Genomic DNA, 54,850 nt, shown 5'->3' on the forward strand with positions numbered 1-54,850 from the left:
ATAGGCTTGGGGACATTTTGCCCACAGCCTAACGGGGATAACTGGATAAGCATATGAAAAATAATATCATTCTAGCTTCAGAAAGTCCCTTTCGGGCACAATTGTTGCGCAATGCAGGGGTAGATTTTGAGACCATCCCCGCCCGTGTGGATGAACGCGCGATTGAACAGGATAACCAGCTTTCCAAACTTGGTCAGGCGGCGCGCACTGCGCATTTGGCGGCAGCTAAGGCCTTCGCCGTGGCCCGGCAATATCCCGATTGCTTTGTTATTGGTGCCGACCAGACCATTATGCTGGGGCAGACCGTCTTGCATAAACCGCGCGATGGTGCGCATTTGCGCGAACAGCTAAAGATGATGCGCGGCAAAACCCATCGTCTGGTGAGTGCGGCCGTGATCGCCCAAAGTAATGAAATTCTGGCGCAAACCAGCCAGACCGTGAAATTGACCATGCGCCAATTCAGCGATGAGGAAATGGAGCATGTGATTGATATTGAGGGCGAAAAATTGCTGAAATGCGCTGGCGGCTATCAGTTGGAAGGGGCCAGCGTGCAATTGTTCGAGCAAGTGGACGGCGATTATTTCACCGTTTTGGGCCTCCCCTTGCTGCCGCTGCTCAAGGCGTTAAGACAGGTAAAGGCGATCTAGTCGAAATAGATTTATGACCAAAAAAGCATTTGTCACCGGCAATCCGATCAAACATTCCAAATCCCCGCGTCTACATGGCGCCTGGCTGCAAAAATACCAGATCGATGGCAGTTATGAGGCTGTGGAAACGGATGAAGCCAGCTTCAAGGATTTGATCGCGGCCATCCGTGCAGAAGAATGGCAGGGTGGCAATGTCACCCTGCCCCACAAGCAATTGGCCTTCGATCAGTGCGACCAACTCACGCCGACCGCCACAAATATTGGCGCAGTGAACACAATCTGGCGGAAAGGCAATCAGATTTGGGGCGACAATACAGACGGTTATGGATTTGTCGCCAATCTCGACCATCAGATCCTAGGTTGGGATCAAAATAGAGGTGTGGCGATCATTCTGGGCGCCGGCGGGGCCGCCCGCGCCATTCTTTATGCCCTTGTGGAAAAGGGCTATAAAAAGATCTATCTGCTCAACCGGACCTTGGCACGCGCTGAACAATTGGCCGCAGAATTTGACGGGACGATTACGCCGCAAACCCTTGATCAATTTAATCAATTGGCGCCAAATGCAGATTTTGTCGTCAATACCAGCGCCGTTGGCATGCAAGGTAGCCGGTTTGAGAATTTGGATGTGGATAAACTGCCCAAAAGCGCCATTGTCACCGATATTGTATATACGCCCTTGATGACGCCATTGCTGCAAGATGCCGAAGCGCACGGGCTGAAAATCGCCACTGGCATGGGCATGCTGGTGTTTCAGGCCGTGCCGGGTTTTGAACGCTGGTTTGGCCAAAAACCGGAGGTGGATCAACAGCTTATGGACAAGATGCTGGCGGAGATTGAACATGGCTGACAACAAACAAAAACCAGTGGTTCTGGGTCTCACCGGCTCCATCGCCACCGGCAAATCCACGGTCGCCAGGATGTTCGCCAAGCGCGATATCCCGATTTATGACGCCGACAAAGCCGTACACGAGCTTTATGCGGGCGAAGCGGTGGAAGCCATGCGGGAACTGTTTCCCGACGCCATCATTGACGGCAAAATCGACCGCACTGCCCTCTCCAAACAGGTAGTGGGCCAGCCGAAAAATCTGGCCAAACTGGAAGCATTGATCCACCCGATGGTGCAAGATAAGATGCATCAATTCCTGGCTCAAGCCGCTGAAAAAAATGAAAAATTAGCGATTTTAGAAATTCCATTGTTGTTTGAAACCGGCAGATCCTATCCCACAGATTTCATCGCCGTCACCTTCTGCGACCCGGACATTCAAAAGCAACGTGCTTTGGCCCGCGACGGCATGAGCGAAGAAAAATTCAACGCCATTGTCGCCCGGCAAATGCCGCAAATGGAAAAGCGTGCCCGCGCCGACTTTGAAATCGACACCGGCACCAGCCTTGAGGCAACGCAATCGGCTGTGGATGAGATCATCAAGGCTTGTTTGGCGGCCAAAGCCCACTAAAATGCAGGGCAGACTTGCGGTGCGGGAGCCAAATCAGTGAAGCGTGAAATTGTCTTGGATACGGAAACCACCGGCCTGAACCCGGCGACGGGCGACCGGCTGGTGGAAATTGGCTGTGTCGAACTGATCAACCACATTCCCACCGGCCAAAATTTTCACGTTTACTGCAATCCCGAACGCGATATGCCTGAAGAAGCCTTTAAGGTGCACGGGCTGGGCAATGAGTTTTTGGCCGACAAGCCGCTTTTTAAAGATGTGGCCGACGATTTTCTCGAGTTCATCACTGATTCGGTGCTGGTGATCCACAATGCGCCTTTTGATATGGGTTTTTTGCAGGCCGAACTGGAGTGGGCGAAAAAGCCGCGCTTGGAAAATGATGTCATCGACACGGTGATGTTGGCGCGCAAAAAACACCCCGGCGCCCGGGTCAATCTGGATGCGCTGTGCCGCCATTATGGCATCGACAATACCCGCCGCACCCTGCACGGCGCGCTGCTCGACAGTGAAATTCTCGCCGAAGTCTATCTGGAATTGCTGGGGGGACGGCAAGTAGGTCTTTCGCTGGCGGCCCAGACCGAAAGCCAGAATGAAGGCATGGCCATTAAAAAAGAGGCCGCGCGCCAGCGCCCGACCCCTTTACCATCGCGTTTGACCCAAGACCAAATAGAGCGCCACAAACAATATGTGCTTCAAATGAATGAAGAGGCGCTCTGGGCCAAATATTGGTCGTAAAATCTAGTTTGGCTTGGCGTCGCCACCCTGACCATTTTGCTGCTGCTGCTTTGCAGCCGCTTCCAGATTTTGGCGATAGATCGAAGAAAAATCCACCGGCTCCATCAGAAGTGGTGGGAACCCACCCGTCTGGGTCACGGTTGCCAGCAATTGCCGCGCAAATGGGAAGATCAGGCGCGGACATTCGATCATCACCAAAGGATGCAGCTGGTTTTCTGGGAAATTCTTGATAGAGAACAACCCGCCATAAACCAATTCAACGCTGAACAACACTTTGTTGTCGCGTTCAGCCTTGGCATTAATGGTCAGCTCCACCGCATAAAGCTCGTCCTGCTGCTTTTGGGCGCCCACATTGATCGAAATACCGATTTGCGGTGCTTCACCGGCGCTCAGCGACGCTGGCGCATTTGGGTTTTCAAAGCTCAGATCTTTAATATATTGCCCAACAATATTGAGCGACGGTGCGGGTTGATCCCCGGCGGGTGTTTTCTTTTCTTCTTCGGCCATAGTCCTGCCCATTTTGGTTTAATTTAGTTGACCCTGTGGCTATCACTTTTCAACCGGCACGACAAGAAGCCAACGACCAAACAGCTATCGCTTATCATCCCGCCAATGATCATCTTCCAGATCGATCACATCTTCATCATCCTGACGATGAAATCCGCCGGGCCCAGGGCCTTGATGATAAGACTGATAGGATGTGGCAGATACCACCTTCACCCGCTTGCGCAACTCCGTAAATAAGTTTTGGCGCACCAGCGGCACAAACAGCGAAAAGCCTACCGCATCTGTAAAAAAGCCGGGCGTCAGCAACAGCGCCCCGGCGATGGCCAGCATCACGCCGTCCACGATCTCTTGCGCCGGAAACCCACCCGCATTGAGCTTATTCTGAATCGAAAACAAAACCGACATGCCCTGTTGTCGCAACAGGATCGAGCCCAAAATCGCGGTAAACACAATGCCGCCCATGGTCCACCAGAAGCCGATCAGGCCACCAAGCGCCACGAAAATAGCGATTTCAATAATGGGCACCACCACAAACAGGGCAAATAAGATCCGGGACAAGGTCACTCCTTTTCCGCATTCATGTGACAAAATGACAATTCTTTCGCGAATGACTGGTCTCAATGCTGGCCATTAGCGTATCTTGGCATATATATAGGGAGAAATAATGAAATTGCGAGCGCGCATTCGCGCATAATGAGGCAAATATGCAAGACTTTCTAGATCCAACCACCCTTATCTTCTTGATTATTGCTGTGGTTGTGCTTTTTCGGTTGCGCTCCGTTTTGGGCACCCGCACCGGCCATGAGCGCCCGCCTTATCAGCGGGACGACAAAAATGAGCAGGACAATGCCCCCCAATCTGAAAGCGCCCGGGAACAGGATGCTGGCAATGTGATTGACTTGGGCAGGCGCGACCAGAACAGCAGGCCCCAGCTTGACGCGCAAAAACGGCGCTTAAAGATCGAAGCGGAAATTGACCGCATTGCCGGAAGCCGTGAGAATGTGGCCAAAGGCTTGAAGGAACTGGCAGATCTGGACCGTGATTTTTCCCCCAAACAATTTCTGGATGGGGCCATCTCCGCTTATGAAATGATTGTGGTGGCCTTTGCCCAAGGGGACAAAAAGACCCTGAAAATGCTGCTTGACCGGTCCATTTATGATGAGTTTGAAAAAGCCATCAATGAGCGGGAGGCTCAAGGCCAAACCAACCAATTCACCTTTGTCGGCTTTAAAAATGTCGAGATTGTTGATGTGGAATTTGAAAACAAAGATGCGTTGATCACCATCGATTATCGCGCCCAGGTGGTCAGCGCTGTGCGTGACAAGTCTGGCGAAGTGATTGAGGGCGACGTGGATGCCATCGTTGACATTGCCGACGAATGGACCTTTGCCCGTCCGATCAAATCACGGGATCCGAATTGGAAGCTGGTCCGCACCGATCAGCTGGACTAATCTATGGCGCGGCGAGGCAAGAAACAGGCGCGCGACCTGGGCGATTGGCATTTATGGACCGAGGTGACAAGGTCCGTCTCGCCGCTTAAGCCGGAAAAGAGGCACTCAGTCCGCAAAATTACCCCGCCGGAAGCGGGGCATTCTGGACCGAACAACAGCGTGGCCGATAATAAGCAGCGCTTAAAGGCCAGCACAGCTAAACCACCTTCCGGCAAACGCCAATGGGCGCCGTTGGTGCCACACACAGCGCATCAGCAAGCGACCGCGCAGCCACACATCAATTCGGTCATGCGCGCCCGGGTGAGCGATAAACGCATTGACCCCAGAACCAAGCGCAAACTCACCCGTGGTCGCATGCCGATTGATGCCACGCTTGATTTGCATGGCATGCGCCAGCACGAAGCCCATGGGGCATTGAGCCATTTTGTGGCCAGCGCTTTCGCCCGCGGCCACCGCAATTTGCTGGTGATCACCGGCAAGGGCGTGCGCCGCACGGATTTTGCCCAATTTGAGCAAAAGGGCGTGTTGCGCTATCGTGTACCCCAATGGTTGGAGGAACCACATTTACGGGGAATGATTGCCGGCATTGAGGGGGCCGGCCAAACACACGGCGGCGAAGGCGCGCTCTATATTAGGTTGAAACGGAACCCTAAATGACCCCACTCGGTGCAAAAATGCGCCAGATGCGACGTGAACGCAAAATCACACTGAAGCAGATGGCCACAGATCTGAACGTCTCAAGCGCCTATTTGTCGGCGCTCGAACATGGCCATCGTGGCAAACCAACCTGGTATATGCTGCAACGCATTATCGCCTATTTTAATGTGATCTGGGACGAAGCTGAGGAATTGCAACGGCTTGCTGAACTGTCTGATCCAAAAATTACAATTGATACAGCAGGACTTGACCCCAAGGCCACCGAACTGACCAATAAGTTGACACAAAATATCAAATCTTTGGAACCAGATGATTTGCATTTTCTTATTCAAGAGGTGGAACAGCGCGGTGCCCGGGCCAGAGCCAAGAAATAATTTCATCCGTATGGCGAAACGCTGCGTAAACTAAAATAGGTCTCTTTTTTAATTCATGGTCCATTGGACCAAAGGTGAGCATATGACCGACGCGCGACGCGACATCAGCGCCAAAACGCTTGAATATTTGATTGGGCGGACAGCCCTTGGCGATAAAAAAGCATTTGCAGAACTATATTCTTCCATGGCGCCGAAACTTTTTGGCGTTTGCTTTCGTATCTTAAGGGACAAGCAAGAAGCAGAAGATGTGCTGCAGGATGCCTTTGTGAAGATCTGGCAGAAAGCCGATCGTTACGCACAGGGGCGGGCAACGCCGGTGGCGTGGCTTTCAACAATTGTGCGCAACCAGGCGATTGACCGGGTGCGCATGCGCGGCAAACCGACCGAGCAGATTGATGATCACTTTGATTTGCCCGATAAAGATCCAACGCCGGAGCAACATACAATCTCCGGCCAGGTCGCCAAGCAGATCGATCTGTGTCTTGAGGAATTAAAACAGGACCATGCCCAATGCGTGCGACGCACATATTTGGGCGGCTGGTCTTATCAGCAAGCAGCGGATGAGCTAAAAGTGCCGATCAATACGGTGAAAACATGGATTAGGCGCTCGCTGTTGTCGCTAAAAGAATGTCTGGGGAATGAATAGCGTGAACAAGAGTGAACTGAGCGAAAAAGAGCGATGGTTGGCGGCTGAGTTCGCTATGGGCGTGCTTGAAAAAGATCAGCACGATCAAGCCAGCATGCTCTATGATCAGAACGTTGCGTTCCAGCATGAAGTGGACACGTGGACGTCGCGCCTGACCCCCATGTTGGATGATGTGGAGCCGCAAATGCCTTCGCCGGCCGTGTGGAGCCAGATTGAAAATCGCCTCGGGCTGGTCGACAGTCAAACGCCAGCTGAAGGCTTTGCCGCCTGGTGGCAAAGTGTCAATCTGTGGCGTGGCTTAAGCTTCGGCACCAGCGCTGTTGCCGCCATTGCCTTGGCCATGCTGATTTATGGCAATCCGTTGACTGCGCCACAAACCGTGCCCGCGACACAGGATTTGGTGGCAACTTTGACCGCCGAGGGCGCAGGGCCCGCCATGGTGGCGCGGCTTGATCGCGAAAATGGACACATGACGGTGCTCACCAATATGCAGGCCAGCGCCGAGCATGATCATGAATTATGGCTGGTCCCGCAAGATGGCAATCCGATTTCATTGGCGCTGGTGGAGGCGCAGGGCAGTGCCGATCTGCAAATTGATCAAGCCATTCTCGACCAATTGGGCGAGGGCGCAACATTTGCAATCTCAGTAGAGCCGCTAGGCGGCTCGCCCACCGGACTGCCCACCGGCCCCGTGATCGCCACGGGACAGCTGCGCACCATTTAGGTGGCCATATATATTGAAAATATCTGCCGGGAAGGTTTGGCCTTCCCGGCATTTTTTATGTGTGATGACAAATTTAGCAAGAAATATCATGACCTAACCCATTGATTTGAAAAGATAACGCAAATTTTTCCAAAAAATAATGCACATTCTGAAACAATCCTGAAGCGCCTCCCGTATCTGCAGTAACCCTTTCAATGAGGGTGTTCAAAAAAACGGAGAGGTACATCATGCTTAAGAATATTATGAAAACATCAGCCGCTGCATTTGTAGCAGCATCAATTGGTTTTGCTTCTGCTGGCGCAGCTTTCGCCATGGATGACAACCCAATGGTGGGTGGCGCACCAATGTTTGCAGATAAAAACATTGTCGAAAATGCTGTTAACTCAGCCGACCACACCACATTGGTGGCTGCCGTGAAAGCAGCTGGTCTTGTGGAGACATTGGCAAGCGAAGGTCCATTCACAGTGTTTGCCCCAACAAACGCTGCCTTTGAAGCGCTGCCAGCTGGCACAGTGGAAACATTGTTGCAGCCTGAAAATAAAGACATGTTGACTAAAGTGCTGACCGCACACGTGGTCGCAGGCGACATCAAAGCCGCTGATCTGATCAAAATGATCGAGGACAATGGCGGCACTTACAACTTCACAGCCGTGAGCGGCGATGCACTGACCGCTCAGCTGAATGACGGCAATGTCTATATCATTGATGAAAACGGCAATGCCGCGAAAGTGACAATTGCAGACGTGAACCAGTCAAACGGTGTGATCCACGTTGTAAACTCAGTATTGGTGCCTAAATAAGCGCCTTTTGAGCTTGGGGTTGGCCTACGGGCCAACCCACAATTTAACTCCCGAAAGGAGATGGGCAAATGTCTAACCAAACCAAACAAGATCAAAGCCATAATCGTCGAGGGTTTTTGAAAAAAATCGGGCTGAGCGTGGGGGCATTTGCTGTAGCCGGTGTGGGCACCGGTACTTATTTCTGGCGTGTTGGCGATGACCAGGCCAATGCAAACGACCAGGGCGAGTTTGAAATCACCCGCACCCCGGAAGAATGGAAAAGCATTCTGACCGAAAATGAATATAAGGTGTTGCGGGAAGAACAAACGGAACGGGCCTATACCTCAGATTTGCTGAACGAAAAGCGTGAAGGCATCTATCACTGCGCTGGCTGTGATCAGGCGGTTTATCCCTCTGATACCAAATATGACAGCGGCACTGGCTGGCCAAGCTTTTGGGCACCGATTGACGAGGCAGCCATCGGCACCAAGCCGGACAACTCGCTGTTTGCCACCCGTACAGAAGTACATTGCAGTCGCTGTGGCGGTCATTTGGGTCACATTTTTGACGATGGGCCAAAGCCAACCGGCAAACGCCATTGTCTCAATGGTATCGCGCTGAATTTTAAACCCGCTTAGCACCAACGAAATTGGGGTCAAAACATATATCATCCTCCAAAATCAAATCGACTTTCTTGATTTGACCCCCTTTTTGAACCCGTTCATGCCCCCGAACCGGTTCAATCCAAAGCGTCTCTGATGACTTCAGAGGCGCTTTTTTGTTGATGTCGAGTGAATGCAGTTGCACTAAGGCGTTGAAAAATATGGATCACGAAAACGTTATCATCCATCAATGATCGAGTCCTCAATCCACACCGTTATCTCTTCGACCGTTGGCCAACGGATAGTGAAAATTTTGGAGAAAACGATCATGCTAAAATCTATCCTTAAGACGTCATCTGCCCTTTTTGTCGCCGCTTCTCTCGGCTTTGCTGCAGCCCCCGCTTTGGCAGACGGTCACGGCGCAAAAATGAACATTGTTGAAACAGCGATTGCTTCTGAAGCGCACACCACTTTGGTCGCCGCTGTGCAAGCTGCGGGTCTTGTAGAAACCTTGCAAGGCGACGGGCCGTTCACCGTATTTGCCCCAACAAATGATGCTTTCGCTGCCTTGCCTGAAGGCACCGTGGAATCTTTGCTGGAGCCTGAAAACAAAGAAATGCTGATCAAGGTGTTGACCGCCCACGTTGTGGCCGGCGATGTGCGCGCAGCTGATCTGTTGAAAGCCATTGAAGATAATGGCGGCGCTTATGAATTTGAAACAGTAAGCGGCGATATGCTGAAAGCTGAAGTGCGCGATGGCAATGTGTTCATCATTGATGAGAATGGCAATGCAGGCCAAGTCACTGCGGCCGATCTCGCCCAGACCAACGGCGTGATTCACGTGGTGAACGCGGTTTTGGTGCCAAAATAAGTCGAGTTTAGCGATTGTCAGCGTGGGCTTGGCCCTAACCGGTCGAGCTCATATCTCCCCCATCCAATTCCCTCTGGCTGACAATGGCAAGGAAGCGCCCTGATCCCACTCAGGGCGCTTTTGCGTTGCAGTCCCTGCCATTCCGAGCGCTTTGCCTCTCTCATCGATTGCGAAAGAAATTTTTATCGCTATGGTGAGGTCAAATTTCTCCTAACGCGAATTGTTCTATGCGCACCAATCCCATCCTCAATACCGATAGCTATAAAGCGTCCCATTTTTTGCAATATCCCGAGGGCGTGACGAAGGTTTATTCCTATATCGAGGCGCGTGGCCCCAAAAACCATGATGTGTTGTTTTTCGGGCTGCAAATGTTCATCAAATCCTATCTGAACACGCCCATTACGGCGCAGGATATTGATGAAGCCGATCAAATCTTTACTGCCCATGGATTGCCCTTCAATCGAAAAGGCTGGGTCTATATTCTAGAAAAACATAAGGGCTATATGCCCATCGCTATCCATGCGCTGAAGGAAGGCACGGTCACCAAAACCAGTGTGCCGCTGGCCCTGGTTTACAACACTGATCCAAATTGTGCCTGGCTGACCTCCTATCTGGAAACTGCGATTTTGCGCGGCGTTTGGTATCCCACCACGGTGGCCACCAACTCATTCCTGATCAAACAACAGATCAAGGCGGCGCTCGAGAAAACCTCGGACGATGTCAACGGCCAATTGCCCTTCAAGCTTCATGACTTTGGTGCCCGCGGTGCGTCGTCACAAGAAACCGCGCAAATTGGCGGCTTGGCGCATTTGGTGAATTTTCAAGGCACAGATACAGTGTCTGCATTGCCCATGGCCCGCCAATATTACGGCGGGGATGATCCCCATTTTATGGCGGGTTTCTCAATCCCGGCGGCAGAACATTCCACCATGATCAGTTGGGGCCGCGCAGGGGAAAAAGACGCTTACGCCAATATGCTGGCGAAATTCCCGCACGGCCTCGTAGCGGTCGTCTCTGACAGTTACGATCTGTTCAACGCGCTGGAAAATATCTGGGGCGATGAGCTGAAAGAGCAGGTTTTGGCCCGCGATGGCACGTTGGTCGTGCGCCCCGACAGCGGCAACCCCGTTGAGATTGTCTGCCAAACGCTAGAAGTGCTGGGTGAAAAATTCGGCTATAGCACCAACGCCAAGGGTTTTAAGGTGCTGGATCCGCACGTGCGCGTCATTCAAGGTGACGGCATTTATCTCGATAGTCTCAAAGACATTCTCGATGCGATGATCGAAAAGGGCTGGGCCATCGACAATGTGGCTTTTGGCATGGGCGGGGGGCTGTTGCAGGCCGTGTCCCGCGACAGCTACCAATTTGCCATGAAAGCCTGTGCGATCGAGCGTAACGGACAGATTGAACCGATTTATAAAGAGCCCAAAACCGATAAAAACAAGACCTCAAAGCGCGGCGTTCAAGGCGTGTTTGAAGAAAAAGGTCAATTGGTCGCGAAAGCCATTTCGCCGGCGCAAATAGCCGATCCGGCCAATATGCTCAAGCCAGTTTTTGGATTGGCAGATGGTGTGCCTCAAATCGCCCATCTCAGCTTTACTGAAGTGCGGCAACAGGCCGAACAAACATCTTGAAAAAAAAAGCGGGGCTTTCGCCCCGCCCAACTTAGAGGATAAAGCGGCTGAGATCGGTGTCTTCAGCCAATTCGCCCACGGCTTTGCGGACATAAGCGCCATCAATTTCAATGGTTTCGCCGCTTTTGTCCGGGGCGTCGAAGGAGACATCTTCCAGCAATTTTTCCATCACGGTTTGCAACCGCCGTGCCCCGATATTTTCGACTGATGAGTTGATCGCGACGGCCAGTTCAGCGATGGCGTCAATGGCATCCGGCTTGAAATCAAGCGTCACCCCTTCTGTGCCCATCAGCGCGACATATTGCTTGATCAAGCTGGCATCGGTATCATTCAAAATCCGCACAAAATCCTCATGGGTGAGGGCGCGCAGTTCCACCCGAATCGGCAAGCGACCCTGCAATTCCGGCAGCAAGTCAGACGGCTTTGCTACATGGAAAGCGCCGGAAGCGATAAACAGAATATGGTCGGTTTTCACCGGGCCATGTTTGGTGGACACAGTGGTGCCTTCAATCAGTGGCAGCAAATCGCGCTGCACGCCCTCGCGGCTTACCTCGCCGCCAGAGCGCCCATCTTTGACGCAAATTTTGTCGATCTCATCGAGAAAAACGATGCCGTGATTTTCTACAAGTTCAATGGCTTCGGCCACAATCTTATCCTGATCCAACAGCTTGTCGGCTTCTTCATTGATTAGCAACTCGTAGCTGTCGACCACTTTAACGGTGCGCTTCACGCCTTTTTGGTTAAAAGCTTTGCCCAGCATGTCACTCAGATCGATCATGCCCATTTGCGCCCCGGGCATGCCGGGAATATCAAACATGTTGGAGCCTTGAGCCGCCGACACTTCAATTTCGATTTCTTTATCGTCCAACTCGTTGTTGCGCAGCTTTTGGCGATAGCTGTCACGGGTGGAGGGGCTGGCAGACTTGCCCACCAGCGCGTCGAGCACCCGCTCTTCGGCCTGCAAATGCGCTTTCGCCTGCACTTCGCGACGTTTTTTGTCTTTCAAAAGTCCGATCCCGGCTTCCACCAGATCGCGCACAATCTGTTCCACATCGCGGCCCACATAGCCCACTTCGGTGAATTTGGTGGCTTCCACTTTCACAAAAGGCGCTTGCGCCAACCGCGCCAAGCGGCGGGAAATTTCGGTTTTGCCCACGCCGGTTGGCCCGATCATCAAAATGTTTTTCGGGTTCACTTCCTGGCGCATTTCCGCGTCCAGCTGTTGCCGCCGCCAACGATTGCGCAGGGCCACGGCCACGGCGCGTTTAGCATCTTTTTGGCCCACAATATAGCGGTCCAGTTCAGAAACGATCTCGCGCGGAGAAAAACTCAATTCACTCATCATTTTTCCTTCCGGTGCCTTATAAAAAGCGCACCATCAAATCTTCATCATAATAGTGGCCATCATACAAAATGGCCTTGGGCGCGGTGCCAAACCGCTCAAACCCGAGTTTGCGATAGGTCTTTTGCGCCGCCTGATTGTCCACCGTCACGCAAAGGGTCACTTGTTCAATCCCCGCCTGCCGGGCGTCATCGCACATGGCTTCAATCATTTGCGCCATAATGCCTTTGCCCCGCGCTTGCGGGCGGGCATAGACGGCAATCAGATTGGCCGTGTGGCGCACATTGGCACCTTTGCCAAGGGCATAGGCGGCCACCGCCACCAGTGCCCCATCGTCAAACGCGCCATATGCATTCAGATTGTCGAGCCAGCTTTCAAAATAGCTCAAAGGCTGGTCTTCCACATCCTGAAGCCCGGATCCAAAGGCGGCGGGGTGGTTGCGAAAGCCTTCAATGCGGATCTCACGAAAAATCTCTGCATCTTTCGGGGTAAGGCGGCGAATCTCGGCCATTAATCATCCAGATCTATGGTTTCGACCGTCAGGCTCTCATTGGTATAGACACAGATCTCGGCCGCAATTTTCATGGACCGACGGGCAATCTCTTCCGCGTCATAATCCGTGTCCATCAGCGCACTTGCCGCTGCCAATGCGTAGTTGCCGCCCGAGCCAATGCCCATCACCCCGCTATCGGGGGAAAGCACGTCGCCGGTGCCGGTCAACACCAGACTGTCCTTCTTGTCGGCCACAATCATCATGGCTTCCAAGCGGCGCAAATAGCGGTCGGTCCGCCAATCCTTAGCCAGATCCACGCAGGCGCGCATCAATTGATCCGGATATTGCTCCAGCTTGGCTTCCAAGCGCTCAAACAGGGTAAAGGCATCTGCGGTCGCCCCGGCAAATCCTGTGATCACTCTGCCCCCGGCCAGGCGCCGTACCTTACGCGCACCATGCTTGATCACCGTTGGGCCCAGTGAGACTTGACCGTCACCAGCAACAACAACCTTGTTGCCTTTGCGCACGGTCAGAATAGTGGTTCCCCGCCAACCGGCAGAACCTTGTTGATTTTCTGGCATATAATCGTCTCCGTTATTGCGACCTCATATTTAAGAGTTTCGATCACGATTACAATCATTGTGCGGCAACCTTTTGACGCATCACCGGGCCCAATTGGCGCTTTGTCGATCTTTCCCATTTCGATTCAACCTGATAAGAGGAAGGGGAAAATTGGCATCTTTGCCCGGTTTGGCGGGTATCTTGGTGATGTCAAAGCAGATCATCTGAGGGGCATTTTTATGCGCAGTGCAAAAATTTCTCGCAAAACCAACGAAACCGATATTCAGGTTGACGTGAATTTGGACGGTGAGGGCACCGCCAAAATTGAAACCGGCATCGGCTTTTTGGATCATATGCTGGATCAGATTGCCCGCCATGGCCTGATGGATATCACCATCAAAGCCAAAGGCGATCTGCACATTGATATGCACCACACGGCAGAAGATGTGGGCATTGCGCTCGGTCAGGCGGTGAAAGACGCGCTGGGCGACAAAAAGGGCATCCGCCGCTATGCTTCTTGCGATTTGCCGATGGATGAGGCCCTGTCTCGCGTGGCGTTGGATATTTCCGGCCGCCCCTTCTTGGTGTGGCAGGTTGAATTTTCCCGGGACAAAGTGGGCGATATGGACACGGAACTGTTTCAGGAATGGTTCCAGGCCTTCGCGATGAATGCCGGGATCACCCTGCATGTGCGCAATGAATATGGCAGCAACAATCACCATATCGCCGAAAGCTGCTTTAAAGCCCTGGCCCGCGCTTTGCGCGAGGCGGTTGAAATTGATCCCAAGCTTGAAGGGCGTATCCCTTCAACCAAGGGTGCACTCTAGGATTGTCCCATGCGGCTATATTCAATTTACGAAAAAGCGGTTGAAGGCGATGAGGATGAATTGGTGGTGGTGCCGGATAAATTCTCCTGGTTCGCCGCCATCCTAACCCCCATCTGGTGCATTGTTCATTTGATGTGGCTCGAATTGCTCGCCTATGTGGGCGTGGCCTTTATTCTGGGCTTTGTGACCTTCTTTGTGGGCGAGGACGCGTCCTGGTGGATCGGCATTATGGTGGCGATCTTGATCGGCTTGGAAGCCGGGTCCATTCGTGGGCGCTTTCTGGAGCGCAAAGGCTATGTGCTCAAGGCCATGGTGCCCTCCAGTTCCAAAGATGATGCGGCCTATCGCTATTTTGCCACCCGCATTTTTGCGCAAAAGCACAGCGAGCCCACCCCGCCGCATACCGCGGCCCCGGCCTCACCCTTTGCGCCAACGCCAAATGCAGGAACACCCGGCCTATGAGCGAAAAAATTGTGATTGTCGATTATGGCGCGGGCAATTTGAAGTCGGCCCATAAGGCGGTGGAACGCGCCGCCACAACCGCCAAGGGCAGCTATGATGTGCGCGTCTCCGACAAGGTTGAGGACGTGAAAAGCGCGGACCGGGTGATTTTGCCCGGCGTCGGCGCCTTTGCCGATTGCCGTAACGCGCTGTTCGGGTTGGACGGCATGGTCGACGCGCTGGAAGATCACGCCAACAAAAAGATGAAACCCTTTTTGGGCATTTGCGTCGGCATGCAGCTCTTGGCCAGCAAGGGCCTGGAAAAGCAGGTCACAGAGGGGTTGGGCTGGATTCCCGGCACGGTGGAAATTCTCACCCCCAATGACCCGACGCTGAAGGTGCCGCATATGGGCTGGAACAATCTGGATCTGTTGCGGTCCCACCCGGTATTTGACCATATGGCGGGGCATCCGCACGCCTATTTTGTCCATTCCTATCACTATCTGGCCGACAATCCGGACCATGTGATCGCCACCTTTAATTATGATGGCCCGCATGTGGCCGCGATTGGCCGCGATAATATTGTCGCCAGCCAGTTCCACCCGGAAAAATCGCAAGCGGCGGGCCTGACCATGATCGAAAATTTCCTCAATTGGAAAATCTAGAAAGACGAATTGATGATACTTTTTCCCGCCATTGATTTGAAAGACGGCAAATGTGTGCGCCTGCAAAAAGGCGATATGGATAAAGCCACCATCTTTAATGATGACCCGGTGGACCAAGCCCAGCAATTTGCTGCCCAGGGCTTTAAATATCTGCATATGGTCGATCTCAATGGCGCCTTTGCCGGCGAAAGCGTTAATGGCGATCCGGTGGAAAAAATCATCCGCGACGTGGATATGCCGGTACAATTGGGCGGCGGCATCCGCACCTTGGATCACATCAAAGCCTGGCTCGATCGCGGCCTGACCCGCGTCATTCTCGGCACCATCGCTGTGCGTGACCCTGATCTGGTCTATAAGGCCTGCGAGCTTTATCCCGGCCAGATTGCTGTCGGTATTGATGCCCGCGGCGGCAAAGTCGCGGTGGAAGGCTGGGCCGAAACGTCGGAGCTGGACGTGATCGAACTGGCCCAAAAATTTGAAGGCGCGGGCGTTGCCGCCATCATTTTCACCGATATTGACCGCGATGGCATTCTCACCGGCATCAATTGGGACGCCACCTTGGAGCTGGCCAACGCCACAAAAATCCCGGTGATCGCCTCGGGCGGCCTGGCCTCTATGGACGATATTGAAATGATGACCAAGCCCGAAATGCAGGCGCTGGAAGGCGCCATTTCCGGTCGCGCGCTCTATGATGGCCGCATCGATGTGCCTGCGGCGCTCGAAAAGCTCAACAAGGTCTGACAGAAATGCGGCGCTCAACCACCCGTTCCCTGCTGCTCAAATATGCCCTTGTGCTGGGCATCATCATCTTGGTGGGGCTGGGACCGGTCTTGTTGACCTTGAGCGCCGGGATGATCGCCGAGGCCCATGGCTGCACACTACATGAAGGTTACGTCAATCCGTGCATCATTTGGGGCGCCGATCGGGGCGATACCCTTTATGAGATGGGCTTGATGTTTTGGTTCAGCTACTTCACGGTTCCCTTCGCTGTCACCGCGTTTTTCATATGGTTGATTGCCTTCTGCCCGCATGTTCTGGTGCGTATAATAGGAAAGGTCACAAAGCGAAATGCTTAAAACCCGTTTGATTCCCTGTCTGGATGTCAAAGACGGTCGCGTCGTCAAAGGCGTCAATTTTGTTGATCTGGTGGATGCCGGCGACCCGGTGGAAGCCGCCATCGCCTATGACGCCGCTGGCGCTGACGAATTGTGCTTTTTGGACATCACCGCCAGCCATGAGGAGCGCGAAACCATCTTTGATGTGGTGGCGCGCACCGCAGAACATTGCTTTATGCCGGTCACCGTGGGTGGGGGCATCCGCACGGTCGAAGATATTCGCAAGCTGCTTCTCTCCGGTGCTGACAAGGTGTCAATCAATTCCGCCGCGGTGCGCGACCCGGATTTTATCAACCGCGCCGCCGACAAATTTGGCGACCAGTGCATCGTCGTCTCGGTGGACGCGAAAGCCGCGCACAAAGAGGGTGAAACCCCACGCTGGGAGATTTTTACCCATGGCGGTCGCAACGCCACGGGCATTGACGCGGTGGAATTTGCCACCGATATGGTCAAACGCGGGGCAGGGGAGTTGTTGGTCACCTCCATGGACCGCGATGGCACCAAAATCGGCTTTGACCTGGAATTGACCCGCACCATTGCGGACGCGGTGACCGTGCCTGTCGTCGCCTCCGGCGGCGTCGGCAATCTTGATCATTTGGTGGATGGGGTGAAAAAGGGCCATGCCAGCGCCGTGCTGGCGGCCTCAATTTTCCACTTTGGCACCTATTCTATTGGCGAGGCTAAACGTTATATGGCCCAGCAGGGCGTGCCCGTGCGGTTGGATGAGGAGGCGTAAATGAGCTTTGACCTGAAAGCGCTGGAACGCATCATTGCCGAAAAAGCAAACGCCTCAGCGGAAAAATCCTACACCGCCCAGCTTCTGGCCAATGGCGGCGAACGCGCGGCCAAAAAAATGGGAGAAGAAGCGGTGGAAACCGTCATCGCCGCTATTCAAGGTGACCGCGACGAATTAAAGGCCGAGAGTGCTGACCTTTTGTATCATTTACTTGTGGTGCTCAAAGCCCACAATATCAGCCTTGAAGAGGTTGAATCGGTTCTGGCCGAGCGCACCGGCCAATCCGGGTTGGAGGAAAAGGCCAGCCGCGGCCAATAGGGGAAATTATGAATCCGTTGTCTTTGGGGCCTGATCTGTCCCCCTATTACGAGTTTACCACCGAGCAGTGGGCCGCCCTGCGCCATGGCGAACCCATGACGCTGGATATGGATGATTTGCAGCGCCTGCGCGCGCTCAATGACCCCATTTCCCTCGAGGAGGCGCAACAGGTCTATCTGCCCATGAGCCGGTTGCTGGCCTATTATGTCGAGGCGGTGCAGGGCCTGCACAGCGCGGCCGGCAAGTTTTTGCAGCAAAATGGCGACAAGACCCCCTTTATCATCGGCGTGGCAGGCTCTGTGTCGGTGGGCAAATCCACCACCGCCCGCATACTGCATGCCTTGATGCAGCGCTGGCCCTCATCCCCCAAGGTTGATCTGGTCACCACCGACGGTTTTCTGCTGCCCAATGCCGAGCTGGAAAAGCGCGGCCTGATGGAGAAAAAGGGCTTTCCCGAAAGCTATGACCGCCCCGCTTTTTTGAAATTCCTGGCCGCGATCAAAGCGGGCAAACCCAATGTGAAAGCCCCCACCTATTCCCACCTTGTCTATGATGTGGTGAAGGGGGAAGAAATTGTCGTTGATCGCCCCAATATCCTGATTGTCGAGGGCCTCAATATTTTGCAGCCCGGCGAATTGCCCAGCGATGGCCGCCCCATCTTGTTCGCCTCAGATTTTATCGACTTTTCTATCTATATCGACGCCGCCGAGCGCGACCTGCGCCAATGGTATATGGAGCGCTTTCTGCAACTGCGCGAAACCGCCTTTATGGACCCGCAAAGCTTCTTCCACCAATTCTCTAAATTGAGCATTGAAGAAGCCAAAAAACTGGCCGTTTCCATCTGGGAGCAGATCAACTTGCCCAATTTGCAAGAAAACATCCTCCCCACCCGCGGCCGCGCCGATCTCGTCCTCACCAAAGGTGCCGACCACGCCATCAACAAGGTGCAGCTGCGGAAATTGTAGAGACTTTTTTCTTGCCGCCGTCGCTCGCTTCGTTCGCTACCCCGGCACCCCCGCCGATTGGTGCCCCGTTCTGATGCTGTGCAAGGCGCAACGACACCCTCTCACGTCATTACCGGACTTGATCCGGTAATCCATGTAGCGGCTGAGATGTGGCAGAGCAACGCTCATGCCCTGTAACTGCGCTCACGCTGCCTGGCCCCCGGATCAAGTCCGGGGTGACGGCGGTGGGTGGGTGACAGGTCGTGCACAAAACTAAATCTGGTCGCCAATCGGCGGGGGTGCCGGGGACGGGAGCGTAGCGACCGGTGGCGGCAAGAAAAGACTCTCCGGGGGTGCCGGGCCAGCCCGTATGTCGTGAGGACAGAAAATTAGAGCGCGGTGTCCGGTGGCGGCGCGAAAAAAATTGCCCGGGAGTACCCCGATTTAGTTTTGTGCACTGGGACTCACCACCCACCACCGTCATTGCAAGACTTGATCTTGCAATCCATTTGAGGGTAGCGGTCAGGCACCTTATAGTTGTGGAAACAACACCACTTTCACCAAATCTAAACGACCCAGCGCATTCGCTAGTGTGAAATGGACCCCAAGATCAAGTCTTGGGGTGACGGCAGTATGCGAGGATATGCATTGATCTAGAACAGAACCAGTGTGGGGCACCCATCGGCGGGGGTGCCGGGGACGGAAGCGTAGCGACCGGTGGCGGCAAAAAAGACTCGGGATAGTGAGCGCAGCAAATAATGTCGGCGCGAAGAACTACTTCTTCCCCGCCTCCATCACCTTGTCCTTAAACTTGCACTCCTCCACAATAATGCAGTGATAGCACTCCGGCTTACGCGCCTTGCAAATATAGCGGCCATGCAAAATCAGCCAGTGATGGGCGTGCAGCAAATAGTCTTTTGGAATTGTTTTTAGCAACAGTTTTTCAACCGCGAGCGGCGTTTTGCCGGGGGCCAACCCCGTACGGTTGGCGATGCGGAACAAATGCGTATCCACGGCAATGGTCGGATGACCAAATCCGATATTGAGCACCACATTCGCCGTTTTGCGCCCCACACCCGGCAGCGCCTCAAGCGCCTCGCGGTCTTCCGGCACTTCACTATTATGGCGCTCAATCAAGGCCTTACAAAGCGCATAGACATTTTTCGCCTTGTTGCGATAAAGCCCGATGGTTTTAATATAGTCGCGGATTTTATCTTCGCCCAAGGCATACATTTTCTCCGGCGTGTCGGCGACCTTAAACAGGGCCTTGGTCGCCTTGTTCACCCCCGCATCCGTGGCCTGCGCCGAAAGCACCACCGCCACCAGCAGGGTGAAGATATTGACATAATCCAATTCCCCTTCAGGATGCGGATTGTTCGCCTCAAATTTGGCGAACATGTCATTTATCGTTTGCTTTGTCAGTCGTGTCCGTTGAGCCATTTTGTCACCTTATCCGTTAGGACCAATAGGCCATGATCAAAAAGGAATGAAAAGCGCAAATGTCTGTCGATCACCAATTTGATGACCAGCTAGACCCACCCCTGTTCCGCGCCACCCTGCGGCCCCATCGTTCGTTGAGCGAGCGCGGCATTCTGGTGGTGATCATCATTGCAGGCACGCTGGCGCTGATCCCCGGCCTCATCTTTTTTTTGATGGGTGCTTGGCCGATTGTCGGTTTTTTAGGCCTAGATATTTTGCTGCTTTATTGGGCGCTCACCCGCTCCAAACGCGGCGAAAAACAATATGAGGAAGTGGGCCTCTGGCACGACGCCATCCGCATCCGCAAGGTGGATATCAAAGGTCGGATCAAGGAGATCGAGCTCAACCCCTTCTGGACCCGCCTCGTCACAAAACTGAACGCTGAAGATGAAGTCGACAGCCTGCACCTGATCGCCCGGCAGCAACGCATCGCCTTGGGCGAATTCCTCAACCCCGCCGACAAAACCAGCTTCGCCCGCACCTTTGGGCAAGAGCTGTCGCGGGCGAAACGGTAGAGGGTTTTGGGGGCGTGCTGTCTCACGGCCATTCGATGCTGCGCATCGGCCTGCGACGGCGCGGCCAAAAAGTTGGCCGGGGTCCTCGCTACGCTCGTCCACTCTTTTTACCTGAAAGTCTCGTCGTAGGCGGTTCCCCACCCCGTCACCCCGGACTTGATCCGGGGTCCAATCAGCATTGGTGAACGTGCACAACATGAGTGTTTTCGCCCAACCAGCACCGCTACATGGATTACCGGATCAAGTCCGGTAATGACGTGAGAGGGTGTTGTTACGCCTTGCATAGCATCAAGGAGAGGCACCAATCGGCGGGGATGCCGGGGTAGCGAACGCAATGAGCGACGGCGGCGCATGATAATGACGGGGGATGCCGGGGTAGCGAACGTAGTGAGCGACGGCGGCAACAAAGATGTCAAAATCGGGTCGATCCCCTATTCCGCCTTGCACTATCCTGCGGTCCACGTTCAAATGCGGGAGCTTGAAAATGGACCAGACGATGCACCAGCTCGAAATTTGCGCTTCTGATTATGAAATTGTCCGGCAGGTGGTCGAACAGCTGCACGAAACCCCGGCTGATGAGCACCAGATTGACCGCATTGCTGCCGATCTGGGCCTGACCCAACGCCAACTCACCGACATTTTTCGTCGCTGGGCGGGCCTAACACCGAAAGCATTTTCCCATTGCATCACGCTTGACCGTGCCCGCAAAATGCTCAAGGCCGATGTGCCCATCTTTGACGCATCGCTGGAACTGGGCCTGTCATCGCCCGCGCGACTTTATGATCTGTTTGTGACCCATGAAGCGATGCCGCCGGGCTTATACAAAGCAAAGGGCGAAGGGTTGGAGATTCGCTATGGCTTTCATCCGTCGCCCTTTGGCCACGCACTGCTGATGGTCACCGATTATGGCTTGGCGGGCCTCGCCTTTGCCGATGCTGGCCAGGAGCAGTCTGCGCTGGAAGATATGCAATCACGCTGGCCCAAAGCCACCTATATTCAAAACGACACTGAAACCGCACATTGGGCTGATCGTGTGTTTTTGCCCCATCAATGGCAGCAAGATCAGCCGATTCGCGTGGCGATGATCGGCACAGACTTTGAAGTGCGTGTGTGGCAATCCCTTTTGAAAATCAAGCCGGGTGAAGCCAATTCATATGGCGCGATCGCCAAGGAGGTCGGCTCGCCCAAAGCTGCCCGCGCCGTCGGCGCCGCCGTGGGCCGCAACCCCATTTCCTTTGTGGTCCCCTGCCACCGCGTGATCGGCAAAAACGCTGCCCTTACCGGCTATCACTGGGGCCTGACCCGCAAAAAAGCCATGCTGGGCTGGGAAGCCGGGCAGTTGCAGGGGCGCGCTGGTTGATCTCAGGGGGAGTTTATTCCGTGTAAGGTTGAGCCGCAGCGTCTTGCCCTCGCCCCGGGCTTAATCTGGCCCTCTAGCGAAGTGAGAGGTTAGCGAAAGCGTCCCAACAAGCACTCCCGTCATTGCAAGACTTGATCTTGCAATCCATTTGAGGGCAGCGGAGCGGCACATAAGTGTTTGTTGGGCAACTGTTTCACATCAATACCACCCAGCGTGCTGGCCGGTGTGAAATGGACCCCAAGATCAAGTTTTGGGGTGATGCTTGAGGGGATGACAGGACGTGAAAAACACTGGTATGTAGCACCATTCGGCGGGGGTGCCAGGGTAGCGAACGAATTGAGCGACGGCAGCGCAAAAAAGAGCCGAGTGTGTTGTTGCGCCGTGCACAGCATAAGAGCGGGGCACCCATTGGCGGGGGTGCCGGGGTAGCGAACGCAGTGAGCGACGGCGGCGCGTTAAAATGCCGGGGGTGCCGAGGACAAATGTCGAGCCGCCATCGGCCCAGAGCTTTATTTCCCTCCCCTTGATGGGGAGGGAGCAAGGGTGGGGTGTTTCCCCTAAATATTTTCAACCTTCAGCACTTTGCCACTTTCATTCAGATCATAAATGATCGGCTTGCCGGTGGCGATTTCGCGTTTCAAAATTTCTTCCGGAGACAGGCCCTCAAGCGCCATCACCAAAGCCCGCAGCGAGTTGCCGTGCGCGGCCACCAAGATGGTGCCACCATCCAAAACGCGTGGCTCAATCTCGCGTTTATAATAAGGCAACACGCGGTCCGCCGTGTCTTTGAGGCTTTCACCACCCGGAGGCGGTGTGTCATAGGACCGACGCCAAATATGCACCTGCTCGTCGCCCCATTTTTCCCGCGCATCATCTTTGTTCAGCCCGGCCAAATCGCCATAATCACGCTCATTCAAATCCTGATGGCGGATAATGGTCATATTGGTGATGCCCATCTCTTCGAGCATCAAATCAAGCGTATGCTGGGCGCGTTTCAGGGCCGATGTGTAACAAAGTTCGATCTCATAACCGCGCGATTTCAGCAGCTGGCCTGCTTCCTTGGCTTCTTCAATGCCTTTGTCGGTGAGGCCCGGATTCTTCCAGCCGGTGAACAGGTTTTTCAAATTCCATTCGCTTTGGCCGTGACGCACCAAAATCAATCTACGATCCATGATTTATTCCTCTAATCCCAAAACATCTATCATTGAATAAAGCCCGGCAGGCTTGTCCTTCGCCCAAAGGGCAGCGTGAATAGCGCCTTGCGCAAAAACTGAACGGTCTTCGGCAATATGCCCCAATTTGATCCGCTCTTTTTCGCCGGCAAAAATCACATCATGCTCACCGGTCACCGTGCCGCCGCGCAGCGTGGCAAAACCAATGGTGCCTTCTTCGCGTTCCCCGGTGATGCCATCGCGTGAGCGGACGGCCTGTTCGGCCAAATCAACATCGCGGCCCTTGGCCGCCGCCTCGCCCAACAGCAGCGCGGTGCCTGAAGGGGCGTCAACCTTCATCCGGTGATGCATTTCCAAAACTTCAATATCAAAGCTTTTTGGCAAGGCCCGCGCCGCCTTTTCCACCAGTGCCGCCAGCAGATTCACGCCCAAAGACATATTGCCCGATTTCACCAAGGTGAGATGGTCCGCCTGCGCTTCGATTTCAGCATTCTGTTCGGCCGTCCAGCCGGTGGTGCCCACCACATGCACTTTGCCTTTGGCGCGCTTGGCCACATCAATTGATACTTGCGGGGTGGTAAAGTCGATAATCGCATCGCTTTCAGCCAGCGCTTTATCGAGATCGTCGCTGATCAACACGCCCAGCGGCTCCAATCCAGCCAATTGCGCGGCATCCTTGCCCAGATGCGGGCTGCCTGCGCGCTCCACGGCGGCGCTCAACACGGCGCCTTTGGTGGCGTGAATGGCGCGAATATTGGCACCGCCCATGCGGCCACCCGCACCGAGAATCAAAACTTTAAGGTTGCTCATTGAGAAACTCTCCATTGCTGACCCTTTGATAGCCAGAAAATGGGGTGGTGGAAAGGGGAAGTGACCTAAAACCGTTCGCCAAAAATCATCCGCTCGCCAATGGTGTTCAGTTGTTGCTCGTTCGAACTGGTCGCGAGCGCGCGCAATTCTGGCCCCGCTTGGTCCCAAGCCCATTCTTGAAAGCCGTTACGGAGATAATAAGGGCCGTTGAAGGGCACATGTTTCCAGGTCAGGCCCGCCAATCCCTTAAATTCATTTTCCCGCGCATAGTCGCGCATATGGGCCAGCAGGCGGCGACCCAACCCTTTGCCCTGATGGGCGCGGGCCACGCCGATTTCGGCGATATAAAGCAGATCATCCACCGGCTTGGCGCGCACAAAACCCACGGGCTGTTCACGATGCTCAATCAGCCACAGCAACTCATTTTGGCGAAACTTTTCTGCATATTGGGCTGCGGTCAGCCCGGTTAAACGCGCACCGGCGAAGGCCCCGCCCATATTGGCAAAGCGTTTGGAGGCGTCATTGTCGATGTCGGACAGAACAGCCGCATCCTCCGGGTCTGCCGGGCGAATACGGGTCACCGCATCGTTGGCGGCATGGATTTCATCATTCACCGCGCCGGCCGCAGCGTAGGGGTCATCCGCCTTATAAACCGGCCGCCCCACCACAAGATGCGCTGCACCCGCTTCAATGGCCTGATAGGGGGTGAAAATCCGCTTCTGATCGTCCGCCGCGCTGCCTTTGGGGCGAATGCCTGGCGTTACCGCCATCAGCTTGCCACCCGACAGGTCGCGCACCATTTCAATTTCCTGGGCGGAGCAAATCACCCCGTCAATGCCGATCTCTGTCGCTTGTTTCGCCCGCCGCGCCACCAAATCGCTCACACCATAGGCATAGCCAGACGCGTTCAGATCTTCATCATCCAGCGAGGTCATCACCGTCACCCCAAGCAGCTTGGTGTCGGTGCCTTCCACCGCGCGTTTCGCCGCGGCCATGCAATGGGGTTCCGCATGGATGGTCACAAAGTCCGCGCCCAACTCGGCGAGGCCCGCCACGCCCTTTTCCACCGTGTTGGGAATATCGAGCAGCTTGACATCCATAAAGATCTTTTTGCCCGCCCGTTTCAGTTCCCGCGCAAGGCCCAGCCCGTCGCCGCCATAAATCAGCTGATAGCCAATTTTAAAAAACACCCCACGATCATCCATCCGCTCCACCAACGCCTCTGCTTCCTTACGGGTCGGCACATCAAGGGCGGTGATCAATTGGGGGGTCGCATTGCTCATTTGGGGCTCCGGCGGCTGGTGGCGTCGGAGTTACGGCATCGCACAGTTCGGGAAAAACGGCAAGGTTTATTGGCGATTTGATTACTGTCAGTTACTGCGAGGCACAGCACCCTCGGTGGTTTCGTGCCGCTACAGGTCGTTCCTTTGCAGCGCTCAAGCCGCGCAATCTGGCTCACGTCCTCGGCATTATTACGCGCCGCCGTCGCTCACTACGTTCGCTACCCCGGCACCTTTTCTTGCCGCCACCGGTCGCTGCGCTCCCGTCCCCGGCACCCCCGCCATGGTTGCCAAACTTTTCGGCAGTGCAGGGCATTGCTACATCCCCTCACGTCATTACCGGACTTGATCCGGTAATCCATGTAGCGGTTGAGATGTAGCACCAAGCATCTCTGCTGTGCCGCTTCGTTTGTCCCGCTTGGACCCCGGATCAAGTCCGGGGTGACGGCGGTGGTTAGGGAGACGTTACGGAAAAAACGGCAAGGAAAAAGACGGACGAGCATTGCGAGGACCCCGCGCGACCTCGCGGAGGTTAGCTGCCGAAGGCACCGCTCAACCGTGCGCGAAAATGCACCCTATTTCATCTTCGCATAAAGATTTTCCAGCTTTTGCGAATTATCGAGATGGAAACGGTGGTCCGCCGGCGGATGGGCGCGTTGGCCGCACTCAAGGCGCGGGCAAATGCGGCAGCCGACCCCGATCGGCACCACCTGGCTTTGGTCTTTCAGATCAATCCCGTCGGCATAGATCATCTCTTTGGCGTGGGAGATATGGCAGCCTAGGCCGATGGACAAGTGGCGGCGCGGGGCGTTGTGGCGATAGCCGCCCTTGGCGATGCTTTTGGCGATGCAGAAATAGCTCTCGCCGTCCGGCATTTGCGAGATTTGAATATTGACCTTTTCCGGCTGCAAGAAGGCGGAATAGATGTTCCAGCGCGGGCAGGCGCCGGAATGACGCGGAATATGGATGCCGGAAAGCGAGAAGCGCTTGGAGATATTGCCGGCAATATCGGTGCGCACCAAATGCATCGGAATACCCTGCGCGCCCGGGCGCTGCATCGTGGTCATGCGATGGCACACCTGCTCAAAACTGGCCCCGAACCGGCGGGAAATCCGCTCCACATCATAGCGAAATTCTCGGCAAGCGCGCAAAAACGGCTCATAAGGCATCACCAAAGCGGCGCTGAAATAGGAGGCCAACACATTGCGGGCCAAAAGCGGCGCGTCGCCTTCTTCCGGCAGGGTGGATTGGTCAATGATGCGGTTTATTTCATGTTCTGCTGAAAGGAGCGCCAGCCGGTGCGCCACGGCAAATAGCGCGGTCTCCGGTGCCAGAACGTCGGAAATAAACAGCCGTGAGATGTTTTCGTCAAACCGTTGTGCCACGCCATGGGGCAGGGAGGCCAGTTTGCAGTCAATGCCAAAAACATTGGCCAGATAGGCCTTCATACCATATTCGAGATTGTCGGCCGCCTGATCAATATCGTGGCGCACCCGTTCCGCCGCCGCTTCCAGCGCCGGGAAATGGTTGGCATTTTCCTGGATAAAGTCGGAAATCGCCTCGGTGGCCATATGATAGAAGGTGGGGGCGGGCTGATCGCTGGGTTGGGCGGTGCCACCGCGATTTGTTTCCTGATATTTGTCGAACAGACGCAAAATTGCCCGCGCCGCATTGGGGTTGGAAAAGGCCAAATCACGGATTTCATGGTTGGTGAGATCACTATCGGCAAAAAGATCATCGCCAAACAGCTCCATCAAATCGCCTACTAACTGGCCTTCGTCGCTTTCCACCAGTTCGCCCGGCTCGATGCCGAAATGGCCCGCCAGTTTAAACAAAAGCGGCACGGTGATGTTGCGGCGATTGTGTTCCAAAAGGTTTAAATAGCTCGCAGAGATGCCCAGCGCCTCGGCAAGGTCGGCCTGCGACATGTGTTTTTGCCGCCGTAAGCGCCTGATTTTGCCACCTATTTGTGGTCCGGCCTTGTCCATTCCGCCCTCCCGAACTTTACAGAACTTTACAATTATTCTCGCCTAACTTTACAAGGATTTACACCTTAACACCTTGATATCACGAATTATCTTGCATTTCGAAGCGATTTGTCAAATCTTTACATTGTCACTTCGGGATTGGCCCGAACATGGAGAAACAAAATGACACACACAATCGAAATGCCCCACACGCAAACGCAAGATCAGTATATCACAATCATTGCGCGCACTGTGGCTGACGCCATGCGTCAGTTTAAGGCGCGCGGCCTCGATACAGAGGGTTACGCGATTGTGGGTCCTGTCGATAAACATCGGTTTGCCTTGGCGGATGGAGACAATCCAAGCACCGACATGTTTGAAGGCGCGCAAATGATCGCTGCCACCTTCCGCCGTACAACACCACATCAAGGCTAAGCCGAACACTTAACTGAACAATGTTCCCTCCAAATGGTGCCGTCGCTCATGCGGCATCCCCCGCCGGGGTCTCCCCGGCGGCTTGGAGGTGTGTATCTAAAGGGAGAAGAGATATGCTCGACCGCAACCAACAAAACCAGTTCAAAGCCCCCGAATGGGCCCCGGACCGTTGGAAAAACATTAAACGCAACTATACGCCAGCGGATGTGGCCAAACTGGCCGGTTCCTTGCCGATCCAGCATTCATTGGCAGAAAATGGCGCCAAAAAATTGTGGGAGCTGTTGCACACAGAAGATTATGTGCCCACCCTTGGCACCTTCACCGGTAATCAGGCGGTGCAGCAGATCAAAGCCGGGCTGAAAGCCATCTATTTGTCGGGCTGGCAAGTTGCGGCAGATGCCAACAATTCGGGAAATATGTATCCCGACCAGTCGCTTTACCCGGCTGACAGCGTGCCCGCCATCGTTAAGCGCATCAATAAGGCGCTGCAACGGGCCGACCAGATCCAGACCATGGAGAAATTGTCGGGCGAGAGCACCACAGATTATGATTTCTTCGCCCCGATCATCGCCGATGCCGAAGCGGGCTTTGGTGGACAATTGAACGCCTTCGAGCTGATGAAAGCGATGATCGAGGCGGGTGCGGCTGCCGTGCACTTTGAAGATCAGTTGGCGTCCGAAAAGAAATGCGGTCATTTGGGCGGCAAGGTTCTGGTGCCAACAAAAACCTTTATCCGTACTTTGAATGCGGCGCGCCTGGCGTCTGACGTGATGGGCGTACCCACATTGATTATGGCCCGCACCGATGCGGAAGCGGCGCGGCTGATCACCTCTGATGTGGATGAATATGACGCGCCATTCGTCACCGGTGAGCGCACCGAAGAAGGCTTTTATCGTCTGAAAGGCGGATTTGATGCCGCGATTGCCCGTGGCTTGGCCTATGCGCCATATGCGGATTTGATCTGGTGTGAAACCTCAACGCCAAATCTGGATGATGCCCGCCGCTTTGCAGAAGCCATCAAGGCAGAATATCCGGATCAGATGCTGGCTTATAATTGCTCACCTTCCTTCAACTGGGCGAAGCATATGGGCGAAGCTGAAATGGAGAAGTTCCAGGCCGAACTGGGCGCGATGGGCTATAAATATCAGTTCATCACCTTGGCCGGGTTCCACAATCTCAGCTACACCACATTTGATCTCGCCAGCCGCTATAAGGAGCGGGGCATGGCCGCCTATTCAGAATTGCAACAGGCCGAATTTGGGGCCGAAAGCCGCGGCTTCTCTGCCACACGGCACCAGCGCGAAGTGGGCACAAGCTATTTTGATGCAGTGTCCATGGCTGTTAGCGACGGCACAAGCTCCACCACGGCCATGGCGGAATCGACCGAAACCGCCCAGTTCTGATTTGCTACCCTTTGGCAAATGGTCGTCGTCCCCACAGCTGGCGACCAAACGTCAAAACTCAACCGGCGGGTTTGCCCCGCCGGTTTTTTGTTCAGATCAGTCTGCCTTTTGACCGGGGGCAAGGGCTTTGCTGGCGTCCGCCAACCCTTTCACACCATCCATGCCCGCAAGGATTTCGGCTGAAGATCCTTTAAAGGCATCGCCGATCGGTTCGGCACGACCGCCAAGACATTCGGCCAAAAAACCTTCCATGGTGGCAAAGAAGCTGAGGCGGTTTTCGGGGCGCTGGAAACCGTGGCCTTCGTCGGTGTAGTTCAAATAAGTCACCGGCAGATTCTTTTCCTGCATGGCGTCAGCGATCTGGTCCGCCTCGATTTTGGTGACGCGCGGGTCGTTCGCCCCTTGGCCGATCAAAAGCGGCACTTTGATCTTGTCCACATGGGTCAAAGGTGATTGGGCCACAATACGCTTGCGATCTTCTGGCTTGGCCGGATCACCAATATGACGATAGAAGGTGCCTTCCAAAACGGGCCGCCAGTAAGGGGGGAAGCTCTCCATCAGGGTCACAAGGTTGGATGGACCCACAATATCAACCCCACAGGTGAACTTGTCCGGCGTGAAAGTGACGCCCACCAAAGTGGCATAGCCGCCATAGGAGCCGCCACCAATGGCCACTTTGTCCGGATCGGCGATGCCTTTTTCAATTGCCCAGTCCACCGCATCGATCAGATCGTCATGCATTTTGCCCGACCATTCGCCAATGGCTTTATTGACGTGATTTTTGCCGAAGCCTGTGGAGCCGCGATAATTGACGCTGAGCACTGCATAGCCGCGGTTGGCCATCCATTGATGGGTGGCGTTATAGCCGTAACTGTCCCTCGCCCACGGGCCGCCATGTACCCACAATAGAGTGGGTACCGGTCTGTCCGGAATGCCGTCTCCATCTTTATCCGTGCCTGGGGGCAGGGTGTAATAGCTAACAAGTTCCAGCCCATCGCGGGCCTTAATCGCCACCGGGTGCATCGGCTGCAACGGCGCGCCTGCCAACGCGGGTCGGCTGGAGAATAGTTCGGTCAATGATTTGCTGTCCCGATCATAAAGCTGATAGGTGCCCGGCGCCTCCGCCGCATCATCAACGACCACCCATTTGCGATTGTCCCGCGTGGCGCTGGTGATGCTGATCTGGCCTTTGAATTGTGACTTCAGAAAATCGAGATCGGCTTCAATCGACGGGTCCAATGCTGTCCATTCAGACTGAAGATGGTTCACCGCATAAGCCAGCGGCTCCAATGTCTCAGGGTCAGAGGCCACATTGGAAATATCTGCAAGATCGCTGCTGGCAATTTCCGTCACCTTGCCGCTTTCAATATTCACCTTGGTGAAGGCGGCCTTGTCGCGGCCGCGACTGTCAAGCATGTAAACGCTCTGATTGTCTTTGGTGAACCCGATCAGATGGGTATTAAAAAAATCATCATTATCAATGGTTTGAAACAGCTCACCCTTTTCGCCTTTGGCGTTCACATGATAGATGTTGGCCCCACCACCGGGCACGGTTTCCATGCCGAAACGCGGGGTCAGGCTGTTATCAATATCCCAGCCACCATAACCGGGATTTTCCGCCAACAAGCTCAAGTCGCCGGTGCGGTAATCCAGCTCATAAAGGTCGAAAAACTGCGGATCCCGCTCATTGATGCCAATGATGGCACGGCCCGGATAATCCTTGTTCATTTTCAGGACCTGCGCGCGTGCGCCATCCTTGATCGGCGTTAAATCGCGGGTTTCTGCCGTTTCAATATGGGTGGCATAAAGATGGAAGTTCTCATCGCCGCCTTTGTCTTGCTGGGTAAGAATATAGGCACTATCCGGTGTCCAGAAATGCGCATTGATGCCGCGCTGTTTATCCTGGGTAATGACCCGCGCCTCGTCTGGTTTATCCGCCGGTGCCACCCACACATTCATCACCCCATCTTTGGGAGCCAGCCAGCTCAACCATTTGCCGTCCGGACTGATGCGCCCCTGTGATTGGGTGGGGTTGCCCAACAGGGCTTCACGGGGAATGAGCTCGTAATCAAAGGAAGATGCAGTTGCGGGTGCCATTGTGCCTCCGGCCATTATAAGTAAAAGTGAACAGGCGGCCGTCACAGCCAGCCCGGATGATGTAACCGTAGTAAACATATAGGTTCTCCGTGGCAGAATGCCAAAGAGATGTGGGCTGAATTTTGTCAGACAATGCGAAAATGGTCGAATTTTGCGGGTATTTGCTCTTGCTGTTCAAAAACCAAGTGCCAAGGAAGCTTTTGGCCCTAGGCCCGTTTGCGCAGCCGAAAGGCCATGCCTTGACTAAGCGGCGCAGTCATCTCAAAGCCGAACTTTTTATAAAGATGATGGGCGTCGCCATCGGCAAACAGATTGACCCATGTTAAATCCGGCATATGGGCGTGGATATGATCCAGCAGCGCCTGCATAATCTGCTGGCCCAAGCCCCTGCCCTGATGCGCCGGGTCCACGGCGATATCGCATATTTGTACAAAGCAGCCGCCATCGCCAATCAGGCGCCCCATGCCCACCAATTGCCCCGCCTCATCGCGCAAACAGACACCATAGAGTGAGTTGGCCATGCCGATTCGCGCGCCTTCCAGGCTCTTCGGCGACAGGCCGGTTCTCACCCGCATTTCGCAATATTCTTCCGGGGTGGGCACGTGATGATGGAGCGTGATAGGAGACATATATCGCTATTTTCTTGGTTTTTTGATTAAACAAGGTCAGCTTCCGTCCATCCAATGTCGGCCAGCTCTTGGGTGCGATATGGCTGATCTATTGCGAACAAAAACTCATCCAGTTGCGGCGGCTTGATCGGGCTGCCCGTAAGCATGGCATGGGCCTGGCCGCGATGGTGAATTTGATGCTGGAACAAGTGCAGCAACACATTTTCCACCGGCTCGGTGGTGTTGTGTAATTGCACAATTTTATCCATTTGTGCGGCGTCCAATTGCTTGCAGAACGCCAGCAACCGTTCATCCACCTCGCCTTGCGCTGTGCGCAGCGCCAAGGGATCATCAAACGGGGTTTCATCTTTCCAGGCGTCAACGCCCAACGTGCCGCCCTCCAGCGCGTCCACATAATACCAGTCGACCACCAGAATATGGTTCAAGGTTTGCCACAAAGAGGGGAAGAAAGAGGTGCGTTCTTTCGTAAACTCCGCCGCTTCCATCGCTGAAATGGCGGTGAGCAGACGATAATTGGCCAGCCGGTTGTTTTGCGCCAGCTTGACGAAGGGGCGTGCGGCGATGTTCATACGTTTATCCCAGACTGAAATTCAGCCGATATCCAAGCGCTTCGGCCACATGATGTCGCTCCACATTGGCTTGATTCTCCAGATCCGCCAAGGTGCGCGCCACCTTCAAGACCCGATGATAAGCACGCGCGGACAGATTGAATTTTTCGGCCGCATCCACCAGCAGTTTTTTCGAACTGTCTTTCAGCTCCACCACTTTTTCGATCAGATCGGCGCTGGCTTTGGCGTTGGTATAGAGGCCACTCCCTGCGTAACGTGCCTCCTGTGCCTGCCGCGCCTGCGCCACCCGTTCGGCGATGGCCGCGCTCGGTTCGGCCTTGCCATGGTCAATCATATCGAGGGCCGAGACCGCTGGCACATCCACGCGAATATCGATCCGGTCCAGAAACGGACCGGACAGGCGCGCCTGATAATCCGTCGCGCAGCGATCGCCCCGGCGACAAGTGTGCCCCGGCGTGCCCGCCATGCCACATTTGCATGGATTCATCGCCGCGATCAGTTGAAATTGCGAAGGGTAGGTGACCCGATGATTGGCGCGGGCGATCACCGTCTCGCCGCTCTCCAGTGGCTGGCGCAACCCGTCCAGCACTTGCGGCGAAAATTCGGGCAGCTCATCGAGAAACAGCACGCCATTATGGGCCAGTGACACTTCGCCCGGTTTCACCTTTATACCCCCGCCCACCAGCGCCGCCATGGAGGCGGAATGATGCGGTGCCCGGAAGGGCCGTCGATCCGACAATTTGCCACCAGCCAATTGCCCGGCCACCGATTGCACCATCGACACATCCAGCAATTCGCGCGGATTGAGCGGCGGCAAAATAGAGGGCAACCGCGCCGCCAGCATGGATTTGCCCGCACCTGGCGGACCGACCATCAGGAAATTATGGCCTCCGGCAGCGGCCACTTCTAGCGCCCGTTTGGCGCCTTCCTGGCCTTTAATGTCGGCCATATCGGGCAAGTCCGCCCCCATTTCCTGCCGTTTGGGCTGGGGCCGGGCACACATTTGCGTGCCATTTAAATGGTTGGTCAGGGCCAACAGGCTGTCGGGTGCCACAATGTCCAGCTCCGCACTGGCCCAGGCGGCTTCCGGCCCGGCGGCGTGGGGGCAGATCAGCCCGAATTCCATGGCCTTGGCGGCAATGGCAGTGGGCAAGACGCCGGCGACAGGGGAGATGCGGCCATCCAGCGCCAATTCGCCGAGCACCAGATAGCCGTTGGCCATATCGGGCGAAATAGCGCCAATAGCGGCCATCAGCCCCAAAGCGATGGGCAGATCATAATGGCTGCCTTCTTTTGGCAGATCGGCAGGTGCGAGATTAACGACAATGCGTTTTGGGGGGAGAGAAAGGCCTGAAGCATTGAGCGCGGCGCGCACCCGCTCTTTGCTTTCCGCCACGGCCTTATCGGCCAATCCAACGATATTGAATGCGGGCAGGCCATTGGCGACCTGCACTTGAACGTCGATGGGCACAGTATTGATGCCCTGAAACGCCACCGTTTGAATGCGCGTGACCATAATGTTCCAAAAACTAAACTAAGTATGAACACCCAGCCTAGCAGTGGATATGATCACGCGCAAGAACGTTTCAGGAACGCCGGCCCAGAGCTGTTGAGAACATACCACCCATCAAGCTAACATCACGCTGCATACGTGGAGGCAGTGCTTGTTGGTTCTGGTGTGATACAGATGGTTTTTTCTCTACCATCGCGGTGTTGATGGCCTGTTCCGTATCAGCAGTGCTTTTGCGCCAGCGGCCAAGAAAACGACGATTTTTGGTTGCAGTGTCGATCATCTTTAGCTCCTATAGTTCGAGATTGTGGGGAACATGAACCTGATTCCGGTTTTTGACCAACAAAAGCTCAATCATCTGGCATAAGGAAATTTTATCAATGGCGCTGGATCCCCTGCCACCGCTCACAGCCTTAAGAGCATTTGACTCGGCGGCGCGGCACAGTAGTTTCACCAAAGCCGCCGAAGAATTGAACATGACACAGGCCGCGGTGAGCTATCAGATCAAACAATTGGAAGACCGGTTCGGCGAACCGCTCTTTATCCGCAAGGCGCGGCAGGTGACGCTGAGCGAAGCTGGTGCCCGGCTGGCGCCGTCGGTGATGGAAGCGTTTGAAATCATCCGCCGTGGATTTGCCGAAGCCAAAGGCCAACGCGATGATCTATTGACCATCACCATGGTGCAAACCTTCGCTAGTGCATGGCTGGCCAGGCATTTGGGCGGGTTCCACATTTACAATGGCGATGTGGCGGTCAAAGTCGATATTTCCAGCCATCTAATTCATGATTTTCAGGGTTCGGGCATGGATATTGCCATCCGCTCAGGCCATGGGGATTGGCCGGGCATGGTGTGTAAAAAGCTGTTCCACTTTGATTATACGGTGATGGCAGCGCCCAGTTTTTTGGAAGAAAACCCGGTTGAAAAACCGGAAGATATTCTCGGGCTTTCCATGGCCAGTCCGCACGACCCGTGGTGGCGCACGTGGCTGGCGGCGCAGGGGGTGGACGCGCGTGACCTGGCCCGCGCCCGCGGCCCGGTGCTCGATGTGCAATATATCAATGGCATTGCGGCCCATGCAGGGCACACGCTGGCGCTGCTCACCCCCTGCCTTTTCCAGCCCGAGCTGGACAATGGCTCTCTGGTCCAGCCGTTTGACTATGTGCATCGGGAAGAAAAAGCCCTTTGGCTTTGCTATCCCAAGGGCCGGGAAAACTGGCTGAAGGTGCAGCGGTTTGAAGAATGGCTGTTTGCCAAGCTGGATGAAACCATGCCGAACCGGCGGGTCTAGAATTTGTAGCGAAAACCAATCATTGCGGCATTTGCGCCATCAATTGCTGCCAAACCGGTTGTGCCCCACGCACCGGAACGGTGTTGGGCGCGCCAAAACACTTCAAACTCCGGATTGTCGACATGTGAAAAGCTCAGCTCTGGCCCAACATAGAACAACAATTTGGCAGATTTATCCTGAGCATTTTCGCGCTCTTTGGCGACACCGAAAGTGTCCGTCACAGCGCTGAGACCTAAGGTGAGAGATGGTGAAACGCGCACGCTATCACCCAACACCCAGCCATTATAGCGGCCCAAACCGCCAGCCCAGATTTCAGCTGTGGTCGGGCCTTCGCCGAACCGACCGGCAACACCCGCCTCGACACCCCAGTTCCACCCGTTGGGATCAGTCTTGAAAAACCGCTGATAGCCCATAGCAATGCCGTAGAAATTCTCTGGTGTGGGGGAGGGTGTGAAGGAATGACCAAAATAACCTTTGTGATAACGCCCGCCAAAAATGAAAACTGACTCATCGAAGGCCGGAGGATATAATTGGGCGTCTTTTGTTTCCGGATTGGTCATAAAGGTCTGTGCGCTCGCGCCGGAAAGGGCGTGAACGCACAAGATAATCGCCAGCAAAACTGATTTGGAGGTCGTTTTCGACAAGACGGCACCTGTTACTCATTATTACCCGCCTTGCCTTTTTTGCAAAGCGTGCCCGCGTTGGGCATATCGGTAAAACGCGTTTATTGTTAAATGGTTCCCGGCAATTTAGCGTGACAATGCGAAGTTTTCAATAAATTGTTCAACTGAATCCGCACAGCAACCCGCACTATGATCCGTCAAGTCAGGTGCGGCATGACCTTGTCCCTCATGTCTGCATAAAGCGCGGCCAATTTATTGGCACGGCCACCAGCATCGTTGTCAGCAAGTTGCGGCGGCATCTGATCCATAAAGAAAAAATGGTGCGCCCCTGCGATGAATTTCACATCAATTTCGAGAAACGGGCGGGCAGGCCGCCACAAACCCATGGATCGCTTCGGGCGGGACAATGCGATCCCTTGCGCCGCCTATTAAATTGATCGGCGTATCAAACCCGTCCAATGCGCCGGGGCCACGAAAAAAGTCGAGAGCGGGCGCCATCAGGGTGAGTTGTGTAAATGGCTGGTTCAGCGCAAAGGCGATGGCTTCGCGCCGCAGGGTATAGGCCGTGGCCCCGGCCAGCACCAGCAACATGGCCCCCCGATCGAATGGCCCACCCCAAAGAGTTGGCTTTGGTCCGGCACCAACTCCTGGGTGGCAAGGGTCAGCCGATCAAGCCCATACGCAGCTCTGCGCCTGTGGGCACGGGGTCGGGTAGCATCCCGAAATGCCGCGCCCTGACCTGACCATTTGTGCCCTTTTGCGTCTATTTGCTAATTGCCCAGCCGCGCGGCATGCCAGCGCAAATGATCGTCCATAAAGCTGGAGATGAAATAATAGGAATGGTCATAGCCCTCGCGCATATTGAGGGTCAGGCCAATGCCCGCTTTCTCACACGCGTCTTGCAGCAACCAGGGCTTCAGCCCATTCTCCAAAAAACCATCGGCGCTGCCCTGATCCACCAACAAGGCGTCGTAGCGCGCGCCATCTTCGATCAGATGCACCGCATCATAGGCGCGCCAGGAATCTTTATCGTCGCCCAAATAAGCGGAAAGGCCCTTGATCGACCAGTCGCAGCTTGACGGGTTCACAATCGGCGCGAAGGCGGAGCAGCTCTTATATTTTTCCGGATTTTTCAACGCCAAGGTCAGCGCCCCATGGCCACCCATGGAATGGCCCAAAATGCCCACCCGCGCGGGATCAACCGGAAAATTGGCCAGCACCAGATCATAAAGCTCGTCGCGCACATAGGTCTCCATTTGATAATGATCCGCCCAGGGCGTTTGCGTGGCGTCGAGATAAAAGCCTGCCCCCTTGCCCAATTGCCAATCGTCCGGATCATCGGCCACCTCTTCGCCGCGCGGCGAAGTATCGGGGCACACAATGATAAGCCCCAGCTCCGCGGCCATGCGGCGATATTCGCCCTTATCCATCACATTTTGATGGGTGCAGGTGAGGCCGGACAGATAAAACAAGGTCGGACATTTTTGGATTTTCGCCTGTCGCGGCAGAAAAACGGCGAAATTCATCTTGCAATTGGTGGAGATCGCATTGTGGGCGTAGACCCCCTGAATGCCGTCAAAAGCCTTGGCTTCGGAAATGGTTTCTAGTGTCATGCGTGTCCTCTTGTTTCTTGCTTGCGGGTCCGGTCCCCTGGCTCTTTTTTTGCCGCCACCGGACACTGCGTGTCCGTCCCCGGCACCCCCGGAGTCTTTTTTTGCCGCCACGGGTCGCTTCGCTCCCGTCCCCGGCACCCCCCCCGATGGGTGCCTCGCTCTTATGTTGTGCAAGGTATCGCCGCACCCTCTCACGTCATTACCGGACTTGATCCGGTAATCCATGTAGCGGTGGTGTTTGGGCGAAATGTCCAACTTGTGCACTTTCACCGGCGCTGCGTGAATCCCGGATCAGGTCCGGGGCGGCCCGGTGTGTGGGAATTTCCAATGCTTCAACTGCGCGGATGCAAAAATCTAATACACCACCACCGACCGAATACTCTCGCCGCTATGCATCAGATCAAAGCCCTTATTAATTTCATCCAAGCTCAGCGTGTGGGTAATCATCGGGTCAATTTCAATTTTACCCTGCATATACCAATCCACAATTTTCGGCACATCGGTGCGGCCGCGGGCGCCGCCGAAGGCGGTGCCTTTCCAGGTGCGGCCGGTGACCAGTTGGAAGGGGCGGGTCGAAATCTCTGCGCCAGCGGGGGCGACACCGATAATGATGCTTTCGCCCCAGCCTTTATGGGCGCATTCCAGCGCTTGCCGCATCAGCTTCACGTTGCCGATACACTCAAAAGAATAGTCCGCGCCGCCGCCGGTCAGATCCACCAGATAGGGCACAATATCGTCTTCCACCTCATTCGGGTTGACGAAATGGGTCATGCCAAAGCGTTCGCCCCATTCTTTTTTGGCGGGGTTGGTGTCGACGCCGACAATCATATTGGCCCCGACCAGCCGCAGCCCCTGAATGACGTTCAGGCCGATGCCGCCAAGGCCAAACACCACGGCATTGGCCCCCGGCTCCACCTTGGCGGTGTTGATCACTGCGCCAATACCGGTGGTCACGCCACAGCCAATATAACAAACCTTATCAAACGGGGCGTCCGGATTGATCTTGGCCAGCGCGATCTCTGGCACCACTGTATAATTGGCGAAGGTGGAGGTGCCCATATAGTGGAAAATCTTCTCGCCATTGATGGAGAAGCGCGAGCTGCCATCGGGCATCAGGCCCGCTCCTTGGGTGGAGCGGATTTTCTGGCACAGATTGGTTTTGGGATTAAGGCAATATTCGCACTCGCGACATTCCGGCGTATAGAGCGGGATCACATGATCGCCCGGTTTCAATGAGGTGACGCCTTTGCCCACTTCCACCACCACGCCCGCGCCTTCATGGCCCAGAATGGCGGGAAAAATGCCCTCCGGGTCAGCGCCCGACAGGGTAAATTCATCCGTGTGGCAAATGCCCGTGGCTTTGATTTCAACCAGCACTTCCCCGTCGCGCGGGCCCTCCAATTGCACCGTGGTCACTTCCAGTGGCGCGCCCGCCTTGGTGGCGATTGCAGCTCTTACATCCATGTTGGCCTCCCTTGTTTAAAAGAAAGGCTAAACCAGAATCAGTGCGCTGACGAGAGAGAACTTAACGGGGATGCGGCTAAAGGCTCATCCGGCCCAACAGACCGCTGGTCATCAGCCCGTCAAAGATAAACTGAACCGACAGGGCGGCCAGCAACACGCCGACAATGCGGGAAATCACATGCAGCACGGTAAAGCCCAAAATGCGCTGCAATTGGGTCGCGCCGAGCAAAAACAGATAGGTGAGCATCAGGATCAGCAACAACCCGGCCACCACAGCCACTTGCCGCGGCGGGTCGCCGCTGGCATCGGCCATCAGCAAAATGGTGGCGCCAATGGCCCCCGGCCCGGCAATCAAGGGCGTGGCCAGCGGGAAAACCGAAATATCGGATGAGGACGCCGCTTCGGCATTTTCCTCTTCGGTGGTGGAGGTGCCGCCCGAGGAACGGGCAAAGACCATATCGATGGCGATCAGCAGCAGCAAAATGCCCCCGGCGGTGCGCAGGGCCGGGAGGCTGATGCCGAACACGGCCAGCAACGGTTCGCCGAAAAACACAAAGAACAGCAGCACCGCGCCACCAATCACCACGCCTTTTAGCACCATGGCGCGGCGCTCTGCCGCTGTGGCCCCCGCGGTCAGCGCCGCAAACAGCACCACAATATCGGCTGGCCCGATCGTGGCGAAATAGGTGGTGAAGGACACCAGAAAGGTTTCAATTGGCATAAGCACTCAGCCCCGTCATGCTTGTCTGGGGCTGAGTTTTGCACTTCTAGCGCCGCTTTTCAATCGCGTCCCAAATCAGCGCGGCGATATCTGGGCCGCCAAAGCGTTTGATTTCCCGAATGCCCGTGGGGGACGTCACATTAATCTCAGTGAGATAATCGCCAATCACGTCAATACCGACAAAGATAAAATCGCGTTCCCGCAAGGCAGGCGCAATCCGGGCGCAAATCTCGCGTTCACGGTCCGTCAGGTCGCTCAGCTCAGGCCGTCCGCCCACATGCATGTTGGAGCGACTTTCACCTTCCGCCGGAATGCGGTTCAGGCCCGCCACCGGTTCGCCATCAATAATGATGATCCGCTTGTCGCCCTTGCGCACATCGGGCAGATATTGCTGGATCATAAACGGCTCGCGGAAGCTGGCTTCAAAAATTTCCAGCAGTGAAATCAGATTGTGATCATCCTGGCGCAGCATAAAGACGCCGGCGCCGCCATTGCCATAAAGCGGCTTGATGATGATGTCGCCATAGCGCTTGCGGAAATCGACAATCTGCCCCCGATCCCGGGTCACCAGAGTGGGCGGCATCAGGTCCGGAAATTCGGTTACCAAAATCTTTTCCGGGGCATTGCGCACATGGGCCGGGTGATTCACCACGAGGGTTTTGGGGTGCAGCCGCTCCAGCAAATGGGTGGTGGTGATGTAATGCATGTCAAAGGGCGGGTCCTGCCGCAACAAGATCACGTCAAACTGGCTAAGGTCGGTCAGCGCCGCTTCGCCCAGTTCAAACCAGTGATCTTTATCATCAAACAATTTCACTGATGCCACTTCGGCTTGCACCACACCGGCTTCCAGCCCCAAAGTTGCTGGCGTGTAATAAAATACGTCGTGGCCGCGTGCCTGTGCTTCCAGCATCATCGCAAAGCTGGAATCCCCCGCTGGATTGATCTCAGCAATGGGGTCCATTTGCACCGCGATTTTCAATTGTTTATTGGTCATAAGGCGGGATCACCCTTCATAGGAATCATGGGCCATAAAGGCATTTTGGATATGGATGGGCCAACGCCAAGGCGCAAGGCCAATCACATCAAATTGTTGTTGATGGCTAGCATATTGCTCATTTTTGGCCAACCAATATTGCGCCGCCCGTCGATGCCGATAGGGGTGCAATTGTTCCAGCGCCAAATAAAGCGCGCCGCGGCCGCGTCGGGCTTTCACCTCAACAAACACAATCTGGTTTCCGCGTTGGACCACCAGATCCAGCTCGCCCACGGGCGTTTTCAGCCGCTTGGCCAAGATGCGATACCCCTTTAATCGCAAAAATAGTGCCGCCAAACCCTCGCTTTTGCGCCCATAGCGCTCGGCCTGTTGGCGGCGTCCGGTCATTTTTTCAGCTCCAGCGCCGCTTGATAAACCTGCTTGCGTTTGAGGCCAAAGCCTTGGGCCACCTCATCAACAGCGCTGCGCAGGGGTAACTCTTCCAGCCGTTCGGCCAGCACCGCCTGCCACTCCTTTTGATCGGGCATTTTGTCGGCTTGCGCGCCCGCCACCAAAATTACCAATTCGCCTTTTACATTTTGATCGGCAAATTGAACGGACAGTTCGCCTAAACTACCGCGATACAGCGTTTCAAATTTTTTGGTTATTTCTCGCGCCACAACGGCTTGTCGGTTGTCGCCAAAAATTTCAGCCAACGCCGACAGGCAGGCACTCACCCGTTTGGGCGATTCATAAAACACAAGCGTTTCAGGCCGACCTGAGAGCTCCTTGAGCCGCTCTTTGCGGGCCATTTGCTTCGGCGGCAAAAAGCCAAAGAATGAGAATTGATCCGTGGGTAGACCGGCCACGGCCAGCCCGGCCAACAGCGCTGAAGCGCCAGGCAGCGCCACCACCTCAATGTCAGATTTTGCCGCTTCGCGCACCAGCGGGAAGCCGGGATCGGAGAGGAGCGGCGTGCCCGCATCGGAAATTAGCGCGATAGCGGCCCCATCCTGCACCTGGCGCACAAATTGCGCAGCCATTTCGCTTTCATTATGTTCGTGTAGCGCCCTGCGTCGGGTCTTGATGCCAAAGGCTGAGAGCAGCTTGGCGGACGTGCGGGTGTCTTCGCAAAGAATCAGGTCCGCTCCCGCCAGAACTTCAAGCGCACGCAGCGTGATGTCCTTCAAATTGCCGATGGGTGTGGCCACAATATAGAGGGCCGGGGGCACTTTGGGCGCATTGAAGCCATGTTCGCCTATAAAATAGCGACGATCCGGGGATAATTGCGCCATAGAATTTGCTCAATTCCTAAATATATGTTGATTTCATCTGTCAAGCGCACACACTATAGTGTATCGCGCAACGGGGACAAGCATTGTAAATTCGGCCGAATGGGGCAGAACAAAATGCGGCAATGGATTTGTGCAATAGGACGACTGCACAAATCAAATAGGAGTTTGGGCATGGCAATCTTTCGCGCTACAGCCAGTTTTTTCACCAATAAATCCATTCTTTCGCAAGGATTGAAATTTTTGGCAACCTTGGGAACAGGGGCCGCCCTGTTCGCCTGCACACCGGATTTGGGTTTCGGTCCCTCTGCCCGCTTCGACAACAGCACGGATCGACCCGATTTAAGCAGCAATGCCAATTTGCCCCCGGCGAAAGGGGAGATAATCGGCGAAGGGAACGTGCGCGTGGCGCTTTTGTTGCCGCTCAGCGGCAATGAGGGGCTGGCCAATGTCGGCACGTCCATGCGCAATGGCGCCAAGATGGCGATTGACAAGATCAACAGTTCAGCCGGGTTTCCGCGCAATGTCCATTTGGTGGTCAAGGATACGGGTGGCAATGCTGCCACCGCCCGCACTGCCGCATCAGAAGCCATCAATGAGGGCGCAAGCCTGATTTTGGGGCCCCTGCGGTCTGATGGGGTGCGGGCCGCCGGTGCCGTGGCACGGGCAGCTGGCGTGCCTTTGATTGGCTATTCCAATAATTCCGGGGCCGCCGCGTCCGGCATCTATTTGCTCAACGTGTTGCCCGAGACCGAAGTGAAGCGCTCTATTCAATATGCGCAAAAATTTGGCCGCAAGAGCTTTGCCGCCATTGTGCCGAAAACGGCCTTTGGCCAGATTCAGGAAGGCGCCTTCCGCGTGGCCGCCTCGCAGACCGGCGCCAATATTCAGGGCATTTATCAATTCTCGAATGAAACTGAAGCCCGCACCGCGGTGGAGCAGGTGGTGCCATTCCTGATTTCAGGGCAGATTGACACCTTGTTCATTCCTGATCGCGCAACGGCCCCGTCGATCGCTGTATTGCTTGAATCGGCGCAAATCGACAAAAGCAGCATCACCATTCTGGGCTCCGCCGATTGGGATGGAGATGCGAAGATCAGCCAGACACCGTTTTTGGCAGGCGCCTTTTTCCCGGCCGTGGACGGCGCTGGTTATGACAAGTTGAAACCGGAATATGAGGCGATATATGGGGCAACCCCGCACCCCATGGTCACCTTTGCCTATACATCCGTGTTGCTGGCCAATTCGTCCAGTCTGGCCACCTCGACCCCGCCTTATGATCGTCCCCAACTCACCCGCGCCAGCGGCTTTTCGGGGCAAGATGGGGTGTTCCGCTTCATGGACAATGGCACAAACGAGCATGCACTGGTGATCAAACAGGTGGAACTGGGCGGCAGCCGCGTGGTGGACGAGGCCAAAATGCCCAGCGCCTCCACCACCTTGGCGACACGATAGGGCATGACCCGGGTCAGCGTGATCGGGAATGCAGGTGGCGGGATGTCGAGGCTTAGCACCGCCATTTGCGCCAAGCCTCTGCTCAACGGTCATCAAGGACAGAACCCTCTGGATGCTGGAGTCTGTCGCATAAACAATTTTACGGCGACCAATCTGGGCAAAACGGCAAAAGTTATCGAGAGCAATTCTGCCTTATCGTATGTGTCCAATAAGACATATGCCAATTAACTGCCGACATGTTCCCTGCACAATCACCAGAAATAATGTTAAGGCATAACAGATAGTTGTACTTTGAATGTTTTAGGAAATTTTTATGCGTAAATTTTCACTGATCCTTATTTTTGCATTGGGATTGGCGTCCTCGTCCCAAGCGAAACAGATCGTTTTTCACTCATCGAAACTGCCATATGATACGAACACCGTCACATGTGAAATTATTCTTGAGAAAGCAACTGTGAATAAATATGCCATGTTGAATGCCGCCGTTCTCTTGATGAGCGGCAAGCGCATGGGAAAGCGGTGCGTTGAGGTCGACTATATTCGAGCATTTGAGCTTCTCAAGATGGGGGGCTTTCATGATATTGTTGACCGCAAATTGGTCACATTGAAGACCCGTGCGGATAATGGGCACAACACATCTCGTTCTTGGGTGAGAAAACTCAAAAAGGCTGGCTACAATTTTAAGCGCTAAGGTAGACGAGCGAAGAGAACTCTCCCCGTCATTGCCCGACTTGATCTGGCAATCCACATAGCGGTTGCGTTAGGTCCAATCTTCCAGAGCGACCCCGTCACAGACCAAGCGCCGTCCTGCCCAATCAAAGGCAAGAACATTGCCGCCGCCTTCGGCCGTCATGGTTCGTTGGTCTTCGTCTTGCGATAAGGGGCGTTGGGCAAGATGACATTTGAGCGCCGTGCCACTAGTGCCGTGGCCAGCAAATAGGATGGTTTTGTCGGGGTGGGCGCGGTGTTGGCGATCAATCGCTGCAACAATACGTTTTTGGGGATCCTGTCCTCCCCACCAGCGTCACCACAAGACCTGATCTTGGGGTCCATTTCACGCTGGACACAAGGCAGGTTCGTTTCCATGTGATCGGAAGGGGCGGCATTGCACCACCATTTAGGTGCCTCGCGGTGGCCCTCAAATGGATTGCAAGATCAAGTCTTGCAATGACGGGGGAAATTGTTGGGAGCTTTGACTTCTCTCTCGCTCAGCATGGGCCCCGGATCAGGTCCGGGGCGGTTTGGTGGGTGGGCAGCGTCTTAACCAGCATTAGCGAGGGAAAAGAGTGGACGAGCGCAGCTAGGACCCAGAAATCCTCAGGATTCGCGACCTACACTGCCCTGGCATTTCCACGCGCCGCTACTGGACACTACGTGTTCGTCCCCAGCACCCTGTTTTTTGAGCTGCCGTCATCCGCTGCGCTCATTACCCCCGACACACCGGCCATGGGTGGCCCACGCCTAAGCTTTGCCGGGCATCGCAACCTCCTCTCCCGTCATTACCGGACTTGATCCGGTAATCCATTTAGCGGTGGTGTTGGGCACTGCAGCATTTGTGATATGCCGCTTTAACTATTCTGCTTGGACCCCGGAGCAGGTCCGGGGAGACGGGGGTGACGTTACACAAAGAACTGGAAGGAAAAAAACGGACGAGCAAAGCGATGACCCCGCGCGCGCCCGCGAAGGCTATGTGCTGAAAGCGCCGCTCGGCCGTGAGCGAAAACTATCTCTTAATGCTGGTCAACTCATCCACCAGCTTGTCGGCCCGCGCTTTAACCCGCGGATCGGCGATCTCGCCATTTTCGTCGAAGGCGGTGGCGCCCATGCCAATGCCGAGGGGTGTTGGCGCCATCAGGGCGCTGAGCTTGGACAAGATATCGCGCATATGCGAAAGGGCCATCACGCCGGCGAGAGCGCCGGAGGAGACCGACCCAATGCCGAAAATGGCGTGAGAGAACGCACCCTGACCCTGTCGGGTCAGCCAATCAATAGTGTTTTTTAAGATCGGGGTGATCGAGCCATTATATTCCGGCGTGGCCAGAAAAACTGCGTCCGCTGCGGCGAATTGTTTGGCCAGTTCAAGGGCGCAGCCCGGCTTTTGCTCTTGTTCCAAATCTTCATTAAAGATGGGCATGGGATAATCGTGCAAATCGATATATTCCGCATCCCAGCCTTTTTCCTGCGCCCGGCGCACCATATAGCGCGCCAGTTCCGCATTGTATGATCCCTGCCGGATCGAGCCGGATACCGCCAAAAACTTCGCCATAATGATCTCTCTTGCTCGTTGGCGGCAAACAACCCCATCAGAACGTCCGCGTCAAGCCTTTTAATAAGTTTTTTCTTTTTATTTGCTGTCCGCAAAGCCTTCAAACAGGCTTTTGATCTTGGAAAAGAAGCCGTTCGAGGACGGATTGTTTTCCTTGGTCGACAGATCCGCAAATTCCTGCAGCAGCTCTTTTTGCCGTTTGGTGAGGTTTTGCGGCGTTTCCACATCCATCTGGATATACATGTCGCCAATTTGCGCCGAACGCAGCACAGGCATGCCTTTGCCTTTCAGGCGCACACGCTGGCCCGCCTGGGTGCCCTGGGGCACTTTCACGCGGGCGCGGCTGCCATCTAGCCCCGGCACTTCAAATTCGCCGCCCAGAGCCGCTGTAGTCATGGAGATCGGCACACGGCAGAACAGGTCCGCGCCATCGCGCTGGAACAGGTCGTGCGGGCGAATGGAAATGAAAATATAAAGATCGCCGGATGGGCCACCGCGCATCCCGGCTTCACCCTCGCCGGAAAGGCGAATACGGGTGCCATCTTCAATGCCTTTGGGCACATCAACGCTCAGATTGCGGTTTTCCTGCCGCCGTCCCTGACCAGAACAATCGGTGCAGGGCTGGTCCATCGTTTCGCCCCGGCCATGACATTGCGGGCAGGTGCGTTCAATGGTGAAAAAGCCTTGTGCTGCACGCACCTTGCCGTGGCCCGAACAGGTGCCACAGGTGGAAAAGCCGGTGCCTGGCTTGGCGCCAGACCCGTCACACGTGTCACATTCGGCCATGGTGGGCACGTCGATCTCGACCGTGCGCCCCTCATAGGCTTCTTCCAGATCAATTTCGAGATTGTAGCGCAGGTCGGAACCGCGCAATTGTGAATTACGACCGCGCCGGGCACCGCCGCCCATAAAGTCGCCGAAAATATCTTCAAAAATGTCCGACATGGACGAAGAGAAATCGGCGCCAAATCCGTGGGCGCCACCAGCGCCGCCGCCGCCATTTTGGAAGGCCGCATGGCCAAACCGATCATAGGCCGCGCGCTTTTGCGGGTCTTTCAGCGTGTCGTATGCTTCAGAAACTTCTTTAAATTTGGCTTCCGCTTCGTCATCACCGGGATTGCGGTCCGGGTGAAATTTCATGGCCAGTTTGCGGTAAGCCGACTTGAGGGCCTTGTCATCGACAGATTTGTCGACACCCAAAACCTCGTAAAAGTCACGTTTTTCCATGGCGCTTAAGCTCCAAGATTGATGGCGGGCTCAGCTTTCGGCTGAACCCGCCATTAGGCGTGAAAGAGGTTTTTTAAGAAGACTTTTTGTCGTCTTCGTCGTCTTTGACCTCTTCAAAATCAGCGTCAACAACATCATCAGCATTGTCATCGCCCGCATCATCCTGGTCGCCATTTTCCTCTTCTTGAGAGGCTTGATACATGGCTTCACCCAGTTTCATGGAGCTTTGCGCAAGGGCTGAAGTCTTTTCTTTGATCTCTTCAGCGTCGTCGCCCTCAATCGCGGTCTTCAAGTCAGCCAAGGCGCTTTCAATTGCAGATTTGGTCTCGTCATCCAGCTTGTCGCCATGCTCGGACAGTGAGCTTTCTGTGGAGTGCACCAAAGCTTCGGCCTGGTTTTTCGCTTCCACAGATTCGCGCCGCTTTTTATCGGCGTCCGCGTTGGCTTCAGCGTCCTTGACCATTTTTTCGATCTCATCGTCGGTCAAACCACCAGAGGCCTGAATGCGGATCTGCTGCTCCTTGCCTGTGCCCTTGTCTTTCGCCGACACATTCACAATACCGTTGGCGTCAATATCAAAGGTCACCTCAACTTGCGGCACACCGCGCGGTGCAGGCGGAATGCCCACCAGATCGAACTGGCCGAGCAATTTGTTGTCCGCTGCCATTTCGCGCTCACCCTGAGAAACCCGGATGGTCACCGCAGACTGGTTGTCTTCAGCGGTCGAGAACACCTGGCTTTTCTTGGTCGGGATGGTGGTGTTGCGATCGATCAAACGGGTGAACACGCCGCCCAATGTTTCAATGCCCAAGGACAATGGGGTCACATCGAGCAACAGAACGTCTTTCACATCGCCTTGCAACACACCGGCCTGAATAGCAGCACCCATGGCCACAACTTCGTCAGGGTTCACACCCTTGTGTGGGTCTTTGCCGAAGAACTCTTTTACAGTTTCCTGAATTTTCGGCATACGGGTCATCCCGCCTACCAGAACAACTTCGTCGATCTCGGCGGCAGAAATGCCAGCATCTTTCAGTGCAGCTTTACATGGCTCAATGGTGCGCTTCACCAATTCAGCCACCAATTGCTCGAGCTTGGCACGTGTCAGTTTCAACTGCAGGTGTTTCGGCCCGGATTGGTCAGCTGTGATAAAGGGCAGGTTCACTTCGGTTTGTGTTGAAGACGACAATTCGATCTTGGCTTTCTCAGCGGCTTCTTTCAAGCGCTGCAAGGCCAGCTTATCGCCACGCAAATCAATGCCATTTTCGTTTTTGAACTCGTCGGCCAGATAATCAACCAGACGCATGTCAAAGTCTTCACCACCCAGGAATGTGTCACCATTGGTGGATTTTACTTCAAAAACGCCATCGCCGATCTCAAGGATCGAAATATCGAAAGTACCACCACCAAGGTCATAAACCGCAATGGTGCCCGCTTCTTTTTTATCCAAACCATAAGCAAGCGCCGCTGCTGTTGGCTCGTTGATGATCCGCAAAACTTCCAAACCAGCAATCTTACCGGCATCTTTGGTGGCCTGACGCTGGCTGTCGTTGAAGTAGGCCGGCACAGTGATCACCGCCTGGGTCACATCTTCGCCCAGATAGCTTTCAGCCGTTTCCTTCATTTTTTGCAGGATCATGGCAGAAACTTGTGAGGGTGAATGCTTTTCACCATTGGCTTCCACCCATGCATCGCCATTATCGGCCTTTACAATTTTGTAAGGCACCAGCTTTTTGTCTTTTTCCACCATCGGATCTTCGAACCGACGGCCGATCAAACGCTTGATGGCAAAAAGTGTATTTTCAGGGTTGGTCACCGCCTGGCGTTTCGCCGGCTGGCCAACTAGGCGCTCATCATCAGTGAAAGCCACCATGGATGGGGTGGTGCGGGCGCCTTCCGCATTTTCAACTACTTTTGGCTCGGAACCGTCCATCACAGCAATGCATGAGTTGGTGGTCCCAAGGTCAATCCCAATTACTTTACCCATTATTCAACCTCTTTGTTGGCAGACCCTCGTCTGACCCCGTTTCCAGCAGTCTTACACCGGCAAAATGCCGCTCGGGTCCCTTAAGATCTGGAATGCGACGCTGCACATCCCTTGGTATTGCACGACATATAAGTAGGCCCTGTGCCCGCTTCAAGCGTATCGCCCAGAAATTTTAAAAAAATCTGACCGCGCTTTTCTATCGTTGCAATGACAGGTAAACCTGTCCCCGAATTATCGAACGGGGCTATATAACGACAAACGCATCGAAAAGCGATGGTGGGAGCGCAAAAAATGAAATTTTTTCCAGGCCATCTCTCGTCTGAACAGCAAAAAGAACTGTTGGCTCAACTGGTTGAGGCCATTGACCAGGCACCATTTTTTGTGCCGCGCATGCCCCGCACCGGCAAACCCTTTTCGGTGCGCATGACCAATTTGGGCCCTCTAGGCTGGGTCGCCTCCAAGGATGGCGGCTATCGCTATCAGGAAACGCACCCGGACACCGGGCAAAACTGGCCCCACATGCCGCAAAAACTGTTGGCGATTTGGGATGAGCTAACCGGATGTCCCGCCCCGCCCGAAGCCTGTTTGGTCAATTATTACGCCACCAGCGCCAAAATGGGCCTGCATCAGGATCGCGACGAGGAAACATTTGAGGCGCCCGTTTTGTCGGTTTCCTTAGGCGACCGCGCGCGTTTTCGTCTTGGCGGCCAAACCCGAAAAGCCAAATCGTCTAGCGTGGAGCTCTCATCCGGCGATATCGTTATGCTCGCGGGTGAAACCCGCTTGGCCTACCACGGCATTGATCGGGTGATCCCCAACAGTTCAAACCTGTTGAATGCCTATCCAAAACATTTTCCTGAAGGCGGGCGGCTGAACCTGACATTAAGGCGGGTTACCGCCTTTTAGCAGGGGAGGCGCCTAAATCGCCTCGCGCGCATGGCCTCCCGCATCGTCGGCCCAATATTTTTCCAATTCAGATTCCGGCGCCGGACGACCCAGATAAAAGCCCTGCAACTGATCGCATTTCAGCTTGTTCAGCATGGCCACCTGGCTTTCGGTTTCCACCCCTTCAGCTGTCACCCGCATTTCCAGTGAGTGTCCCAGCGCGATGATGGTGGAAATCACCTGCATGGCCTTGGCGTTGCTGTTTTCGTCACCACCCAGGAACGAGCGGTCGATCTTGATCTTGTCAAACGGGAACTGCCACAAATAACCCAAGCTGGAATAGCCGGTGCCAAAATCATCCATGGCGATAGAGACGCCCATTTTCTTCAAAGCAGTCAGTTGCTTCAAATTACGCTGTGTATTCTGCATCAAAAGGCTTTCGGTGATTTCCAGCTCCAGCAATTTCGCAGGCAGACCCGATTCCGCCAAGGCGTCCTTCACATGCTGCACCAATTTGCCGCTTTCAAACTGCGCGGCCGAAAGATTGATGGCCAAGCGCATGGGGGCAGGCCAATTCAGCGCGGCCATCGTGCCCTTTTTCAAAATCTGGAAGCCCAACTCGTCCATAATGCCCATTTCTTCAGCAACCGGAATAAATCTTTCGGGCGGTACAAATTGACCATCTTGGTCGCGCAGGCGCATCAAGGCTTCAAAGCCACACGCCTTTAAATCTTGTTGGCTATATAGCGGCTGAAAATAGAGCTCGAAGTCGCTATTGTGTACGGCTCGGCGCAACAAAGCCTCCAGGTCCCGTCTCTCAGCGATTTCTTTTTCCATATGCTCGGCAAAGACAGCGGCGCAATTGCGACCTTCGGTTTTGGCAGCATATAGTGCAATATCGGACTTTTTCATCAAATCGGTCACGTCATGCGCCAGGGCGGGATAATAGGCCGCCCCTATGCTCGCCGTGGCGATCATATTATGCCCCTTCACTTCATACGGGTGTGAAAGGCTGCGTTGCAGCTCCATCACAAAGTCATCAGCATTTTTCCGCGCGTCAAAGCGGCAGAAGGCGGCAAATTCATCACCACCAATTCGGGCGATGGAATCGAAACTTTCGCATTCATATTTGAGTTGCGCCGCAAACTGCACCAGCAACTCATCGCCCACATCATGCCCATATCCATCATTGATCTCCTTGAAATAATCCACATCGATCGACAAAAGGGCGATGATCTCTTCATTGTTATCCAATTCGGCACAAGCAGTTTCCAACTTGTCGAGAAAGTTGAGGCGGTTGGCCAACCCGGTCATGGGGTCATGCTGGGCCAGATAATGGGCGCGTCGGTCAGCCAAAGCGGCCTGCTTTCGGCTGCGTAGCTGCAAGAAGGCGGGAATGCCCACAACCAACAAAACGGTGATTGCCAACACGCCAGTGATTTGCCACACTGCAGCCTGATAAAGTTCGAAGCGTTCGGTTTGGTCAATGCGGACCCGGATCGAATAGCGCAATTCTCCATCTTCAATAATTGGGTGGGTCACTTCAGCGAAATGAAGTGGATCGCTATATCCATTGCCAAGGATAAGCTTCACTTTGTGAACGGCGTGGTCACCCATGAGGTTGGGCGCGTCAACCCTTGCCTCGTCCCCGTGCGCGTGAGCACTATGGTCATGACTATCGGCATGGCTCTCATTGCTATGCGAATCCACTGGCATCATGCTGGTGGTGGCAACTGGCACCGGTTTGGGATGGCTATGCGCATGGTGTGCGGCGTCTTGCCCGTCGCTGGGCGGATGAAATGAACCGGTTTTAAACATCAACGTGCCATCGGGGGCAATAAACTCAAAGGAGTAGATGTTGCCAACAGCACTTAATCGACCCAAAATACGATCGGTTAGCGAAAGGCTTGGTGAACCGTCCAACAGCGCTTCAAGGTTGCTGGTCTGGTCGGCCACGCTTTGTGCCCAGCCCATGCCGTCCGTGCGCGCATCGTTCACCAGCAAACGATTCATAATGGATTGTGTAATAAAAATGCTTGCCGCCCCAATGGATAGGGTCAGCAAGCCTGCTACAAAAACAAGATGAATGCCGTTCGATTTCAGCTTCATGGATTGCCCCTTAATATAGAGCAAGTAATGTAAAAGACGACGGCCTCAAATCAGGTTAAGAACAAGCCTTAGGTGGGTGGAAATTAATTTTATCGTTAAACAATATTTAATTCCGGAGTGAAGTTTGATGAATAAGGGAAACTGCCTGTGTGGAGCAGTTGAAATTACACTGAATTATCTGCCCGAAAAAATTGGGGCGTGCCACTGCGCCACTTGCCGCAAGATCAATGGGGGCGGTGTTCAGCTTGGCATTCACGGCGATGCAGATCTTAAGGCGAAGGGCACCGAAAATATCCAGCGCTATACATCTTCAGACTGGGCCGAGCGCGGATTTTGCAAGATTTGTGGCACCACCCTTTTTTACCATCTGACGGTGGGGTCAATGGACTATATTTATTCAGCCGGGCTGTTTCCGGAGCAGACTTTTATCATCACCGAGGAAATTTTTGTGGAGTCCAAGCCCGCCCATATCGGTTTTTTGAGCGATACCAGCCGTAAGAAAACCGCCCAGCAGGTTGGGTGACGAAGTTAATTGAAAACGGCGCTTCAGACTTGCCCCCAAAGCGCCGTCAACACATCTAATAACTAAAGATAAGGCTTAGACCGACTTATCTACATTGTCGCCTTGCTCCGCAGCAGCTGGCGCGGCTTTCGGGCCACCTTTGGCCACGCCCACCATCGCTGGGCGCAACACGCGCTCGCCGATCACATAGCCAGCTTGCACCACTTCGGTCACCGTGCCTTCCACAGCATCCGGGTTTGGCACTTCAAACATGGCCTGGTGGAAATGCGGGTCGAACTTTTCGCCCTTGGGTTCAATTTTCTTGATCCCGTTTTTCTCCAGCAAGCGGATCATTTCCCGTTCGGTCATTTCTACCCCTTCAATCAGGGATTTGAACGTGCCTTCCGCCTCATCGCGTGCTTCTTGCGGCATGGTCATCAGGGCGCGGGACAGATTGTCCGTTGCCGTCAGCATGTCGCGGGCGAAATTGGCAATGGCATATTGCCGCGCGTCCTTCACGTCACGTTCAGACCGTTTGCGCAGATTTTCCATCTCCGCTACGGCCCGCAACAAACGATCTTTCAGCTTGGCATTTTCGCTTTCCAATGCTGAAAGCGGATCCGCGGCTTCAGGCGCATCATTTTCCTGTGGCGCTTCTTTTTCCGCGCCTTGGGCCTCTGCCGTATCCTGAACTTCGGTTTCGTCTTGCTTTTTGTCGTCGTCGCTCATCATTTGGCTTCTAACTCTATTCATTGAAATTCGCTGTTGCCCCGCATATCGACCATTGAACGGACAATTTCAAGCTTTCTCTTGGCATCAGCCACGCTTGTGGATCAATTTTGACACCACATGGGCGGTATAATCCACGGCCGGCACAATGCGGGCATAATTCAACCGCGTCGGGCCGATCACCCCCACAACGCCGACCACCTTGTCATTATGGTCAGTAAAAGGCGACAAAATGACCGAGGAGCCGGACAGGGAGAACAATTTATTCTCCGAGCCGATAAAAATCCGCACCCCATCGGCGTCGCGCGTGTCGGACAACAGGTCAATAATCGCCTTTTTGCTTTCCAGCTCGTCAAACAATTGTCGCACCCGGTCCAATTCTTCATTGGCCATGGTGTCATTGATCAGATTGGCCCGCCCGCGCACAATCAGGGTCGGGCTGTCGTCATTATTGTCTTTTGAAAGCGTTGCCAGGCCCGCTTCCACTAGCGCGTTGGTCAAATCGTCCAGCTCATGCTGCTGTCGGGCCTGCGCCTGCTCCATTTTGTGCAGCGCTTCTTTCAGCGTATGGCCCACCACAAAGCTCGACAAATAGTTGGAGGCCTGGCTCAGTTCGCTCATGGTCAACCCCGGTGGTATCGGGAACACGCGGTTTTCCACATGCCCGTCTTCCCCCACCAACACCGCCATGGCGAGATTTTTTTCCAGCTGCACAAATTCAATGTGCTTCAAAACAATGTCGGCTTTCGGGGCCATCACCAGCCCGGCGCCATGGGAAAGGCCAGAAAGCACCTGGCTGGCCTGGGTCAACACATCCTCGACCTTTTCATGTTGCGCCACATCCTGAAAATTGCGGGCAATGGCGCGGCGCTCTTCTTCATTCACCGCCCCCACTTCCAGCATCGCATCCACGAAAAATCTGAGGCCCGATTGGGTGGGCGCGCGCCCGGCCGAGGTATGCGGTGCGGCGATCAGCCCCAAATCTTCCAGATCCGCCATCACATTGCGCACCGTGGCGGGCGACAGCGAAATATCCAGGGCCCGCGACAACTGGCGCGACCCCACCGGCTCGCCGGTTTCCAGATAGCGTTCAACCAGCCGCCGGAAAATATCCTGCGAGCGCGCATTTAGCACCGATAGAAAATCCTGGTTGTTGGTCATGAGTGTTCACATATGTTGTTTGGATATGGTTTACTATTTAAGTGCTGTTGCCGCCAACGCCAAGCCCCAAATCAGCCCGTCAAATTGGCCTTTGCGCCGACGCCTATCCACAGGCCGGTGGAATTGCATAAAATTGAGCTAAAATTATGGATAATTATAGCTGAACTCTTGGAAATTTTCATATTTTTACGATTTAGCCCGGGCGTAGGCAGGCACGGGCTTTAACCATCCCTTTACCTTAAGCCGCGAAGCCGCTAAGAGGCTGGGTCAAACGTGAAAAAAGCAAGGACAGATTATGCGACCCTCCAAACGCGCGCCGGACGAAATGCGCCATGTCAAAATTGAACGCAATGTTTCAAATCATGCCGAAGGGTCGTGCATGATCAGCTTCGGCAACACCAAAGTACTGTGCACCGCCAGCGTCGAAACCAATCTGCCACCCTGGCGTCGCGGTCAGGGTTTGGGGTGGGTCACTGGCGAATATGGCATGCTGCCCCGCTCCACCGGTCAGCGCATGCGCCGCGAAGCCACTGCTGGTAAACAATCCGGCCGCACCCAGGAAATACAGCGTCTGATCGGCCGCTCCCTGCGCGCCGTGGTTGATATGCAGGCCTTGGGCGAGAACCAGATCACCGTCGATTGCGATGTGATCGAAGCCGATGGCGGCACCCGCACCGCGGCCATCACCGGCGCTTTCGTGGCCATGAGCGATGCGGTGGCCTGGATGAAAGAGCGCGAACTGGTGGGTGAAAATGTGATCCGCGACCACCTCGCCGCCATATCTTGTGGGGTCTATCAAGGCACACCA

62 protein-coding genes and 1 pseudogene (1 of these 63 cut by a window edge) are annotated in these 54,850 nt (G+C 54.7%); 31 read left to right on the plus strand and 32 right to left on the minus strand.

Annotated elements, in window-relative coordinates; translation table 11 throughout:
• Positions 1–53 precede the first annotated feature (53 nt).
• Genes L1I42_RS00285 through dnaQ form a run of 4 tightly spaced genes read left to right on the plus strand, consistent with a single transcriptional unit; the run spans position 54 to position 2,833 of the window.
• On the plus strand, positions 54–647 hold the full coding sequence (locus L1I42_RS00285) for a Maf family nucleotide pyrophosphatase (protein WP_236112410.1): 594 nt from the start codon (positions 54–56) through the stop codon (positions 645–647).
• 13 nt (positions 648–660) lie between these two features.
• Positions 661–1,494, plus strand: coding sequence for a shikimate dehydrogenase (locus L1I42_RS00290; RefSeq protein WP_236112411.1), 834 nt, complete (start codon positions 661–663; stop codon positions 1,492–1,494).
• Positions 1,487–2,101 carry a dephospho-CoA kinase gene (gene coaE / locus L1I42_RS00295; RefSeq protein ID WP_236112412.1) on the plus strand — a complete coding sequence of 205 codons (615 nt, stop codon included), beginning with the start codon at positions 1,487–1,489 and terminating at the stop codon, positions 2,099–2,101. The genes L1I42_RS00290 and coaE overlap by 8 nt, the downstream gene beginning before the upstream one ends.
• Before the next feature lie 36 nt (positions 2,102–2,137).
• Positions 2,138–2,833: a DNA polymerase III subunit epsilon gene (dnaQ, locus tag L1I42_RS00300; RefSeq protein WP_236112413.1), complete on the plus strand. Its 696-nt coding sequence runs from the start codon at positions 2,138–2,140 to the stop codon at positions 2,831–2,833.
• 3 nt (positions 2,834–2,836) lie between these two features.
• Here the strand turns inward: dnaQ and secB are convergent, their stop codons facing one another.
• Together secB and L1I42_RS00310 are read right to left on the minus strand one after the other, a co-directional pair.
• Positions 2,837–3,340: a protein-export chaperone SecB gene (secB, locus tag L1I42_RS00305; protein ID WP_236112414.1), complete on the minus strand. Its 504-nt coding sequence runs from the start codon at positions 3,338–3,340 to the stop codon at positions 2,837–2,839.
• Positions 3,341–3,424: 84 nt separating this feature from the next.
• Complete coding sequence (locus tag L1I42_RS00310; RefSeq protein ID WP_236112415.1) at positions 3,425–3,898, minus strand: FxsA family protein; 474 nt, start codon at positions 3,896–3,898, stop codon at positions 3,425–3,427.
• Between the two features lie 146 nt (positions 3,899–4,044).
• On the opposite strand from L1I42_RS00310, the gene L1I42_RS00315 reads away from it, so the two are divergent.
• The 5 genes from L1I42_RS00315 to L1I42_RS00335 all read left to right on the plus strand — a co-directional run bounded on the left by L1I42_RS00315 (position 4,045) and on the right by L1I42_RS00335 (position 7,192).
• Positions 4,045–4,791: a Tim44/TimA family putative adaptor protein gene (locus L1I42_RS00315; RefSeq protein ID WP_236112416.1), complete on the plus strand. Its 747-nt coding sequence runs from the start codon at positions 4,045–4,047 to the stop codon at positions 4,789–4,791.
• A gap of 3 nt (positions 4,792–4,794) precedes the next feature.
• On the plus strand, positions 4,795–5,448 hold the full coding sequence (locus tag L1I42_RS00320; RefSeq protein WP_236112417.1) for a Smr/MutS family protein: 654 nt from the start codon (positions 4,795–4,797) through the stop codon (positions 5,446–5,448).
• Positions 5,445–5,822 carry a helix-turn-helix domain-containing protein gene (locus tag L1I42_RS00325; RefSeq protein WP_236112418.1) on the plus strand — a complete coding sequence of 126 codons (378 nt, stop codon included), beginning with the start codon at positions 5,445–5,447 and terminating at the stop codon, positions 5,820–5,822. Before L1I42_RS00320 ends, L1I42_RS00325 begins: the two co-directional genes overlap by 4 nt.
• A gap of 82 nt (positions 5,823–5,904) precedes the next feature.
• Positions 5,905–6,468, plus strand: a complete 564-nt coding sequence (locus L1I42_RS00330; protein ID WP_236112420.1) for a sigma-70 family RNA polymerase sigma factor — start codon at positions 5,905–5,907, stop codon at positions 6,466–6,468.
• A gap of 1 nt (position 6,469) precedes the next feature.
• Positions 6,470–7,192: an anti-sigma factor gene (locus L1I42_RS00335; protein WP_236112422.1), complete on the plus strand. Its 723-nt coding sequence runs from the start codon at positions 6,470–6,472 to the stop codon at positions 7,190–7,192.
• 73 nt (positions 7,193–7,265) lie between these two features.
• Here L1I42_RS00335 and L1I42_RS00340 read toward each other — a convergent pair whose 3' ends face one another.
• A complete protein-coding gene (locus L1I42_RS00340; protein ID WP_236114198.1) occupies positions 7,266–7,505 on the minus strand; it encodes a hypothetical protein in 240 nt (79 codons plus the stop codon).
• Here L1I42_RS00340 and L1I42_RS00345 point away from each other — a divergent pair.
• The 4 genes from L1I42_RS00345 to L1I42_RS00360 all read left to right on the plus strand — a co-directional run bounded on the left by L1I42_RS00345 (position 7,435) and on the right by L1I42_RS00360 (position 11,078).
• Positions 7,435–7,992 (plus strand): fasciclin domain-containing protein, encoded by a 558-nt coding sequence (locus L1I42_RS00345; protein WP_236114131.1) that lies wholly within the window; start codon positions 7,435–7,437, stop codon positions 7,990–7,992. The two genes, L1I42_RS00340 and L1I42_RS00345, sit on opposite strands and share 71 nt — an antisense overlap.
• Positions 7,993–8,060: 68 nt before the next feature.
• On the plus strand, positions 8,061–8,609 hold the full coding sequence (gene msrB / locus L1I42_RS00350; RefSeq protein WP_236112424.1) for a peptide-methionine (R)-S-oxide reductase MsrB: 549 nt from the start codon (positions 8,061–8,063) through the stop codon (positions 8,607–8,609).
• Between the two features lie 292 nt (positions 8,610–8,901).
• Entirely contained in the window at positions 8,902–9,444 is a 543-nt protein-coding gene (locus L1I42_RS00355; RefSeq protein WP_236112426.1) for a fasciclin domain-containing protein, read from the plus strand.
• A gap of 227 nt (positions 9,445–9,671) precedes the next feature.
• Entirely contained in the window at positions 9,672–11,078 is a 1,407-nt protein-coding gene (locus L1I42_RS00360; protein ID WP_236112428.1) for a nicotinate phosphoribosyltransferase, read from the plus strand.
• A gap of 31 nt (positions 11,079–11,109) precedes the next feature.
• Here the strand turns inward: L1I42_RS00360 and hslU are convergent, their stop codons facing one another.
• The 3 genes from hslU to hslV are packed head-to-tail and all read right to left on the minus strand — an operon-like array spanning position 11,110 to position 13,494.
• Positions 11,110–12,420 (minus strand): ATP-dependent protease ATPase subunit HslU, encoded by a 1,311-nt coding sequence (hslU, locus tag L1I42_RS00365; protein ID WP_236112431.1) that lies wholly within the window; start codon positions 12,418–12,420, stop codon positions 11,110–11,112.
• A 19-nt stretch (positions 12,421–12,439) separates the two neighbouring features.
• Entirely contained in the window at positions 12,440–12,931 is a 492-nt protein-coding gene (locus L1I42_RS00370) for a GNAT family N-acetyltransferase (protein ID WP_236112433.1), read from the minus strand.
• Positions 12,931–13,494 (minus strand): ATP-dependent protease subunit HslV, encoded by a 564-nt coding sequence (gene hslV, locus L1I42_RS00375; protein WP_236112435.1) that lies wholly within the window; start codon positions 13,492–13,494, stop codon positions 12,931–12,933. The genes L1I42_RS00370 and hslV overlap by 1 nt, the downstream gene beginning before the upstream one ends.
• A gap of 219 nt (positions 13,495–13,713) precedes the next feature.
• On the opposite strand from hslV, the gene hisB reads away from it, so the two are divergent.
• The 8 genes from hisB to coaA are packed head-to-tail and all read left to right on the plus strand — an operon-like array spanning position 13,714 to position 18,541.
• Positions 13,714–14,301 carry an imidazoleglycerol-phosphate dehydratase HisB gene (gene hisB, locus L1I42_RS00380; protein ID WP_236112437.1) on the plus strand — a complete coding sequence of 196 codons (588 nt, stop codon included), beginning with the start codon at positions 13,714–13,716 and terminating at the stop codon, positions 14,299–14,301.
• Positions 14,302–14,310: 9 nt separating this feature from the next.
• The gene (locus L1I42_RS00385; protein ID WP_236112439.1) at positions 14,311–14,763 is read left to right on the plus strand and encodes a DUF2628 domain-containing protein; all 453 of its coding nucleotides are present in this window, start codon (positions 14,311–14,313) and stop codon (positions 14,761–14,763) included.
• The gene (hisH, locus tag L1I42_RS00390; protein WP_236112441.1) at positions 14,760–15,407 is read left to right on the plus strand and encodes an imidazole glycerol phosphate synthase subunit HisH; all 648 of its coding nucleotides are present in this window, start codon (positions 14,760–14,762) and stop codon (positions 15,405–15,407) included. The genes L1I42_RS00385 and hisH overlap by 4 nt, the downstream gene beginning before the upstream one ends.
• 12 nt (positions 15,408–15,419) lie before the next feature.
• On the plus strand, positions 15,420–16,148 hold the full coding sequence (gene hisA, locus L1I42_RS00395) for a 1-(5-phosphoribosyl)-5-[(5-phosphoribosylamino)methylideneamino]imidazole-4-carboxamide isomerase (protein WP_236112443.1): 729 nt from the start codon (positions 15,420–15,422) through the stop codon (positions 16,146–16,148).
• 5 nt (positions 16,149–16,153) lie between these two features.
• Entirely contained in the window at positions 16,154–16,483 is a 330-nt protein-coding gene (locus L1I42_RS00400; protein WP_236112447.1) for a hypothetical protein, read from the plus strand.
• Positions 16,476–17,258, plus strand: coding sequence for an imidazole glycerol phosphate synthase subunit HisF (hisF, locus tag L1I42_RS00405; RefSeq protein WP_236112472.1), 783 nt, complete (start codon positions 16,476–16,478; stop codon positions 17,256–17,258). Before L1I42_RS00400 ends, hisF begins: the two co-directional genes overlap by 8 nt.
• The gene (locus L1I42_RS00410) at positions 17,259–17,576 is read left to right on the plus strand and encodes a phosphoribosyl-ATP diphosphatase (protein WP_236112475.1); all 318 of its coding nucleotides are present in this window, start codon (positions 17,259–17,261) and stop codon (positions 17,574–17,576) included.
• An 8-nt stretch (positions 17,577–17,584) separates the two neighbouring features.
• Positions 17,585–18,541 (plus strand): type I pantothenate kinase, encoded by a 957-nt coding sequence (gene coaA, locus L1I42_RS00415; RefSeq protein WP_236112476.1) that lies wholly within the window; start codon positions 17,585–17,587, stop codon positions 18,539–18,541.
• A gap of 753 nt (positions 18,542–19,294) precedes the next feature.
• Here coaA and nth read toward each other — a convergent pair.
• Entirely contained in the window at positions 19,295–19,960 is a 666-nt protein-coding gene (nth, locus tag L1I42_RS00420; protein WP_255768045.1) for an endonuclease III, read from the minus strand.
• A gap of 59 nt (positions 19,961–20,019) precedes the next feature.
• Between nth and L1I42_RS00425 the strand changes: the two genes are divergently transcribed.
• Both L1I42_RS00425 and L1I42_RS00430 read left to right on the plus strand, forming a co-directional pair.
• Positions 20,020–20,514, plus strand: coding sequence for a DUF2244 domain-containing protein (locus L1I42_RS00425; protein ID WP_236112477.1), 495 nt, complete (start codon positions 20,020–20,022; stop codon positions 20,512–20,514).
• Positions 20,515–20,998: 484 nt separating this feature from the next.
• Entirely contained in the window at positions 20,999–21,874 is an 876-nt protein-coding gene (locus L1I42_RS00430) for a methylated-DNA--[protein]-cysteine S-methyltransferase (RefSeq protein ID WP_236112478.1), read from the plus strand.
• Positions 21,875–22,431: 557 nt separating this feature from the next.
• Here the strand turns inward: L1I42_RS00430 and L1I42_RS00435 are convergent.
• The 5 genes and pseudogenes from L1I42_RS00435 to L1I42_RS00455 all read right to left on the minus strand — a co-directional run bounded on the left by L1I42_RS00435 (position 22,432) and on the right by L1I42_RS00455 (position 27,124).
• The gene (locus L1I42_RS00435) at positions 22,432–23,046 is read right to left on the minus strand and encodes a 2,3-bisphosphoglycerate-dependent phosphoglycerate mutase (protein ID WP_236112479.1); all 615 of its coding nucleotides are present in this window, start codon (positions 23,044–23,046) and stop codon (positions 22,432–22,434) included.
• Positions 23,047–23,049: 3 nt separating this feature from the next.
• Positions 23,050–23,856 carry a 4-hydroxy-tetrahydrodipicolinate reductase gene (dapB, locus tag L1I42_RS00440; protein WP_236112480.1) on the minus strand — a complete coding sequence of 269 codons (807 nt, stop codon included), beginning with the start codon at positions 23,854–23,856 and terminating at the stop codon, positions 23,050–23,052.
• A gap of 65 nt (positions 23,857–23,921) precedes the next feature.
• A complete protein-coding gene (locus L1I42_RS00445; RefSeq protein ID WP_236114133.1) occupies positions 23,922–24,353 on the minus strand; it encodes a GNAT family N-acetyltransferase in 432 nt (143 codons plus the stop codon).
• Between the two features lie 90 nt (positions 24,354–24,443).
• Positions 24,444–25,139: pseudogene (gene pyrF / locus L1I42_RS00450) on the minus strand (orotidine-5'-phosphate decarboxylase); the annotation flags it as partial.
• A 572-nt stretch (positions 25,140–25,711) separates the two neighbouring features.
• The gene (locus L1I42_RS00455) at positions 25,712–27,124 is read right to left on the minus strand and encodes a helix-turn-helix domain-containing protein (protein ID WP_236112481.1); all 1,413 of its coding nucleotides are present in this window, start codon (positions 27,122–27,124) and stop codon (positions 25,712–25,714) included.
• Positions 27,125–27,286: 162 nt separating this feature from the next.
• On the opposite strand from L1I42_RS00455, the gene L1I42_RS00460 reads away from it, so the two are divergent.
• Positions 27,287–27,538, plus strand: a complete 252-nt coding sequence (locus tag L1I42_RS00460; RefSeq protein WP_236112482.1) for a hypothetical protein — start codon at positions 27,287–27,289, stop codon at positions 27,536–27,538.
• Positions 27,539–27,651: 113 nt separating this feature from the next.
• Positions 27,652–28,941 carry an isocitrate lyase gene (gene aceA / locus L1I42_RS00465; RefSeq protein ID WP_236112483.1) on the plus strand — a complete coding sequence of 430 codons (1,290 nt, stop codon included), beginning with the start codon at positions 27,652–27,654 and terminating at the stop codon, positions 28,939–28,941.
• Between the two features lie 96 nt (positions 28,942–29,037).
• On the opposite strand, the gene L1I42_RS00470 is transcribed toward aceA, so the two are convergent.
• From L1I42_RS00470 to L1I42_RS00490, 5 genes are all read right to left on the minus strand, one after another.
• Positions 29,038–31,038 (minus strand): S9 family peptidase, encoded by a 2,001-nt coding sequence (locus L1I42_RS00470; protein WP_236112484.1) that lies wholly within the window; start codon positions 31,036–31,038, stop codon positions 29,038–29,040.
• A gap of 206 nt (positions 31,039–31,244) precedes the next feature.
• The gene (locus tag L1I42_RS00475; RefSeq protein ID WP_236112485.1) at positions 31,245–31,667 is read right to left on the minus strand and encodes a GNAT family N-acetyltransferase; all 423 of its coding nucleotides are present in this window, start codon (positions 31,665–31,667) and stop codon (positions 31,245–31,247) included.
• A gap of 26 nt (positions 31,668–31,693) precedes the next feature.
• Positions 31,694–32,236 (minus strand): DinB family protein, encoded by a 543-nt coding sequence (locus L1I42_RS00480; RefSeq protein WP_236112486.1) that lies wholly within the window; start codon positions 32,234–32,236, stop codon positions 31,694–31,696.
• A 4-nt stretch (positions 32,237–32,240) separates the two neighbouring features.
• The gene (locus L1I42_RS00485; RefSeq protein ID WP_236112487.1) at positions 32,241–33,752 is read right to left on the minus strand and encodes a YifB family Mg chelatase-like AAA ATPase; all 1,512 of its coding nucleotides are present in this window, start codon (positions 33,750–33,752) and stop codon (positions 32,241–32,243) included.
• A gap of 70 nt (positions 33,753–33,822) precedes the next feature.
• The gene (locus L1I42_RS00490) at positions 33,823–34,029 is read right to left on the minus strand and encodes a hypothetical protein (RefSeq protein ID WP_236112488.1); all 207 of its coding nucleotides are present in this window, start codon (positions 34,027–34,029) and stop codon (positions 33,823–33,825) included.
• Between the two features lie 97 nt (positions 34,030–34,126).
• Between L1I42_RS00490 and L1I42_RS00495 the strand changes: the two genes are divergently transcribed.
• On the plus strand, positions 34,127–35,035 hold the full coding sequence (locus L1I42_RS00495) for a LysR family transcriptional regulator (RefSeq protein ID WP_236112489.1): 909 nt from the start codon (positions 34,127–34,129) through the stop codon (positions 35,033–35,035).
• Here the strand turns inward: L1I42_RS00495 and L1I42_RS00500 are convergent.
• From L1I42_RS00500 to rsmI, 9 genes are all read right to left on the minus strand, one after another.
• On the minus strand, positions 35,032–35,679 hold the full coding sequence (locus L1I42_RS00500) for a hypothetical protein (RefSeq protein ID WP_236112490.1): 648 nt from the start codon (positions 35,677–35,679) through the stop codon (positions 35,032–35,034). The genes L1I42_RS00495 and L1I42_RS00500 overlap by 4 nt on opposite strands.
• 176 nt (positions 35,680–35,855) lie before the next feature.
• A complete protein-coding gene (locus L1I42_RS00505) occupies positions 35,856–36,002 on the minus strand; it encodes a hypothetical protein (protein WP_236112491.1) in 147 nt (48 codons plus the stop codon).
• Position 36,003: 1 nt separating this feature from the next.
• Positions 36,004–36,249 (minus strand): hypothetical protein, encoded by a 246-nt coding sequence (locus L1I42_RS00510; RefSeq protein WP_236112492.1) that lies wholly within the window; start codon positions 36,247–36,249, stop codon positions 36,004–36,006.
• A gap of 179 nt (positions 36,250–36,428) precedes the next feature.
• A complete protein-coding gene (fghA, locus tag L1I42_RS00515) occupies positions 36,429–37,271 on the minus strand; it encodes an S-formylglutathione hydrolase (protein ID WP_236112493.1) in 843 nt (280 codons plus the stop codon).
• A 354-nt stretch (positions 37,272–37,625) separates the two neighbouring features.
• Positions 37,626–38,735 (minus strand): S-(hydroxymethyl)glutathione dehydrogenase/class III alcohol dehydrogenase, encoded by a 1,110-nt coding sequence (locus L1I42_RS00520; protein WP_236112494.1) that lies wholly within the window; start codon positions 38,733–38,735, stop codon positions 37,626–37,628.
• A 76-nt stretch (positions 38,736–38,811) separates the two neighbouring features.
• Positions 38,812–39,456 (minus strand): MarC family protein, encoded by a 645-nt coding sequence (locus L1I42_RS00525; RefSeq protein WP_236112495.1) that lies wholly within the window; start codon positions 39,454–39,456, stop codon positions 38,812–38,814.
• 46 nt (positions 39,457–39,502) lie between these two features.
• The gene (gene gshB / locus L1I42_RS00530; RefSeq protein WP_236112496.1) at positions 39,503–40,450 is read right to left on the minus strand and encodes a glutathione synthase; all 948 of its coding nucleotides are present in this window, start codon (positions 40,448–40,450) and stop codon (positions 39,503–39,505) included.
• Between the two features lie 9 nt (positions 40,451–40,459).
• Positions 40,460–40,837 (minus strand): YraN family protein, encoded by a 378-nt coding sequence (locus tag L1I42_RS00535; protein WP_236112497.1) that lies wholly within the window; start codon positions 40,835–40,837, stop codon positions 40,460–40,462.
• Entirely contained in the window at positions 40,834–41,724 is an 891-nt protein-coding gene (gene rsmI, locus L1I42_RS00540) for a 16S rRNA (cytidine(1402)-2'-O)-methyltransferase (protein ID WP_236112498.1), read from the minus strand. The genes L1I42_RS00535 and rsmI overlap by 4 nt, the downstream gene beginning before the upstream one ends.
• 171 nt (positions 41,725–41,895) lie before the next feature.
• Here rsmI and L1I42_RS00545 point away from each other — a divergent pair, with 171 nt between their 5' ends.
• Positions 41,896–43,176, plus strand: coding sequence for a penicillin-binding protein activator (locus tag L1I42_RS00545; protein WP_236112499.1), 1,281 nt, complete (start codon positions 41,896–41,898; stop codon positions 43,174–43,176).
• A gap of 313 nt (positions 43,177–43,489) precedes the next feature.
• Positions 43,490–43,867: a P-loop NTPase family protein gene (locus tag L1I42_RS00550; protein ID WP_236112500.1), complete on the plus strand. Its 378-nt coding sequence runs from the start codon at positions 43,490–43,492 to the stop codon at positions 43,865–43,867.
• A 1,032-nt stretch (positions 43,868–44,899) separates the two neighbouring features.
• Here L1I42_RS00550 and L1I42_RS00560 read toward each other — a convergent pair.
• From L1I42_RS00560 to dnaK, 3 genes are all read right to left on the minus strand, one after another.
• On the minus strand, positions 44,900–45,442 hold the full coding sequence (locus L1I42_RS00560; RefSeq protein WP_236112501.1) for an NADPH-dependent FMN reductase: 543 nt from the start codon (positions 45,440–45,442) through the stop codon (positions 44,900–44,902).
• A 78-nt stretch (positions 45,443–45,520) separates the two neighbouring features.
• Positions 45,521–46,669, minus strand: coding sequence for a molecular chaperone DnaJ (gene dnaJ, locus L1I42_RS00565; RefSeq protein WP_236112502.1), 1,149 nt, complete (start codon positions 46,667–46,669; stop codon positions 45,521–45,523).
• Positions 46,670–46,742: 73 nt separating this feature from the next.
• The gene (gene dnaK, locus L1I42_RS00570) at positions 46,743–48,656 is read right to left on the minus strand and encodes a molecular chaperone DnaK (RefSeq protein WP_236112503.1); all 1,914 of its coding nucleotides are present in this window, start codon (positions 48,654–48,656) and stop codon (positions 46,743–46,745) included.
• Between the two features lie 291 nt (positions 48,657–48,947).
• On the opposite strand from dnaK, the gene L1I42_RS00575 reads away from it, so the two are divergent.
• Positions 48,948–49,562: an alpha-ketoglutarate-dependent dioxygenase AlkB gene (locus L1I42_RS00575; protein WP_236112504.1), complete on the plus strand. Its 615-nt coding sequence runs from the start codon at positions 48,948–48,950 to the stop codon at positions 49,560–49,562.
• A gap of 12 nt (positions 49,563–49,574) precedes the next feature.
• Here the strand turns inward: L1I42_RS00575 and L1I42_RS00580 are convergent, their stop codons facing one another.
• Complete coding sequence (locus tag L1I42_RS00580; RefSeq protein WP_236112505.1) at positions 49,575–51,650, minus strand: putative bifunctional diguanylate cyclase/phosphodiesterase; 2,076 nt, start codon at positions 51,648–51,650, stop codon at positions 49,575–49,577.
• 127 nt (positions 51,651–51,777) lie between these two features.
• On the opposite strand from L1I42_RS00580, the gene L1I42_RS00585 reads away from it, so the two are divergent.
• A complete protein-coding gene (locus tag L1I42_RS00585) occupies positions 51,778–52,173 on the plus strand; it encodes a GFA family protein (protein WP_236112506.1) in 396 nt (131 codons plus the stop codon).
• Positions 52,174–52,248: 75 nt separating this feature from the next.
• On the opposite strand, the gene grpE is transcribed toward L1I42_RS00585, so the two are convergent.
• The gene (gene grpE, locus L1I42_RS00590; protein WP_236112507.1) at positions 52,249–52,881 is read right to left on the minus strand and encodes a nucleotide exchange factor GrpE; all 633 of its coding nucleotides are present in this window, start codon (positions 52,879–52,881) and stop codon (positions 52,249–52,251) included.
• Between the two features lie 87 nt (positions 52,882–52,968).
• Complete coding sequence (gene hrcA / locus L1I42_RS00595) at positions 52,969–54,042, minus strand: heat-inducible transcriptional repressor HrcA (RefSeq protein WP_236112508.1); 1,074 nt, start codon at positions 54,040–54,042, stop codon at positions 52,969–52,971.
• A gap of 295 nt (positions 54,043–54,337) precedes the next feature.
• Between hrcA and rph the strand changes: the two genes are divergently transcribed.
• On the plus strand, positions 54,338–54,850 hold the 5' portion of the coding sequence (gene rph / locus L1I42_RS00600) for a ribonuclease PH (protein WP_236112509.1). The gene runs 213 nt beyond the window's last position; only the first 513 of its 726 coding nucleotides appear in the window; its start codon is at positions 54,338–54,340; the stop codon falls past the right edge of the window.

Source organism: Maritalea mediterranea, from assembly GCF_021568695.1.
GTDB classification, from domain to species: Bacteria; Pseudomonadota; Alphaproteobacteria; order Rhizobiales; family Devosiaceae; genus Maritalea; species Maritalea mediterranea.

What these genes read in the sequence shown, in the direction of transcription:
- hisH (WP_236112441.1), top strand. Translation starts at nt 14,760, where the DNA reads ATGAGCGAAAAAATTGTGATTGTCGATTATGGCGCGGGCAATTTGAAG.
- L1I42_RS00485 (WP_236112487.1), bottom strand. Translation starts at nt 33,752, where the DNA reads ATGGTCACGCGCATTCAAACGGTGGCGTTTCAGGGCATCAATACTGTG.
- L1I42_RS00550 (WP_236112500.1), top strand. Translation starts at nt 43,490, where the DNA reads ATGCGTAAATTTTCACTGATCCTTATTTTTGCATTGGGATTGGCGTCC.
- dnaK (WP_236112503.1), bottom strand. Translation starts at nt 48,656, where the DNA reads ATGGGTAAAGTAATTGGGATTGACCTTGGGACCACCAACTCATGCATT.
- L1I42_RS00325 (WP_236112418.1), top strand. Translation starts at nt 5,445, where the DNA reads ATGACCCCACTCGGTGCAAAAATGCGCCAGATGCGACGTGAACGCAAA.
- hisB (WP_236112437.1), top strand. Translation starts at nt 13,714, where the DNA reads ATGCGCAGTGCAAAAATTTCTCGCAAAACCAACGAAACCGATATTCAG.
- hisF (WP_236112472.1), top strand. Translation starts at nt 16,476, where the DNA reads ATGCTTAAAACCCGTTTGATTCCCTGTCTGGATGTCAAAGACGGTCGC.
- L1I42_RS00360 (WP_236112428.1), top strand. Translation starts at nt 9,672, where the DNA reads ATGCGCACCAATCCCATCCTCAATACCGATAGCTATAAAGCGTCCCAT.
- L1I42_RS00525 (WP_236112495.1), bottom strand. Translation starts at nt 39,456, where the DNA reads ATGCCAATTGAAACCTTTCTGGTGTCCTTCACCACCTATTTCGCCACG.
- L1I42_RS00410 (WP_236112475.1), top strand. Translation starts at nt 17,259, where the DNA reads ATGAGCTTTGACCTGAAAGCGCTGGAACGCATCATTGCCGAAAAAGCA.
- L1I42_RS00575 (WP_236112504.1), top strand. Translation starts at nt 48,948, where the DNA reads ATGAAATTTTTTCCAGGCCATCTCTCGTCTGAACAGCAAAAAGAACTG.
- hslU (WP_236112431.1), bottom strand. Translation starts at nt 12,420, where the DNA reads ATGAGTGAATTGAGTTTTTCTCCGCGCGAGATCGTTTCTGAACTGGAC.
- msrB (WP_236112424.1), top strand. Translation starts at nt 8,061, where the DNA reads ATGTCTAACCAAACCAAACAAGATCAAAGCCATAATCGTCGAGGGTTT.
- L1I42_RS00490 (WP_236112488.1), bottom strand. Translation starts at nt 34,029, where the DNA reads ATGATCGACACTGCAACCAAAAATCGTCGTTTTCTTGGCCGCTGGCGC.
- L1I42_RS00445 (WP_236114133.1), bottom strand. Translation starts at nt 24,353, where the DNA reads ATGGGCGGGGCCTTCGCCGGTGCGCGTTTAACCGGGCTGACCGCAGCC.
- L1I42_RS00430 (WP_236112478.1), top strand. Translation starts at nt 20,999, where the DNA reads ATGGACCAGACGATGCACCAGCTCGAAATTTGCGCTTCTGATTATGAA.
- hisA (WP_236112443.1), top strand. Translation starts at nt 15,420, where the DNA reads ATGATACTTTTTCCCGCCATTGATTTGAAAGACGGCAAATGTGTGCGC.
- L1I42_RS00470 (WP_236112484.1), bottom strand. Translation starts at nt 31,038, where the DNA reads ATGGCACCCGCAACTGCATCTTCCTTTGATTACGAGCTCATTCCCCGT.
- L1I42_RS00535 (WP_236112497.1), bottom strand. Translation starts at nt 40,837, where the DNA reads ATGACCGGACGCCGCCAACAGGCCGAGCGCTATGGGCGCAAAAGCGAG.
- L1I42_RS00435 (WP_236112479.1), bottom strand. Translation starts at nt 23,046, where the DNA reads ATGGATCGTAGATTGATTTTGGTGCGTCACGGCCAAAGCGAATGGAAT.
- dnaJ (WP_236112502.1), bottom strand. Translation starts at nt 46,669, where the DNA reads ATGGAAAAACGTGACTTTTACGAGGTTTTGGGTGTCGACAAATCTGTC.
- L1I42_RS00285 (WP_236112410.1), top strand. Translation starts at nt 54, where the DNA reads ATGAAAAATAATATCATTCTAGCTTCAGAAAGTCCCTTTCGGGCACAA.
- L1I42_RS00370 (WP_236112433.1), bottom strand. Translation starts at nt 12,931, where the DNA reads ATGGCCGAGATTCGCCGCCTTACCCCGAAAGATGCAGAGATTTTTCGT.
- L1I42_RS00580 (WP_236112505.1), bottom strand. Translation starts at nt 51,650, where the DNA reads ATGAAGCTGAAATCGAACGGCATTCATCTTGTTTTTGTAGCAGGCTTG.
- secB (WP_236112414.1), bottom strand. Translation starts at nt 3,340, where the DNA reads ATGGCCGAAGAAGAAAAGAAAACACCCGCCGGGGATCAACCCGCACCG.
- L1I42_RS00290 (WP_236112411.1), top strand. Translation starts at nt 661, where the DNA reads ATGACCAAAAAAGCATTTGTCACCGGCAATCCGATCAAACATTCCAAA.
- rsmI (WP_236112498.1), bottom strand. Translation starts at nt 41,724, where the DNA reads ATGGCGCAATTATCCCCGGATCGTCGCTATTTTATAGGCGAACATGGC.
- coaA (WP_236112476.1), top strand. Translation starts at nt 17,585, where the DNA reads ATGAATCCGTTGTCTTTGGGGCCTGATCTGTCCCCCTATTACGAGTTT.
- L1I42_RS00400 (WP_236112447.1), top strand. Translation starts at nt 16,154, where the DNA reads ATGCGGCGCTCAACCACCCGTTCCCTGCTGCTCAAATATGCCCTTGTG.
- dapB (WP_236112480.1), bottom strand. Translation starts at nt 23,856, where the DNA reads ATGAGCAACCTTAAAGTTTTGATTCTCGGTGCGGGTGGCCGCATGGGC.
- hrcA (WP_236112508.1), bottom strand. Translation starts at nt 54,042, where the DNA reads ATGACCAACAACCAGGATTTTCTATCGGTGCTAAATGCGCGCTCGCAG.
- L1I42_RS00455 (WP_236112481.1), bottom strand. Translation starts at nt 27,124, where the DNA reads ATGGACAAGGCCGGACCACAAATAGGTGGCAAAATCAGGCGCTTACGG.
- L1I42_RS00315 (WP_236112416.1), top strand. Translation starts at nt 4,045, where the DNA reads ATGCAAGACTTTCTAGATCCAACCACCCTTATCTTCTTGATTATTGCT.
- hslV (WP_236112435.1), bottom strand. Translation starts at nt 13,494, where the DNA reads ATGCCAGAAAATCAACAAGGTTCTGCCGGTTGGCGGGGAACCACTATT.
- L1I42_RS00520 (WP_236112494.1), bottom strand. Translation starts at nt 38,735, where the DNA reads ATGGATGTAAGAGCTGCAATCGCCACCAAGGCGGGCGCGCCACTGGAA.
- L1I42_RS00510 (WP_236112492.1), bottom strand. Translation starts at nt 36,249, where the DNA reads ATGTTGCTGGTGCTGGCCGGGGCCACGGCCTATACCCTGCGGCGCGAA.
- gshB (WP_236112496.1), bottom strand. Translation starts at nt 40,450, where the DNA reads ATGACCAATAAACAATTGAAAATCGCGGTGCAAATGGACCCCATTGCT.
- L1I42_RS00545 (WP_236112499.1), top strand. Translation starts at nt 41,896, where the DNA reads ATGGCAATCTTTCGCGCTACAGCCAGTTTTTTCACCAATAAATCCATT.
- nth (WP_255768045.1), bottom strand. Translation starts at nt 19,960, where the DNA reads ATGGCTCAACGGACACGACTGACAAAGCAAACGATAAATGACATGTTC.
- L1I42_RS00585 (WP_236112506.1), top strand. Translation starts at nt 51,778, where the DNA reads ATGAATAAGGGAAACTGCCTGTGTGGAGCAGTTGAAATTACACTGAAT.
- L1I42_RS00495 (WP_236112489.1), top strand. Translation starts at nt 34,127, where the DNA reads ATGGCGCTGGATCCCCTGCCACCGCTCACAGCCTTAAGAGCATTTGAC.
- L1I42_RS00345 (WP_236114131.1), top strand. Translation starts at nt 7,435, where the DNA reads ATGAAAACATCAGCCGCTGCATTTGTAGCAGCATCAATTGGTTTTGCT.
- L1I42_RS00460 (WP_236112482.1), top strand. Translation starts at nt 27,287, where the DNA reads ATGACACACACAATCGAAATGCCCCACACGCAAACGCAAGATCAGTAT.
- L1I42_RS00320 (WP_236112417.1), top strand. Translation starts at nt 4,795, where the DNA reads ATGGCGCGGCGAGGCAAGAAACAGGCGCGCGACCTGGGCGATTGGCAT.
- L1I42_RS00560 (WP_236112501.1), bottom strand. Translation starts at nt 45,442, where the DNA reads ATGGCGAAGTTTTTGGCGGTATCCGGCTCGATCCGGCAGGGATCATAC.
- L1I42_RS00340 (WP_236114198.1), bottom strand. Translation starts at nt 7,505, where the DNA reads ATGGCGAAAGCTGCGCCAGCAGAAGCAAAACCAATTGATGCTGCTACA.
- aceA (WP_236112483.1), top strand. Translation starts at nt 27,652, where the DNA reads ATGCTCGACCGCAACCAACAAAACCAGTTCAAAGCCCCCGAATGGGCC.
- fghA (WP_236112493.1), bottom strand. Translation starts at nt 37,271, where the DNA reads ATGACACTAGAAACCATTTCCGAAGCCAAGGCTTTTGACGGCATTCAG.
- grpE (WP_236112507.1), bottom strand. Translation starts at nt 52,881, where the DNA reads ATGAGCGACGACGACAAAAAGCAAGACGAAACCGAAGTTCAGGATACG.
- L1I42_RS00425 (WP_236112477.1), top strand. Translation starts at nt 20,020, where the DNA reads ATGTCTGTCGATCACCAATTTGATGACCAGCTAGACCCACCCCTGTTC.
- L1I42_RS00385 (WP_236112439.1), top strand. Translation starts at nt 14,311, where the DNA reads ATGCGGCTATATTCAATTTACGAAAAAGCGGTTGAAGGCGATGAGGAT.
- L1I42_RS00355 (WP_236112426.1), top strand. Translation starts at nt 8,902, where the DNA reads ATGCTAAAATCTATCCTTAAGACGTCATCTGCCCTTTTTGTCGCCGCT.
- L1I42_RS00480 (WP_236112486.1), bottom strand. Translation starts at nt 32,236, where the DNA reads ATGAACATCGCCGCACGCCCCTTCGTCAAGCTGGCGCAAAACAACCGG.
- coaE (WP_236112412.1), top strand. Translation starts at nt 1,487, where the DNA reads ATGGCTGACAACAAACAAAAACCAGTGGTTCTGGGTCTCACCGGCTCC.
- L1I42_RS00475 (WP_236112485.1), bottom strand. Translation starts at nt 31,667, where the DNA reads ATGTCTCCTATCACGCTCCATCATCACGTGCCCACCCCGGAAGAATAT.
- L1I42_RS00330 (WP_236112420.1), top strand. Translation starts at nt 5,905, where the DNA reads ATGACCGACGCGCGACGCGACATCAGCGCCAAAACGCTTGAATATTTG.